The sequence below is a fragment of the Alloprevotella sp. Lung230 genome (assembly GCF_014385435.1).
In the GTDB taxonomy this organism is placed as follows: Bacteria; Bacteroidota; Bacteroidia; order Bacteroidales; family Bacteroidaceae; genus Alloprevotella.
The window spans coordinates 1-57,671 of the sequence record NZ_JACSUD010000009.1 but is presented as its reverse complement, the minus strand read 5'-3'; the positions used below and the strand labels follow the sequence as shown (position 1 = coordinate 57,671).

Here is a 57,671-nt window from a genome sequence, read left to right as displayed (position 1 = left end):
CCCTTGAGATGGGTCGATCCGATTGCGTAGTTGGGCCTCGGTGAGCGAGGTGAACATTTCTACACCGGGATGATGGAGGGAGGAAATGGGGATAATGGACATAAGTAGGTGTTCAAGATTAATTGTAGCTATCTTAGTCGTAGGATGTTCTCTACTTTGATACCATCTTTGTTTCTCTTTTTTGCTATCTCGCCTTTGTTCATCAATCGTGTAACCCGCTACACTCCTTCTTCGCAAAGACGAGCTGACGAAAAATGAAACAAATCTAGTATCAACATTCTGAACACCTACTTAGAAGAAATAGAAATGCAGACGAAAGGCCGGCCATAAGGCGACCTTTCGTCTGTCTATTCTTGGATGGGAGCACGAGGTAATAGTTGTGACACTTGGGGTGACCCAAAAGTACAACCCCATAGCCGTCCTACGTAGGCACTACTTACCTTTGTGCCGATTGGCGCGGCGTTGGCGGATTTCGGCCTTTTTCTTGGCAGCGCCGGAGCCGTGCTGGCCCGTGATGTAGGTTTTCTTCTTGGCTTTGGTTTTCACTTTTACCTCGGTGGGCTTGCGGAGTTTAGCCCCCTTGAAAGTGATGCCCACGGTCATGGCCGTAGTGATTTCTTCGTCGCTGACGTTGCGTGATATTGCCATAAGTAGGTGTTCAAAATTAATCGTAATTATCTTAGTTGTAGGATGTTCTTTACTTTGATACCCTTTGCTCTCCTTTTCCGCCATCTCCCCTTTTTCATCAGTCGTGTAGCTCGCTACACTCCTTCTTCACAAAGACGACCTGACGAAAAATGGAAACAAATCTAGTATCAATTAATTTTGAACACCTACTTATAAAATGTGTATTAGTGGTGGAAGAGGCGGATGCCGGTGAAGGCCATCGCGATGCCATACTTGTTACAAGTGGCGATGACATGGTCGTCGCGCACGGAACCACCGGCTTGTGCCACATACTGCACACCGCTGCGGTGGGCGCGCTCGATGTTGTCGCCAAAGGGGAAGAAAGCATCCGAGCCCAAAGCCACATTGGTGTTTTGGGCGAGCCACGCACGCTTCTCCTCGGCAGTGAGCGGTGCAGGCTGTTCGGTGAACAACTGTTGCCAAGCGCCATCGGCCAAGACGTCGTTGTCATCGTCGGAGATGTAGAGGTCGATGGTGTTGTCGCGGTCGGCGCGGCGAATGCCCGGCACGAAGGGGAGGCCCATCACCTTCGGGTGCTGGCGCAGCCACCAGATGTCGGCTTTCTGACCGGCCAATCGTGTGCAATGGATGCGGCTCTGCTGCCCGGCGCCGATGCCGATGGCCTGGCCGTCCTTGGCATAGCACACGGAGTTGGACTGCGTGTATTTGAGTGTGATGAGAGCGATGCGCAGGTCGCGGCGGGCTTCGAGGGGGAAGTCCTTGTTGTCCGTGGGGATGTTGTCGAAGAGGTGGTTGGTGGTAAGATCAATCTCGTTGCGACCCTGTTCGAAGGTGACGCCAAACACCTGCTTGCGCTCGAGCGGAGCGGGGCGATAGGCGGTATCGACCTTCAAGACGTTGTAAGTACCTTTGCGCTTTTCGCGGAGGATGGTGAGGGCTTCGGAGGTGAAATCAGGGGCAATGACGCCGTCGCTCACCTCGCGCTTGATGAGCAAGGCGGTGGCTTCATCGCACGTGTCGGAGAGGGCAATAAAGTCACCATAGCTCGACATGCGGTCGGCACCACGGGCACGGGCATAGGCCGTGGCGATGGGCGAAAGGGGCAGGGCGAGGTCGTCGCAGAAATAGATGCGGCGCAGGGTGTCGCTCATGGGCAACCCCACGGCAGCACCAGCGGGCGAGACGTGCTTAAAGGAAGCCGCTGCGGGCAGACCGGTGGCCGCTTTGAGCTCGCTCACAAGCTGCCAGCCGTTGAGAGCATCGAGGAAGTTGATGTAACCGGGACGTCCGGAGAGCACCTCGATGGGGAGGGCGCTGCCGTTGTCCATGTAGATGCGGGAAGGCGTTTGGTTGGGGTTGCAACCATACTTCAAAGCCAATTCGTTCATAAAAAGCGCAAGATTTGATGGTGGATGAAATTCGCTCGCAAAGGTAGCAAGATATGGGCAGTTTGCCAAAGAAGTTCCCCCTTTTTCGTGGCGGTCTCGTTTTTTATTGCTACTTTTGCGACATGTACCACACACTCTTCCCCGATTTTTTCTCCTTCGACGATGGGCGTAGCCAAGAGCAGGCGCTTCGCTTGAACGAAGCCTTGCAGCAGGTCGAACTGGCCCTGCTCGACACCCACGCCGAACGCCGTGCGGTGTTGCGCAGGCTCGCGGCCCTTGGAGTAACCAACGCTTGGCAGCTGCTCCAGCTCCAGCACGAGGAAGTGGCCGAATGGCCCGGCGTAGGCCCGGCCTTTCTGAGCGTGCTCGACGAGATGCGCGAGGAGGTGCATCGTGCGCCGGAACAACTGGTCGACACCTGGCGTAGAGAGTGGGCCACGCTCACCTTTCCCGACGACATGGAGGAGGAAACTCACATCGCGCTTTCCGACGCCGACTCGGCCGAGGAAGTGCCGGAGAAAAAGTCCACCGACACGGAGCACGAATGCCTGAGCGCCGAAGCCTGCGAGGTGGAGCGCACGCTGGCCGCCTTGCTGCACACGCTCCTGCATCGCCGACCCGTCGGCGCGGGCGTGTTGCGGCGCTACTTCCTCGAAGGACTGCCCGTGAGCACCATCGTGCGGGTCGAAGGGCTCGCTTCGCGCGCCGCCGTCCACCGTGTGGTCGACCGCCAATGTCTGCGCCCTCTCCTCTCGGGTGAGGCGCTCCACGGATTGCAGCTGAGTGCTGCCTTTCTTGCAAAGTTGGAGCAGCTGCGCGGCCGACTGATGTTTTGTCCCTCCACCGTGCTGGAGCGCCTGCACACCATGCTCCCCGAGCGCTTCCTGCGCTTCCTCCATCTCACGCTGCTGTGCCGCACGACCGCTGAGACCCAGTGGGGGGGCGACCTCATCGTCCCCCGCCACGCCGTGTTGCGGGCTCGCCGCCTGCTTCGCCACACCATGCAGCAACTCCAGTGGCAGCCCGACTTCGTGAAGGGCACTCACCTCGCCGCACAACTCCATTCCTCCGATGCCTCCTGGCTCCAGCCTCTCCTGCACCGGCATCCTTGGGTGGAGCGGAATGCCGAGGGCTACCGCCTGCGCAGCGAGCAGTTGCAGTATGATGTCTGCCGCACCGCCCGCATCCTCTGTGATGCCGCGGGCGTTCCCTGTTCGCTCCAGGAGGTGAGATTTGCCTACGAGTGTCGCTACCTGGAGCGCCCCAAGCGCCTGTCGTTGTCCGGAGTGCAGGCTCGATTTCCACAGATTTCGACGGAAGACGACCGACTTTGGCAGTGGAAAAATACTTCCGATGCGCCATAAGTTGATGGCGAAATACACATACATTCGGGCGTCGAGAAACAGCCTGAAAAAGCCCCCAAAAGCCAGCCTTCTCGCAGTGGAAGGCTGGCTTTTTTTCATGCGATATCTTCGGCTGATGCCCGAAAAGTCCCTTGTTTTGCTCCCTGAAAGGCGAAGTCTTGTCGCAGAAAGGGTACCAGCACCGGTCGAGAAAGTGCTTTGTTTTGGGAAAACAGAGGCCCGATTTTGTGGAAAAGCAGTGGTTTTACCGGATCAACTCCCACATGTGAGACGTTCATCTCCCATATGTGGGAGATTTACTTCCCACTTATGGGATGTGAATTTACCCTTAGTGGGAATCAACTCCGACTATGGGAGTGAAACGGCTGTCAGCGGGGCGCGCCGACTTCTGCTGTCCCTCTGATTTCCGGTTGAAGAGCGACCCGAACCGAAATGCTTTCTCTCGGCGGCCAAAAGAACGAGAGTATTGTAGAATTGATTTGACGTTTGCCCGCCCTCGATGCGAAGCCGACTGCGTCTGGAGTGGTCGGCCGTCGACACTTTTTCTACACAAAGGCCGGACTTAAGTAGATCTTCAAAATTAATCGTAGCCATTTTAGTCGGAGGCAGTTCTCGACTTTGATGTCATCTATATCTCCCTTTTTCGCCATCTCGCCTTTCTTCATCAGCCGTGTAGCCCACTACACTCCTTCTTCACAAAGACAATCTATCGAAAAAATGAAACAAATATAGCGTTAATTCATTCTGAACACCTACTTATTCTTTTGTCAATTCCTAAGAATGTCGTACTTTTGCACCGATTTAGCACTTTTGTGCAACTTTCAACTGCAAACACCTCAGTCCTATTTATGGAAAAAAGAAAGATTCAATTTTCGCTGGTTTATCGCGATATGTTCCAAAGCTCGGGCAAGTTTCAGCCCCGCAAGGACCAACTCGAGCGCATTGCTCCTGTGATTATCAAGATGGGCTGCTTCAGCCGTGTCGAAACCAATGGTGGCGCCTTTGAACAGGTGAACCTCCTGGCCGGCGAGAACCCCAACGAAGCCGTGCGGGCTTTCACTAAGCCCTTCAACGAAGTGGGCATCAAGACCCACATGCTCGACCGCGGTTTGAACGGTCTGCGCATGTTCCCTGTCCCCGCCGATGTGCGCCGCCTGATGTACAAGGTTAAGCACGCACAAGGCACCGATATCACTCGTATCTTCTGCGGTCTGAACGATGTGCGCAACATCATTCCTTCCATCAAATATGCCATCGAAGGCGGTATGACGCCCCAAGCCACCCTGTGCATCACCACTTCGCCCATCCACACCGCTGAGTATTACGCCGGCATTGCCGACCAGCTCATCGCGGCCGGTGCGCCCGAAATCTGTTTGAAGGACATGGCCGGTATCGGGCAGCCCGCAATGCTCGGTGAACTTTGCCGCATGATTAAGACGAAGCACCCCGAAGTGATTGTGGAATATCACGGCCACACCGGCCCCGGCTTGTCGATGGCCTCTATTCTGGAAGTGTGCCGCAACGGCGCCGACATCATCGACTGCGCCATCGAGCCGCTCGCCTGGGGCAAGGTGCATCCGGACGTCATCTCCGTGCAGAGTATGCTCAAGAATGCCGGTTTCGATGTGCCCGAAATCAACATGGAAGCCTATATGGAAGCCCGCAAGCTCACGCAAGAGTTCATCGACGAATGGTTGGGCTACTTCATCAACCCTGGCAATAAGTTGATGTCTTCTCTCCTCCTCGGCTGCGGTCTGCCCGGCGGTATGATGGGCTCGATGATGGCCGACCTGACGGGCGTGATGAGTGCCATCAACGCCAACCGCGAGAAGAAGGGCGAAGCGCCCCTCTCGGAAGATGCGTTGCTCGTCAAGCTCTTTGACGAAGTGGCCTACGTTTGGCCTCGCGTGGGTTATCCCCCCTTGGTGACACCTTTCAGCCAATATGTCAAGAACATAGCTCTGATGAACCTCCTCACAGAGTCGATGGACAAGCCGCGCTACACCATGATGGACAACAGCATCTGGGGCATGATTCTCGGCAAGAGCGGTAAGCTCCCTGGTAAGCTCGATGACGAAATCGTGGCTTTGGCCAAAGAGAAGGGCTACGAGTTCAGCACCGAAGACCCCCAGACCAACTACCCCGACGAACTGGACCGCTTCATCAAGGAGATGGAAGAAAACGGTTGGGATCGTGGCCAAGACGACGAAGAACTCTTTGAGTTTGCGATGCACGAAACGCAGTATCGCGACTACAAGAGCGGTGCTGCCAAGAAGCGCTTTCTCGCCGACCTCCAAGCTGCTAAGGACAAAGCCAACGCTTCCGGCATGACGCCCGAAGAGGCCGCTGCCCTCAAGCACGCCAAGGCCGATGCCATCGTAGCTCCCGAAAGCGGTATTCTGCTGTGGGAAATCGGCGGTGATGCCGAAGGGGTGAAGGCCATCGAGCCTTTCATCGGCAAGGAGTACAACGAAAAAGACTTCTTCTGCTACATCGAAAACGGCTTCGGCAAAATCCTCGAAATCCCTGCTGCCCTCGGTGGTACGCTGGTCGAGGTCAATGCTAAGCAGGGTGCCCACGTCCAAAAGGGTGATGTGATTGCCTACATCGAGCGTTCGGAACGCGTCTAACCCCCTCTCCCTCCCTCTGACCCTATCGCCTTTGGAGCAACTTCGCAAGAAGTAGCCCCAAAGGCTTTTTCACTACTTCCCCATGTCGCTCCCCGCTCTCTTTGTCCGCCTCGTGGCCTATCGGCTCAGCTTGTTGCTGACGGCGGTCATCTTTGCCCTCTGTCTCTATGACCTGCCCGAAACCCCGCTAGACCAGGTGCGCTTCATCGATAAGTACACACACGTGCTGATGTATCTGGCTTATGGCACAGTGCTTTGGGTCGAAACGGGGCTTCGTGACCTCCCATCTCACAAGCGGTGGAGCATCTGTGTGGCTTGGCCGGTGGCGATGGGGGTGCTCATCGAAGTGCTCCAGTCGCTCTGCACGCTACACCGCCACGGCGACCTCCTTGATGTGCTGGCCAACAGCCTGGGTGTTGTGCTGGCCGTCTTCGTGGGGCGTGCGGCCTGCCGGTTTCTTTCTCAACATCGTTCTCTTCTTCACTAAACCATCGATATGCGCTATCTTAGGATTGATGACACCCATTTGACCCTGGTGGCCTGCACTGGTTCGCGGCAGGCCCCCTCTCCTCAAGCGGTTGTAGCGTTTGAGCATCGGGCGCTATCGCCCACGCTTTCGCTGGAAGCCGACTTGCGCGACCTTTGCCAAGCCCATAAAGCGTTTGCCGAAGTGCAGCCCACGCAGGTTGTCGTGGAAGGTCGGGTCACGCTGGTCCCGCTCTCGGAGTTTGAAGAGGAGGCTTGCGCCACGCTCTATCGCTTCTGCGTGACGGGCGACGATGAGTTGCAGCCAGCCATGCGCGTCTTCTACGACCCGCTTCCGGCCTCCAATGCCGTTTTGCTCTTCGCCTTGCCCGAAGACACCTGCCGCGACATCGAAGCCGTGCTGGGAGAGGTGCATTACGTGTCCTACCTGACGGCTGTCTTGCGCCGTCTCTCGGGCAAGGGTGCTGCCGGTAAGCGTCGTGTCTACGTGTATTGCCGCGACCAGAAGGTGGACATTTGTGTCTTCGACGGCACGCGCATTTTGGTGCTCAACACGTTTGAGGTGCAGTCGCCCACCGATGTGGCATACTATACGTTCAACTTGGCGCAAAGCTTAGGTTGGGAGCAGGAGAAGCAACCCTTCACCCTTTTCGGAGAAGAGGAGAAGGTACAGGACGTTGTGAAGCAACTACAACTTTACGTGGCCGAGGTGGGCAGTTTGCGCTTGTCGGCCGAATACAATCGACATCCCTTGACCGAAATCGCAGATATGCCTTTCGACTTGGCCACTCAAATTTTGCACCAATGAGAGTCATCACTGGAAAATACAAAGGTAAACATTTCGAAGTGCCGCGCTCGTTTAAGGCACGCCCTACCACCGACTTTGCCAAAGAAAACCTCTTCAATGTGCTTCGCGCCTACCTAGATTTTGAGGAGACGCGTGCGCTTGATCTCTTTGCCGGGACGGGAAGCATTTCGCTCGAACTGCTTTCGCGCGGCTGCCCGGAGGTGGTGTGTGTGGAGCGCGACCGCCAGCACTTCACGTTCTTGTGTCGCATGTTTGAGGCGTTGGGCGACAAGGCTGTACGAACGCTGTGTGGCGATGCTCTGCGCTTCATCGAGAAAAACGGACAACCTTTCGACCTCGTTTTTGCCGACCCACCTTATGCCTTGAAGGAGTTGCCCGAACTGCCTGACCGCATCTTGTCCGGCAAACTGCTGACATCGCAGGGACTGCTTGTCCTGGAGCATGGCAAGAATTATGACTTCTCTGCCCATCCTTGCTTCTTGGAGCATCGTGTCTATGGGGCGGTGAACTTCTCTTTCTTCCGACCTACGAATGATTAGTCAACTCTTTGCGCAAAACATTGCCGAGGCTTTCCCCCACGCCATCACGCCTCATCAAGAGGCTGCGGCTTTGAAGATGGGCGAATTTCTCTCCGACCCACGCACCTCGCAGGCTTTCATCCTGCGTGGCTATGCCGGCACCGGAAAAACCTCACTCGTGGGCGCTGTGGTGCGCGTTTGGCAGCAACTGCAACGCACCGTGGTGCTGTTGGCTCCAACAGGACGTGCGGCCAAAGTCTTCTCGCACCATGCCGGCAGTCCGGCCTACACCATCCACAAGATTATCTATCGTCAAGACGCCTTCAAGGGGGAGGATACTCACTTCAATCCCGGATGGAATCCTTTCAAAGAAGCCCTGTTCATCGTCGATGAAGCCTCGATGGTATCCAACAACGGCGGAAATCGCCTCTTTGGCACCGGTTGTTTGCTGGACGACCTCATCCAGTTTGTCTACACTGGCGCAGGTTGCCGCCTGATGATGGTGGGTGATACGGCACAGTTGCCGCCCGTGGGCGAAGAGGAAAGTCCGGCTCTGCAACCTTCCACCTTAGAGGGCTACGGCCTGAATGTGCGTATGGCCGAGCTGACGGAAGTGGTGCGCCAAGCCCAAACTTCTACCGTGCTCCGCAATGCCACCTATCTGCGTTTGCAAATCAGCACGTTCGACGGCACATCGGTGCAAGGGGCTTATGCTGACAATGAGGACGCCTATCATGCCGTCAATGAAAACGGCCTTCCGCTCATCACGGTGGGCGAGCACAGCGAAGTGCGTGTTATCCCCGGCGACGAACTGATAGAAGCGCTCGAAGCCAGTTATCAGAACTGGGGAACGTCTGACACCATCATCGTGACGCGAAGCAACAAGCGCGCCAACATGTTCAACCAAGGTGTGCGCACCCGAATCTTTGACCGCGAAGATATCTTGGTGCGTGGCGATCAAATCATGACCGTCAAGAACAACTACTATTGGACCGCGCAGGCGGCCACGCAGCTTGCTGAAGGTGAAACCCTTCCCTTAGCTTTTGTGGCCAACGGTGATAGTGCCGAAGTGGTGCGACTGCACAATGTCCACAACATGCACGGATTTCAGTTTGCTGATGCCACCTTGCGTTTCCCTGACTACGACAACTACGAGTTGGACTGCCGCATTCTACTGAGCACTCTGCTCTCAGACTCGCCTTCCCTCACGTCCACTGAATCCGCGCAACTCTATGAGGCTGTCTATCAGGACTATGTCGACATCCGCAACCAACGTGAGCGGATGAAAGCCATTCGTCAAGACCCTTATTATAATGCGTTGCAAATCAAGTATGCCTATGCTGTGACGTGCCACAAATCGCAGGGCGGACAGTGGCACGAAGTCTACATCGACCAAGGCTACATCCCTGACGACACCGACCCAGTGGCTTATCTGCGGTGGCTGTACACCGCTTTCACTCGCACCTCGGGCAACCTCTATCTAATCAACTGGCCTGCCGAGCAGACCACATCCTCTCCCTAAACCTATGATTGCAATTGTCATCAACGCACTCGCCGTAGTCGTCGGAAGTACCATCGGCGCCTTGGCCAAACGAGGCATCGGCGAAAAGTATATCACAGTGCTCAATACCGCCATGGGATTGGCGGCTTTGGTGTTGGGCATCAATGTCGCCATGAGCAATATGGGACGAAGCAAGCTCCCTGTTCTCTTTATCTTCTGCCTTTCCCTCGGTGGACTCTTGGGTACGGTGCTGCACTTAGACCAACGTTTGGAGGCCGCGACGAAACACATGTCCAAAAGTGGAAGCAACCTGGTGGAGGGCATCACCACCGCCGTGTTGTTCTGTTGTGTCGGCACCCTCTCTATGATGGGCCCCGTGCTGGCCGCGCTCAAAGGCGACAATACCTACCTGATGACTGCCGCCACCCTCAACCTCGTCACGATGATTGTCGTGGCTTCAAGCTATGGCTTTTGGACTTGCATCACCGCCCTTTTCGTCTTTGCTTGGCAAGGCACCATCTACGGCATTGCCAAACTCTCGGCCGACTTCATTTCGGATGACTTGATTGCCGAAGTCTCCATCGTGGGCGGTGTCTTGATTGCCGCAGCCGGACTGGGCGTGATGAACATCAAAGACTGCAAAACCATCAACCTGCTCCCCGCCTTGCTGATGCCCATGCTCTTCTTCCTCTTCAAAAATCTCTTAGGCTTTTAATCCCTTCACACTGCCAAAACAACAATCCATGACACCAACTCATCGCCTTTCCATAGCGTTGCTCCTCTCCGTTTTTGCCCTGACGACCTTAGCACAAGGCAAAGCCGAACTCCTCAATCCGCAGGTAGATTTGGGCGAGGTTGGGTGGAAAACTCCTGCCGCTGCCACCTTCCAACTGAAAAATGTGGGCAACACTCCTCTCACCATCACCGCTGTCGAAGGCGATTGCCGCTGTGCCTCCTTCCATTGGGAGCGGAACGCAATAGCTCCCGGCCGCACCACCACCATCACTGCCCACTACGATGCCGCCACACTGGGACACTTCGTCCAGCAGGTGCGGTTCGTTACCTCGGCCTCCGCTCAGCCGCTTTGGGGAAAGTTGCAAGGGCGCGTGGTCAATAAGTTGCAAGACGAAGCGGTGCGTTTTCCTTATGCCATTGGCGATGTGCGCCTCTCCACCGACAATATCGAATTTGACGCCTATCGCGGACAGCAGTTGCAGCGAACTCTCTTCGTTCTCAACAATGGCAAGGCCAACTATATGCCTGCATTGCTCCACCTTCCCAAGTACCTCACGGCCTATGCTGAACCAGAAGTAGTGCGGCCGGGCAAAGTTGGGAAAATCACACTCAACCTGAACACCAACGAGGTGCATGACATCGGCCTGACCCAAACCTCCATCTATCTGGCGCGCTATGCCGGCGACCATGTGGGCAAGCACAACGAGTTGGACCTCTCCGTCACCCTGCTCCCACCGGTGGAACAAACTCGCCTCGAAAATGCTCCCGTGGCACAAATAGACACGCTCATTGATTTGGGAAGTTTCAATGGGAAATCAAAGTTGAAGGGTGAACTCATCCTCTCCAACCAAGGCCATGCACCGCTGGTGGTCAAGACGCTCCAAGTCTACAATCCAGGCATCAGTGTCTCCCTCTCCAAATCGGTCATCAGGCCCGGCGAACGCGCCAAATTGAAACTTACGGCCAGCGCACAATCCGACTTCTTCCGAGGTCGCCGCCTTCTTTTGATTACCAACGACCCCAAGAATACAAAAATCATAGTACATGTGTTGATGAAAAAGTAACAAACATTTCGTCAGTCCAAAGAAAATACCTACCTTTGCACCAACAAACAAAAAGCCTATCGGAAAGTAGCGCAGTTGGTAGCGCACTACGTTCGGGACGTAGGGGTCGGGCGTTCGAGTCGCCTCTTTCCGACCAATATCGGTGATGAATACAGCCGATAGTCTTATTTTTTAAGATGAACGTTCAACCTCTGCTTCGGCAGAGGTTGTTTTTTTGCTATCTTCTTTACTGAGTTGTTTTCTTTGCACATTGTCTCTTCTGTCTGATAGAAAAATGCTAACTTTGCCCAAACACTCAATAAATATGGCTACACTTACAGAACACAAACAGAACGATTTCTCACTATTGGTGGAAGCCGCGGCCCGTTTGGCACAGCGTCTGCATCAGGGACAAGTCGATAAAGCGGGGATGGATTATTTTAGCGGTCATCTTACTGCGGTGGCCGCTAAGGGCAGAACTTGGCAAGAGCAAGTCGTCGGATATTTGCACGATGCTGCCGAGGATACGCCTCACACTGTCGAGGAAGTGATTCAACTGCTTGAAGCGGAACTGGGTGCACCTATAACGATACTCTACCGCGATGAACTTTCTACCGCTCTTCATCTCCTCAATCATCATGCGGCAGCCGATAGAAATACCTACATTGAAGCGATTGGCCAGAACCCCTTGGCTACGGCTGTGAAGCTTCACGATCTCTCTCACAATATGGATTTATCTCGCCTTCCTCATCCTACGAGAAAAGATTATGGTCGATTGGAGCGATATAAACAAGAGTACCATTATCTTTCGAAGAACAATGATTGTACTTTCAACACCGAAGTGCAACAAATCAGTTGAACACTATTGTGCCCGACATCGGAGGACATTCGACAAGCGTCAAGTCGTACCTCTCCATGTCGGGCACTTTTTGTGTCTAATCAAGAACACGTCCTGTTGAGCGAGCAGGCACTATCATAGTAGCACCGCACTTAGGGAAGTTTGGGGAACTTCGACCAGTCGGGCTTGCGCTTTTCGAGGAAAGCTTGGCCGCCTTCGTGGGCTTCGTCGAGGAGGTAGTAGAGCATGGTGGCGTCGCCCGCCAGTTCCTGAATGCCGGCCTGACCGTCGAGCTCGGCGTTGAGGCCGGCCTTGATCATGCGCAGCGCGAGGGGCGAGTGTTCCATCATGCGCTGTGCCCAAGCCACGGTTTCGTCTTCGAGTTGGGCAAGAGTCACCACCTTGTTGACCATGCCCATGCGCTCGGCTTCTGCGGCAGAGTAGAGGCGGCAGAGAAACCAAATTTCGCGCGCTTTCTTTTGGCCGACGATGCGGGCCATATAGCTCGCACCAAATCCCGCATCGAACGAGCCCACCTTCGGGCCGGTCTGCCCGAACTGTGCATTGTCGGCAGCGATGGTGAGGTCGCACATGAGGTGAAGCACGTGGCCACCACCCACGGCAAAACCATTGACCATGGCGATGACAGGCTTGGGGAGAGAGCGGATTTGCTTTTGCACCTCGAGCACATTGAGACGGGGCACACCGTCGCCGCCCACGTAGCCGCCACGACCTTTGACGTGCATGTCGCCGCCGGCACAGAAGGCTTCGGTGCGGATGCGCTCTTCTTCCGTCTGTCCGGGCAGAACAGGAGAGTGGGCACCGGTGAGCACCACCACCGCAATGTCTTGTGCCTCGCGGCAGTAGTGCAGAGCATCGGAGATTTCGGCCACCGTAGTGGGGGTGAAGGCATTGCGATAGCGCGGGCGGTTGATGGTGATGCGGGCGATGCCGTCGAAACAGTCAAAGAGGATTTCTTGATAGTCGGTGATTTTAGTCCATTGACGCATAGGGAAAGAAATTTTTAGGAGGGGTTAGGGAGTGAAGAAAGAGGGGAAAGCAGAAAGGTGCCGAACACCTCGAAGAGGACAGGACGCTGGCTTTCCACCGCGAGCAGGCGCTGGATGAGGATCTCGGCTTGTGCATCAGTTAGAAGGCCATTGGGCGAGGAGGAATGATGCGCCTCGTAGTGGCAGTTGAAGCTGCGAGCGATGCCCTCTGCTGTGGCGCTGTGGTCGGCACGGATATAAGTTTCGAAAGCGGGACTTTCCGGCAGTCGGGGCAAGTGGTTGAAGATCCCACCGCCGCCGTTGTTGACGAGGAGGATGCGCAGCGTACCATCGAGCTGCGTGTTCCAAAGCGCGTTGGCATCGTAGAAGAAGGAGAGGTCACCGAGGATGCAAAGCACTTTCTCGCCGCTGTATTTCCGCTGCCGAGCGAGGGCAAAGCCTGCTGCCACCGAGAGCGAACCTTCGATGCCGTTGGTGCCACGGTTGCCGAAGATGGGGTGGGGCGATGCTACAAAAAAATGGTTGCCCCAGCGTACAGCGCTACTGTTGCCGAGGAAGACAGCGGTCAGCGTGTCAAAACGATGCACGATTGGTTCCGGTTGAAGGTGCGTGCTGCGGAAGCGTCGGATACCATCGCTCTCAGCCGGTAAGGCTTCGATGAGGTTGGGCAGTACCTGCTCCGGCTCCGCTTTGATACTGACGCTGAGGTGACAGAACGTGTCGGGGGTCTCGTGGGTTGGGTCAATTCGCCACACCTGTGTCTGCGGATTACGACGTAACAACTGCTTGATTTTCTTGTCGACCATGGCACCACCGATGTGCAGCACGAGGTCAGGAGCAAAGGTGGAAGTCGCATCGTCCTCCTGATAGAGAAGAGCGTCTATCGCAGCATTGTCGGTCGGGGCTGGATAATGGCTTAGGCATTCAGCATAGATGAGCAACCGCGAGCGGAGGACATCAGCGGCTATGACCTCCGTGAGGGGCGCATCGTCCCACTCCCCGATGACCAAGAGCGGCATTTTGGCTTCGGCCAACCGGTGGCGCAATTCGTCGGGAAGCGCGAAGGTGGAAGGGCCGAAGCGTTGCAGGGGCGTCAGTGCGGGGAGCTCGGCCGTGGTGAGGACAAAGGTCGGTTCGCTGATGGGGAGGTTGATGTGCACCACTCGGCCGCCATCGAGTTGCGTGGCTGCCAGTGCCTCTCGTGCCACACGCCGACACCACCAGCGCTCCTCCTCGTTGTGCGGTTCTGGTAGCGTGAAGGTGCGTGCATAAGGGAGAAGTGCATCGGTTTGCGGCAGCGTCTGCCCATCGAGTTGGCCAATCCACTGCGGTGGGCGGTCAGCTGAAAGGATGAGGAGCGGAATGTGGCGCAAGGCGGCTTCGGCCACTCCGGGGAGCGTGTTGAGTAGGGCGCTGCCGGAGGTGACGCACACCACCACCGGTCGCTTCCGCCGTCCATGCAGAGCCAGGCCGATGGCCACGAACACCGCGCTGCGCTCGTCGGTGACGGGATGGACGTGCAGCCCTATCTGCGTGAGGTTGTGGACGATGGTGGCATTGCGCGAGCCGGGACACAGCACCGCATCGTGCGGTGCAGTGGGGTTGTTCGTGTCGGGACGCAGCAAGGCGGTAAGGATATTGACGTTGTCTTTGTTGCAATACATGAGTGCGTGGTCTGGAAAGAATACACAAAGGTGGGACGAGGACTGCCGGATTTGTCTCCGTGCATATTCCATGGTTCTACCCAATCCCATTCCTGAACATTTCCCTTAGGGAGCAGCAATCGTAACTCATAGGGGTAGTGAGCCTCTCAACTGGTAGAGACAAACGTTCCAATCAGTAGGGATAAATACTCATACCAATCATTCTAAATACCTACTTAGAGGGCATTCCCTTTGAGCAGGGTGCGCGCCAAACGTGCGGCTTCAGCACGAGCTGGCTTCCCGGTTGCGGTGAGGGGGAGATGAGGGATGCAGAGATAGTGGCGTGGCTGTTCGTATTTGTTCAGCAATTCGACACAAAGTTGAGAGAGTGGAGTCGTGGTGGGTTCGTGCAGCAGGGTGAGCGCTTCGCCCAGCAGTGGGTCGGGCACGGCGGTGAGCAGGAAGGGACAGGGTAGCTCGGCAAGCCGCTCTTCGAGTTCTTCGAGTTGGAGTTTGAGACCGCCCGAGCACACCACGTTGTCGACCCGACCCAAGATGCGGAAGGTGCCGTCGGGACGAAGTTCGGCGCGGTCGTTGGTGAGAAGAGGCCGGGGGGTGGTGAGAGGATCGTGGATGAGTAGGCGTCCGCTTTCATCGATCGACAGGCTCACGTCGGGCAGGGGGGTGTAGGCATCGGCAGCCGAAGGGCCGTTGAGGCGTCGGAGAGCAATGTGGGAGAGAGTTTCGGTCATGCCGTAGGTGCTGTAGACTTCTCCCTCACAGGCTTGCACAGCTGCCAACAATTGCTGACTGACAGCCCCACCACCGATGAGGATACGGGGGATGCTGCAGAAGCATTCGCGCTCGCCGGGAGTTTGCAAGGTGGTGAGCGCCTGCATGGGTGTCACGGCAATGAAAGAGGGCGCGACCTGCTGGTGGCGCAGGGGATGGGACGAGGGAGCTACGGCAATGAGGGGAAGATTTCCCACCAAGGCGCGCACCGTCATCATTTTGCCCGCCACATAGTCAAGTGGCAGGCAGAGCAAGGCGGTATGATGGGGAGCAAGTTGCAGTGCCTCAAGTGTGCGATGGGCGCTTGCTGCCATATCGCGCTTTTTTACTTCGAGGGTTTTGGGCCGTCCGGTACTGCCGCTCGTTTTGACCTTCATCGTAGGCGAGGGTTGCTGCCATTCATCAGTAAAAGCACGTACTTGCGCTTGGAAAGCACGCTCCGTGGCATCGGCAGCCCAAAGTCGTTGTCCTTCGAGGGAGAGGGCGATGTGCGGATAGTTGTCGACAAAAATCTGGCCCGTACCTAAACCCTGAGGTAGGGCGGCATCAGCGGTATATCGTGTGGAGCACCACTGGGCGATGGCGTTGAGACCGACGTTGCTTTCCAGAGCCGAAGTGCACCAGTGGCCGATGCCGCGCTCGTCGGCCAGTGCCATCCACTCCTCTGCACCGCTGAAACCGCCGTGGAGCGAGGGCTTGAGCACGAGATATTGTGGGCGAAGGGCATCGAGCAGTCGAGTGCGTGCTGCAGTGTTGTTGTGCCCGATGAGCTCTTCATCGAGGGCTATGGGGATGGGACTGTGTCGGCAGAGGTCGGCCATGGCTTCCCAGCCACCGGCGGCAATGGGCTGCTCAATGCTGTGGATGCTGAACGGAGCGAGGTCGGCCAGTCGCTCCTCGGCCAACTGAGGGGAGAACGCGCCGTTGGCGTCAAGGCGGATTTGGAGTTGGGCGGGAGAAAATCGGCTGCGCAGGTGCTCGATGAGCCTTCGTTCTTGGGCGTAGTCAATGGCACCAATCTTTAACTTGATACACGAAAATCCAGCCGCCACCTTTTCTTCGACGCGGGCCGCCATCTCTTCGTAGTTGCCCATCCAGATCAAGCCATTGATGACGATGGACTGCTCACCGCGTGTGAAGGGAGAGTCGTAAAGCCGGAAGGGAGAACCACCCACCAAGCAGGCGTGATAGGAACGCAGCGCCGTTTCCAAGCCCATCAAGATGGAAGGAAAGGATTGCAGCATTTCGAAAGGAATCTCGCCTGTTTGCTGCAAATGTCGGCAGGCTTGCGCCAACACCTCCTCATAACGTGCGGGGTCGTCGCAACTCAAGTCCGGCAGGGGCGCGCATTCGCCGATGCCGTAGGGAGAACGCGAAAGGCCGCCCGTGGTTTGCTCACCGCGTACCTCGACATACCACACGCGGCGCTCGTGGTAGATGCCTCGTGAGGTGCCGGCAGGCTGCTTGAAGTGCAAGGTTTCGGAGCGGAAGGAAACGGAGAGAAAGGACATGGGAGAAAGGATATTTAGTGAACAACGGGCGAGAGGAGGTGAGGATTGATCGGCACTTCACACGGCTGAATGAGCACATCTATGTCTGTCTCAAGTTTGTCGTCGCAATGGCGAAGTTGGGTCGTGAAGTGGTAGCGTCCGCTTTGAGACGGGTGGATATCGTTGAGGTACAACTCGCGGTCGGTGGAAATAATCGTGCCGTCAGGTGCTTTCCACTCATAGGTATCCAAGTCGTAGGTGGACCGCAGATGAAGTCGGATGTGAGGACAGGCGCGTATACTGTTGGTCGGGACGAGGCGCATGCTTTGAGCACTCATCACCGTGACGGGTTCGAGGAAATATTGCCCACAGGCTTCTTTGGCATAAACCATAAATTTGTCGCCTGTTACGCCGGCCACAAAGTGAGCTACACCATCGGCCGAAATGTCGTCGGGTGCCGACTTAACAATGGTGATACCGTCCGGTGCGCGGAGTTCGTAGGTGATGGGGGCTTTCCCTTTGAGGCTCTTCACCTCGATGTGCCCCACGGAAGAGGGGGTGTCCTTACAACTATAAGCTTTCAGATGAGGACGCGACACTTCAAAACTGAGGGCCGGTACATGAAGGTGGAGAGTGTCGAGATTGCAGTTGAGTGAGAGTCTGTAGTCAACACCTATTCCCAAGACATAGTCGCCGGGCTGGGTAAGTTCGATGACTTCGCCTGTTTTAACGCGTAAGTTGGGCGTGTAGCCTCCCGCCACACCATCAATGATGGCGAACAAGGCGCTTTGTCCGCTGTTATAGAGAGTGCCCTGCCTGAAGATATTCCCTTGAGGTCTGAGTTGCAGTTTGCCGCAATCAATGCTGGAAGAGTAGGTGAAATCCTGTGCGCTGAACATACCAGCCCATGTGGTGCTGAGCAGACGCACGCGGCAAGGGTCGCCTTCTGGAAGTGAGCGGTTAATCTCTTCGAGGGTGTAGCTGCCCGGCGGAAGCGATGCTGTGGTGGTTTCGAAATATGTACCGTCGTAGGAGGAATTGGTTGTGAAACGACCGGGTACTTCCCGACCATGATTGTCCAGTATACGATAGGACATCTGTATTTTACCATCGACATCCCGCAACGGTGGTTCTTGGCCGTTTTTACCAAAACGGAGGAACAAACTGCCGATATGTTTGCCACAGGGGGAAGGATTCCAAAGCCGGAATTCGAGTTCGTTGCTGGGGGCATCTTGCCGAATGGTGGTGGGCGCTGTATAAAGTAGAGTCGTCCCATCGGTTTTGTAGACCTTAATGCGATAGTCCACACCATATTCGAGAGGGTTCGACACCTTGTCGTAACTTCTGTTGTCATTCGGGCCAAAGTAGTTGAAATCCGTGACACTGTTGATGGTTTGCACACTCTGCGCATAGCCATCGCTTTCGCGCTCAATCTTCAGTACGAGAGGGAGACAGGCTGAGAAAGTGTTGAGGTTGTAGAACTTACGCCAGTGGTTGCAGAAAGTTTGAAACGGCAACTTCTCATAGTCGACAAAGCGCTCCGGAGTGGTTGTTGCTTCCCAGGTATTGGTGCCATCGGTCGCTTCGACATACCATTTCTTGTTGTAATCGACGGGCATCGTCACTTGGTCGGTAGCAGAGTTGAGAGTATAGGTCCCGGACACCGGTCCCGTCTTGTCATTTTCGCGCAGGGTGAGTGTGACAGGGTAGCACCAAAGTCGGTAGAAGGAGAAAGTTTGGTAAGAGATGGTCCACCCATACTTTTCACATTGACTTTGAGAACCGCTTTGCTGCAACAATGGCTTGCGAAGTGTAATCTTGTGCTCATTGCTGATAGATGGGCAGTCTTTCAAACGCACGAAGACCGAAAGCCCTTTGGTGTGAAGGTCGCGCAGAGTGTAGGGCGTGAGGTCGAAACGCCGGGCAGGAGCGTGAGCAGGTGGCGTGATGAGCGTTTGCCAGATATTGGGTGTTTCGCCGGTAGGCGCAATCGCTATCTCAAACGAACCACTCTCGTAGTACTTTTTGAAGTTTTCGTTGGAAAACTGAGCACTGTGGTAGCCCCAATAGTTGAAGAATATGTGATTGCAGTCTTCGGCAGGTGTGAAGCGTTCGTGTATCCAGGAGGCAGGGGGAGTGATGGTGGGCAGGTCGGCGTTTTTGAGCGTGGCAAGAGTGAGGTCGAGTTCGCGTCCCTTGCCATATTGGTCGCGGATGTCGAGCTTATAAGTACCAGCAGGATAGTTTCCGGTGAGTACCAGTTCATGCGAACCATTGGCTCCGGCTTGCTTCGAGAAGGTGGTCAAGCCCAAAGGTACGCCGATGGGAGCACTCTTGATAGTGCAGGTAAAAGTGGAACCGCCGTTTTTCACATTGACTGCAAGAATACCGGTGGGGCAGGCATCGAAAGAACCACGTACGAGCCTACTTTCGACAATGGTGGGCTGAACGTAGGAGCCGGTGACCACAAGGTTGGTCAGCGTCTTACGGAAAACCTTGCTGTTGTCGGCTATACAGACAGCGGTCATCGTCAAGTCGTAAGTACCAGGAGCCAAGTTGTTGATGGTGGTCTGACTGGTGAGAGCGGGATTAGAGGCGCCGGTTGTATTTGGCGTAGCCTCGAAGATATAGTTCACATCGGTGGCTGCACCTCCCACAACACTTGTACTGATGTGGAAAGCACCATCACTTGGCCCAATAGAATGGGTGATGGTGGCTGTAAACGTTACATCGGTAGGACATTGTGCTGACAAGGACAGAAGAACACTGCAGAAAAAGAAGCTCATCATCCATACCACTTTATAAAGAAAAGAGTGCATCATGATTTACAGATAAGGAGCAGAAGCGTGTAGCCCAAGATGAAAAGAAAAGCAGCAAAAGGCACGAGAAAAGCTACGGAGAATCCAGCTTGTTCAGCTACGTGGGCCATCAAATAAGTGCCCAATGCACCGCCGATGGGGGTCATCATCATAAAGGACGACGCGTGCTTTACTTGGCGAGCAGTGCAGCCCTTTAGGGAGAGGGCAAAGATGGTGGGAAACATCACCGCCTCGAAAGCATATATGAGCAGTAAACTCGCGAGCGCAACACCGAAACTCCCCAGCATCACGCCCAAGGTGGCAACGACAGCCCCCAAAGCGCAGCCGAAGAGATAGTGGGCAGAAGGAATACGACGCATCAAAAGACTCCCCACTACACGAGCGAGCATAAACACCAAAAGTCCACCCTGCGAGAGAAGGTGGGCAGCCTGCATCTTGGGGTAGTGATGCACATCGGTCATATAATTGACGAAAAGCGAATTGATGGCGATTTCTGCAATTTCGTAGATAAAGAGGGCAGTCAGCCCCAACACAAAAGTGGGATTGCGCCATACGGAGAAGAGACTTTCAGGATGTGCAGACATTGCTGCACAATCCGACTGCAACTCCGGGAGTGGAAAGCGCACAAAAGCCAAGCACACCAATAGAACCACAGCACCCATCAGGCCGTAGGGTAGGGCCAAACCCGACTTTTGCTCAAAGAGCATATAACTACCCAACATAGGACCGAGAATGCAGCCCAGTCCGTTGAGCGACTGAGAGAGATTGAGGCGAGACGAGGCAGTGGCAGCATCGCCCAGCGAGGAGGAGTAGGGGTTGGCAGCGGTTTCGAGAAAGGCCAACCCACAACCTAAAATGAAGAGGGCAAAGAGGTAGGGGGCAAAAGCGCCAATGGCTTCGCAGGGGATGAAGCCCAGCGCACCGATGGTAAAAAGCAGCAAGCCAAAGACCACACCGCGTCGATAGCCCCATCGAGTGATAAATAGGCCAGCGGGTATGGCCATCAGCCCATAGGCCAAATAGACGGCGGCCTGCACCAACGAAGACTCGGTGAGGGTGAGATGCAACATTTCCTGAAAGTGCTTGTTGAGCACATCGAGGAAGGAGCGCGCAAATCCCCAAAGGAAGAAGAGGATAGTGATGAGTAGGAAGGGGGTGAGGTAACCGCGTCCTACGAGCGTTGGTTTAGAGGTGGACATGATGAGAAGGAGGAGCTTTGCCAGAAGTCGAGATATTGTCGTGCCACCTTGATGTGATCATGGTAGCGTTCGATGTAGATGCGGCTTTCGTGTGAGAGATTGGGAATTTCGCTTTTGTGCTCTACCAGCCAACTGAGGGCTTCGTAGACGCTTTCCTCATTGGGCTGCACGTTGAGAATAGGACGTAGATCAGAGCAACCGAGGATTTCGTAGTTTTCTGGTTCTCCGCCACCGACCACGATGAGCCCTTGTGCCATGGCTTGTAGGGCATTCATGGCTGGAGTGTAGGCGTAGAGTTGGTCGAGAAGGACATCGGAAGAAAGCAAGAGTTGCTTGTATTGTTCAAAAGGCACGTTCTCCACCTGCACGATTTCAACGGCATCGGGATATTGTTCTTTCAGTCGAAGGAGGGCGCGAAGCATGATGTCGGTGCCTTTATAACTATTGCGTGCGCGTTGAATGCCGATGAAAAAACGGATTTTACGATTGGGTGCAAAGACTTTCTTCTCAAAGTCTGGGATGAGGGTTGCTGCATCGGCATCAATGGGGAAAGGAATGAAGCGGAGCTTGTGTTCCCACTCTTTTTTGTAGGCCGTATAGTATTCGTAGAGCCCTGCTACGATGCCATCGCAATCGCGAGCAATAAGGTGGTTGAGTGTGCCTTTGCTGCCTTTGAGCCAGTCGGCAATCCAAATCCGATTGTCCTCACGTTCGCGCACTTTTATTCCGATATTGAAATCGCTGTAACGAAAGGTAGTGCAGTCCAGTCCGGCTTTGACCCAATAGTAGTCCATACCGAATGCACCGAGAAAAACACGGCGGTTGTGGCGGCGCAGATAGCGATAGAAAGGAGCAATACGTTCGCCTTTCAAGGAGATAAAGACGGGATTGATGAGCTGGACCACATCAAAGCCACGAAAATGACGAAAGCACCGTAGCAGGTGGAGAAAATAACAGAGAGATACTCCACGACGTGTGCTCGCCCGACGCAAATCCACATCACGATCATAGTTCTTCCAGCCATCGCCATCGGAGGCTACCACCACCTCGTGCCCTAACTCCCTCAGCCCTTTGGCCAGAGTGGCGTGTACATTGGAATATTCACCTATAAGTAGAATTTTCATAGAGAGTATATGGCTAATTTTGAATACCCACTTCTATTCAACACTTCATAACGGCTTCATCAAATGTGCCCTTCTCGCAAATGCTCTTGTTGCGTAGACGAGAGCGGTAGGAGTAAATGGTGGGCAGCGAGTAGTTGAGGAAATGAGCGATGCGGTTGCTGTCGGTCACGCCAAGTCGGACCAGAGCGAAGACACGCAGTTCGGTGTTGAGGATTTCATCGCGCTTGGGATAGGTGCGCGCTTCGGGAAGCAGCAACGCATTGAAGTTGTCGATAAACTTCGGGAAAAGTGTAACGAAGGCTTCATCGAAATCGAGGAAGAAAGCTCGCTCTTCTTCATGAAGAAACTCGTTGCCTTGAAGTTGCGCGCCGAGCTGGTCGTATTTCTTGGCCTTCGATAGTTTGAGGAGTTCGCGGCGATAGTTGTCGAGGGTGTCGATATAGCCGCGGCAACGTTGCAGATAGCGGGCGATGTAGGTTTCCTTCACCTTGTCGGCGGTGTGTAGTTCTTCGTTGGCATGGATGAGCGCCTCATTGACTTCGCGAATGGCGCTCAGTGCTTCGGCCAATTCGTGGCGCGCGATGCGAAGTTTGTGCATCTGCCGACGCATCAGGAAAAGGAAAACCACGAGCATCAGCAATACTATGCCTACCAATATGGCGATGACAGTGGCCACATATTGCTGTTCGCGTACCTTTGCTTTGTGGGCTCGCTCGATGATGGGAAACACGCTGGAGGCTTCAAAACTACGCAAGCGGGCTTTGCAGAAGTTGGCATCATCCATCGTGCAGAGGAGATAGTCGTAGGCACGCACCACATCGCCTTGCTCTGAGAGCGCGATGGCCAATCGAGGTAGGGAAGTGTATTCGGTGATGCCGCGTTGAATGTCGTTGAGAGCCGCCAAGGCTAAAAAACGTAGACTCTCTTCATCGCGTCCCATCACTTTGGTGGCATCGGCCAAGAGTATATAGAGGAAGGTGCGCTGCTTGTTGTCGGCTTGTTTAAGGGCTTCTTGACAGAGATGGTAGGCTGACCGGGCTTTGCCCTCTACTAGCTGTTTGTCGGCTTGCACAATCTGCAGGTCGATACCTGGGGGTTGAATGGCGAGGATGCTGTCGCGATAGATATGGGTGAGGGCCAGAAAATCTTGCTGCCGATTGGCAATCTCCCCAAAATCACTCATCCAGCCGTAGACCGTGCGACACACTTGGTAGTAGTAAAGGCGGGTGGCAGGCATCAATTGCCGAGTATCAATGTGGGTCAAAGCTTCGTTGGCAGCATTGTAGAGACCCATCACACCGTAGGTTTCAGCCCGTCCGATTTGCACCCGCGCGGCATAGTCGGGGTCGGTCTTATAGCGTGGATGAAGCTCCATCAGACGCAGATAGAACAAGGCTGAGTCACTCTGATGGTGCACATAGTTCTGGAACAACTGTGCATAGGCTTCGGAACGTCCCACTGCGCTGCCCTTTTGTGCGCGATGGCGTAAGGAGGTGAGTCTCTGTTCGAACTGAGCACGGTAGTCCTCTTTTTGAGCAATGGTCTTGTCTAACAGTGTGAGGAGTTCGCGGGTTGGCAGTGCTTCCGGTGATTGTCCGTGCAGTGACAAGGAAAGCACACAGAAAAGCCCTCCTATCAAGAAGCGTGAAATCATGGTCTTTATGGAGAATTTAAGGGTGCATTTGGTTGAACTCAGGATCATCGGGCGACATCATACGCAGCCCGGAAGAGTATTTGTTCTTACGTGGAGCGGTCTTCCCACGTCCAGCCGGTGAGATAGAGGATGGAGCAGAGGGCGCCTCGTTAGTGGCAGGCAGAGAAGTGGGCTGATGGGCCAGCATTACGTCTCCCCCATAGCCTTGGTAACGTTGTAGGATGGAGCGAACATATCCCTCTGTTTCCGCACCAATCATGTAGCCGTATTTGACCACGGGGTCACGATAGTAGGCGGGGTGTTGCAGCGCCAAAATATAAGGAGCGACTTGATCCCAACGTTGAGGGTCTTTGCCATACCTTCGTGCCAGAGCCATCGCGTCACGCACGTGTCCGACACCACCATTGTAGGCGGCAAGGACAAACTTGATGCGCTCTCGTCTATCTCGAATGTCGGCAAATCCAGTCGTCAACTTTCGGATAAATTGTGCCGCTCCTGCCACATTGCGTTCCGGATTGTTGACTTCATGGGCCGGAATGCCGAGGTCGGCTGCTGTGCGTGGCATGAGTTGCATCAACCCTTGTGCACCGGCCCAGGAACGTGCGTTGGGGTCGAAAGCACTTTCCTGATAGGCTTGGGCAGCGATGAGCCGCCAGTCCCAGCCGGTTGTGGCGGCTGCTTGTTTGAACAGGTGGTCGTAGATGGAGATGATGCCTCGCGAACGCGACAGGTAGACGGCTTGCGCACGGCGTGTCACATGATGCACCATACGAACGCGCTCTGTTACGCTCTTTTGCACTTTGGTGAGAATGTCGGGTTGATACCATTCGTCAAGCGCATGTGCCAAGGCTTCTGAATTCTTTTTGACCGCCCAGGCTTGCTGCCTTTGGGTGTGAAATCCTGCGGGTTGCAGATGGTGGCTTTGGAGCAACTTCTGGCTAACCGGAAGTGCCACAAGGTCTGCTTGCCCGGTTTCGAGCAGGTGCAACAGGCGCAGAGTGTCGGTAGCCACTTCCACACGAACGCGCAGTCCCTCGGTGTTGGCAAAATCCTCTGCCAAGGCATATTGTTCGCCCATCGGCATGCCATGATAGTCATAGTAGGTGTCAGGGCCTGAGAGGGTAGCAATGATGAGTTCACCACTGCGCTGAATGTCCCCGAGGTCATAGCTGCCCTGCTGGGTTTGTGGAGCTTTGGCAAAGGCGCTCTCCATCGTCGAACGGCTGTCTGACTTTGACTTGCAGGCAGTAAGAGCGAACAACAGGCAGAGCAACCACAGAATGGGCTTTGTCATACTAAAATCAAATCATCGAGCACCACATCGTGTGCATCGGTGGGAATGTCGGGTAGGCACTGGAAGTCGAAACCTACTCCTATGGTTTTGGCCTGCACTTCGGGTTGCGCCAAAAAGCGATCGTAATATCCTTTCCCACGTCCGCAACGATGCCCACGAAGGTCGAAGGCTAAACCAGGCACGAGGATAAGGTCGATGGTGGAGAGTGCCGAAAAGACTTGTCCTTGCGGTTCGAGGATATTCAATGTGCCATGTCGCATCTGTTCTTCGAGGGTAAAAGTCTTGACGTACATCTCCTCCCCTTCAACGACCGGTAAGAGCAGTTGCTTCTGCGCTCCCCAGTGTTTCAGCACCCCCATTGTGGGCACTTCATCGGGAAGGGCGCAGTAGAGCATCACCACCTTAGCCGAAGAGAAGTCGGCGCGCTTTTGTAAACACGCGAGCAACCGTCCAGCGGCGAGGGTCAGTCGACTCTCGGAGAGCAACGCTTGTTTGCGTAGCCGAATGAAAGAGCGAATTTCGGGTTTGGTCATAGAAGCCATGAGGAGGAAGCCATGAAGTGATTTTGGTCTTGGGAGATGAAATTGTGGTTTCTTTTTGAGGGAAAGCCTTGCCTTGCTTGAAGATAGTGGTAGCCTGCAAGAGGAAGGGGTCGGTGGCGTTGCTGAACTCCACGGCAGCAGGTGTGCCGAGCAGGTCGCCCAAAATGAGGCTCGTGAGTTGCCGCTCAATCAGTTTGTGCGAGGTCTTAATCATCAGGTTACGCCGCTTGTTGCCGTGTTGTTCGGCATAGTTGGCAAAGGCTTCGACCAGATTTTGCTGGCGGAGGTGCTTGGCCACGGCAATGGGGGTGTCAAACTTAGAAAGGCGCGCGCGCTGCTTGTCGACATACCAATAGGCAAACTGATAGAGGGTGCCATCGAGATAGACGTCCTTATAATAAGGGGTAATTCCGAGTGTGTCGCGCGGCACAAAATAGTCGGGGATGATGCCACCACCTCCATAAACAATGCGTCCAATCCGTGTTTTGTATTTTTGTCCGGAAGTCTTGATGCTGTCCGAAGAGAAATATTCGCCTGTGGCAGCACGCTCCAGCAGGTCGGCTTCGTAGGTGGCTTCATCACCGGGGGTGAAGGGCTTCTGCACGCAGCGTCCCGATGGAGTATAATAGCGAGCGGTGGTGAGTCGCAACATACTGCCATCTCGAAATTCGATGGGTACCTGTACCAATCCCTTTCCAAAGGTGCGACGCCCGATGAGTGTGGCGCGGTCGTTGTCCTGCATGGCACCGGCAAAGATTTCGCTGGCCGATGCGCTGGTCTCATCGACCAAAACGACGAGAGGCAACGTCTGGTAGGCACCGCGGCCATCGCTTTTGAAATCTTCGCGTGGGAAGTGCACGCCCTCGTTGTAGACAATCAGTCTGTTTTTTGGGAGAAACTCATTGGCCACTTGCACGGCGGCTTGTAGATATCCGCCCAAATTGCCACGAAGGTCGATGACCAGTTGCTCAAGTCCCTGAGCGTTGAGCGAAGCGAGGGAGGATAGCACTTCGGGATAGGTGTTGTCGCCCCAGGTGTTGATACGGATGTAGCCCGTTTGGGCATCCATCATATAGGCGGCATCGACACTCTTCACCGGAACGGCTCCACGCGTGATGGAGAAGTGTTGGAGTGCCTTTTCGCCATGGCGCTTGATGCCGAGGCGCACCGTGCTTCCGGCAGCGCCTTTCAGCCGCTTCATCGTCTCGTCGTTGTTGACCACTTTCCCGACATAGGGCTTTTGGTCCACGCTGATAATGCAGTCGCCGGCGCGGAGTCCCACGCGTTCCGAAGGTCCGCCTTCGATGACGCGCACAATGCGCACGGTGTCGTCGTAGATGGTGAATTGCACCCCAATGCCCGAGAAGCTCCCTTTCAGGTCTTGCATGGACGCCTCTACATCTTTCGCACTAATATAAGTGGAGTGAGGGTCGAGTTCTTTGAGGATTTGAGGCATCGTGCGCTCCACAAAGTCGCCCATGTTGATGGTGTCAACATAGCGGTCGCTGATGATCTGCATGAGATCGTTGATTTTGTTGCTCGAGGTGTTGATGAAGCTCACCCGATTGCCCGAGAAGAGGTTGGAGTAGAAGTTGCCAATCAGTACCCCGACGACAATGGCGGCAGCAACACCGAGGGGCAGAAGGCGGGAGGTATAGTGTTTCATAAAGGAACGATTATGCGTAGAAGTCGGGGGATAAAGAGAAGGCAGGGCTGAACTTCCTGACGAAAATACAACCCACGTATCAGAGTTCCGGCAGATGCTCCACGATGATGCCGGCGCGCTGGAGCAAGGCCACACCATCGTGCAGACGATAGGAACGGGTGTAGACCACCCGCTTGATACCGGCCTGAATGATGAGCTTGGAACACTCGATGCAAGGTTCATCGGTCACGTAGAGTGTGGCGCCATCGGAGTTGTTCCCCGAACGTGCAATCTTGGTGATGGCATTGGCTTCGGCGTGGAGCACATAAGGCTTGGTTTGCCCCGTTTCGTCTTCGCAGACGTTTTCAAAGCCTGCCGGCGTACCGTTGTAGCCGTCAGAGATGATGCTTTTGTCTTTCACGATGAGCGCCCCCACCTGTCGACGCCGGCAGTAGGAGTTCTCCGCCCAGATGCCTGCCATGCGCAGGTATCGGTAGTCTAAGGCCGTCTTTTTGTCCATGGCTCAAAGAGGATATTATGTGGTTAGTCGGCAGCTGGCATCACAATCCCGTCACGCTTCAAAAGGGCGCGGATTGTTGCGGGTCGACCGCGGAAGTTGTTGTAGAGAGTCTGTGGATGCACCGTGCCACCGCGCGAGAGGATATGGTCGCGGAAGCGTTGTGCTACCTCACGGGAGAATAGTCCTCCCTCCAGGAATGCTTCGAAAGTATCGGCATCGAGCACCTCGGCCCACTTATAGCTGTAGTAGCCGGCGGCATATCCTCCGCTCATGATATGACCGAACTGCACGCTCATGCACGCCTCCGGCACAATGGGCAGGAGCTGCACCGACTCCCACGCCTGCTGTTCGAAGGTAGGGATGTCGGTCGTGAGCAGGGTAGTGCGGGTGTAGTAGGCCATGTCGAGCAGACCGAAACTCACCTGGCGGATGCAGGCGTAAGCCACATTGAAGTTGTGGGCACGGTTGATGCGTTCGATGAGCGTGTCGGGGATGACTTCCTCCGTCTGATAGTGGCGAGCAAAGCCTTTGAGAAATTCGGGCTGGCGGGCATAGTTTTCCATAAACTGCGAGGGCAGTTCCACAAAGTCCCAATAGACATTGGTGCCGCTCAGTCCCTTGTGGTGGGTACGGGCAAAGATGCCGTGCAGGGCGTGGCCAAACTCGTGAAGGAAGGTTTCGAGTTCGTCAAAGGTGAGTAACGAAGGTTTGCCGGCCGTAGGCGGTGTGAAGTTCATCGTCACGCTCACGTGGGGGCGGTGGTCGATGCCTTGCGCGTCGATGTGTTGCTCGGCATAGGATGTCATCCAAGCACCGTTCTGCTTCGAGGCGCGGGGGAAAAAGTCGGTGTAGAGCACTGCGAGAAAAGTCCCATCGGTGTCAAACACCTCATAGGCTTTCACCGTTTCGTGGTAGACGGGGATGTCGGGGTTTTCCTCGAAGCGAATGCCGTAGAGTTTTGTGGCTAGACCAAAGACACCTGCTTCCACACGACTCAACTCAAAATAGGGGCGCAACATTTCGGCATCGAGGTTGTAGTCTCGCAGTTGGAGGAGGTGGGCATAGTGGGCAAAGTCCCAAGGCATAAGGCAGAAGTCGGTGCCTTTCTGCGCCTGCGCCAACTGTTCCACCGCGGCCACCTCGCGCCGTGCGACTTCCAAATAGTGGGCTTTCAAGTCATCGAGCAATTCTTCCACGCGCTCTTCGCGCTCGGCCATGCGCTTGCGCAGCACGTAGTCGGCATAGTGGCGATATCCCAATAACTGAGCCTGCTCCATGCGTAGGTTGACCAAGGCGCGGCAGTGCTCGAAGTTGTTGTAGGCATCGTCGTGGGTGCATTTGGTCATATAGGCCCGATAGAGCGTTTCGCGGTGGTGGCGCTGCGTGGAATACTGCATGAACGGCACGTAGGAGGGAGCGTGGAGGGTGATGACCCATCCTGTGAGGCCGCGCTCTTGTGCGGCTGCGGCGGCCTGTTCAATCTGACCTTCGGGCAGTCCGTCTAAGTCGGCCTCGTTGGTGAGGTGGAGGAAGAAGGAGTTGGTGGCCTTGATGTTGTTCTGCGAGAATTGGAGGGAGCGCTGGGCGAGTTCACTCTTGACGGCCTTAAATCGCTGTTGGACTTCGGGAGTGAGTGTAGCGCCCGAACGTTCAAAGCCGTCATAGGTTTGTTGAAGCAGCATGCGGTCTTCCTCGGAAAGGGTGGGGTGGACCACTTCGGCTTCATAGACCGCCTTGACGCGAGCGAAGAGCGCCTTATTTTGCATGATGTCGGCGGCATGTTCCGTCAAGATGGGCGACAGCTTTTCGGCCACGGCTTCCAGTTCGTCACCAGTGTTGGCCGAGAGCTGGTTGTACATCAGCGTGGTGGCGCGCTCCAAGAGCGCCCCGCTTTCGGCCAGTGGCAGGATGGTGTTGTCGAAGGTGGGGGCAGCGGGATTGTGCGCGATGGCATCGATTTCCTCCTTCTCTTGCTGCAGACCATGCTGCACGGCCTCGTCGATGTCGGCCACGGAGATGTCGGGAAAAGGGTAGGTGTTATGGGGCGTATCGAAGGTGGGTTGTAGGAGGAGGTTCATAAGTAGGTCTTCAAAATTAATCGTAGTTATCTTAATTGTAGGATGCTCTCTACCTTGATACCCTCTTTGTCTCCCTTTTCCGCCATCTCGCCTTTGTTCATCAGTCGTGTAGCCCGCTACACTCCTCCTTTGCAAAGACGATCTAACGAAAAATGGGAACAAATATAGTATCAATTCTTTTCGAACACCTACTTAAGATGAGCGGATTGAGAAGGAAAGAAATCGATATTAGGATTTCGGGGGGCGTTGAGGCTTCTGCCTTTCGTGGCCCTCTCAAGCTGGAAATGTTTGATTGTTCACTATGCAAAGGTAATACTTTGCGGGCAAATAATCATCGTTTTTGAACTGAAATTGCCGATAGAACTAACCAGCAAGTGCAAAATGAGTTGATTCTTTTATGGAACTTTCATTTTGGTCTTTGCCCTATATCGTGTACCTTTGCGCTTCAGAATGCACAAAACACCTCAACTTCTCCTTTCTTTTAAGCTACGTTTAATTTTGAAGATTTACTTATGACAAGCTTCTACTCCCTCACCTTGCACGAACAAACCTTCACCATGTTTATGGCCTACTTTTATGACGTTTGTGCAAAACAACTCTCCCTATTGGAGATGGCCTCCCAAGTCATGTTACCGAATTTGGCAATGGAGGCCTTTCAACAGCTCTTCGGCAAACAGTTGGTAGAAAGCGAATGGTCACACTATACCAAAGGAGATAAGCGCTACCGCCTCCACCATACTCTACTGGTACCCGCACTATATGAATTGTTCCAGACCAAGAACGAACCAATTTTGAGAAGCATCCGAGGGGCTTATCGGAAGAAGTTCCCGAGAAAACCTCTTTCTTATAGTTTGCGGCAAGTCATTCACCTCATCGATCCCGAACAGCCGGAAGGTCGTGACGTTTCGGCGAATGGCTCCCCTTTCTTCTATGAAATCAGTATGCTGCTGGATGACACGCGTTATGAATCTCTCTTTGAAAAGATGTCCGGCTTAGACTTGTTTCAGTGCTTGAGGACGAAATTGCTGTACGCACTCTGCAAAGACGAGGAGGTGAACTGGACCTATATGAAGCAGTGGGTGGATCTCGTCCAAGTGCCCAAAGTCTATCATCAATCGGTTAACAACCTCTTTGCGTTCTTCTACTTCTTGGGCACAGGCAACATCGATATCGACCTGCGCACGATAATACCCGATCAGTTCTCTTTACAACTTGTGGCCATTACAGAACTGTACAAAGGCAACTACGAGCAGGCTTACAAACTTTATGTCAAGGCCATGAGTGCCAACAATAAAGTGTCGACACAAAAGGGCATCTTTGTCAACCCCGTTTCCAACTACTTCTTTGCCATCGTCTCCATCATGGTGGGTTCTGAGGCGTCCTTAAAGAAGATTTCGACCATGAGCAAGCAGATTGCAAGCAGCTCCTCTTACTCCCTTCTCGATGCTGCCAACTTTCACCTTATCTTACCACTGCAATGGCATTTCTGCGACAAAGTGGATTTCAACATCGATGAGGACAGATATGAACATTTCTTCCATCAAAATCTCAACAAGGGATTCTCATGCCTCTCCTATATGATGTACCAGCGGCTGGGCCTACTTCCCTCAAAAATAGAAGCCCCAAGGGATGCTCCCGTCTGGGCCTATCTGAAGCACGAAGTTCAGTCGGTCACGAATGCCGAGGAGATGGCGACATTGGCTCACCTTTTGGGAGGAACACCGCTCTTTGCCCGCCTGCCGATTCAGCCAGTGTGGCAAACCCGATTAGAGAATCTCATTGCGGTTAACGAACAGTCCGAAGAACAGTCTACCGATGAGACGCGCCAAACCCTGCTCATCTACCTCTTGCGCTACCATAATATTGTTCCGGTCTACAAGAAAAGACTGAAAAGTGGTGCTTGGTCTGTGGGAAAAGAACTCTCACCGCGGATTTTCAAAAAACTGAACGACCCCTATCTGGACGAAACTGATCAAAAACTAATGACGGCCATCACCGAGTGGACCTTCGCAATCGACCAAGACGATTATCTCCATTTGCTCGAAGGCTGCAATCGCGCCTATACCCAGACGCAACAAGGCCTGCAACCCGTGTCGATACACCAAGAGAAGCCTTGTCTCATCATCAACAAGCAGAAGAACGGAGTTTTCAACGTTTCCTCCAACATCGAAACCCAGATTTGCCATGGAGACTCTTCTCCCCTTTATCACAAAAACACCGAGACTGACTACTCCATCTTTCGTCCCTCCCCTTTCGAAGTCAATGCCTACAAGGAGATACTTGCTCAAAAAAAGTATCCCGCTGAGGCCGAACCGCTCCTCGTCAAACTGATTGCCACCTTGGGTGGAAAGACAGAGATACACTCCAACATGGTGGACGAACTCGACAATTTGGAGCGCGCCGAAGTACCACCCATCATCACAATCCGCCTTTCTCCTACCACCTCCGACACCTTCTCCCTCACCGCTGCTGTCTGCCCCACCGACAGCCTCGCCTTTGTGCCCGGACGCGGCAACGTGACTACCATTGCCGAAAAGGAAGGACGCAGAGTACAATGGGTACGCAGCCTGAAATCCGAAAAGAAAAACCTTCATCAAATCTGCGAAGGCTTGATAGAGATCGATTTCTTCGAGGAGGGCGAAGAGTGGCAACCCGACAGCACGGCCGATGCCCTCACGCTCTCCATCGCTCACCTTCTCCCCTTCATGCAGTGGTGTCGAAGCCACGAGGATCTCTGCGTCATGGAATGGCCCGAGGGTAAGAAACTCACCTACCACCCCGCCCTTAGCAGTCGGTCCGCCCACCTCTCTTTCAAGCAGCGCGGTGGTTGGTTTGAGGTGGAGGGCGAGGTGGAAATCAGCGATGGTCAAGTCCTATCGTTCCAAAAACTCATCGAACTGATGCGCCAAAGCGGAAAACAGAAGTTCATCCGCATTAACGACAACGAATACCTCACCCTCAGCACACAGCTTGCCCGCATCCTCAAGCGTATCGACTCTGTCAGTACCGAGCATCGCTCTCATCTGCAAATGGCGCCGGCGGCGGTTGTACTTTTGGGCGATGTGCTCGACGACGCAACCCTTCGAATCGAGCACAATCCCGAAATTGAAAGCTTACGTAGTCGTATCGAAGAAAGTAGCAAGACCACACCCTCCGTCCCCAAAATGCTCCAAGCTCGGTTGCGCGACTATCAGGAAGAGGGCTTCGAATGGATGTCGCGCGTCACCTCCTGGGGGGCCGGTGTCTGTCTGGCCGATGACATGGGGCTCGGCAAAACCCTGCAAACTATCACTCTCCTACTTGAGCAAAGCTCCAAAGGTCCTTCGCTAGTCGTGGCGCCTGCATCGGTAATCCCTAACTGGCGCAACGAACTCCAACGCTTCGCCCCCACCCTTCAAGTCATCCTGCTCAACCAGAGTGACAATCGAGCGCAAAGCATCACCGATGCCGCTGCCGGCGACATCGTCCTCACCACCTACGCTCTGCTCAACATTCAGCAAGAGGAACTCACCGCCCGTTGCTGGAACATCGTCTGCCTCGATGAAGCTCACACCATCAAGAACGCCGGCACTAAAATGTCCAAAGCCGCCATGCAGTTGCAGGCGCAGCGAAAAGTCATCCTCACTGGCACCCCCATTCAGAACCATCTGGCCGAACTCTGGAATCTCTTCCACTTCATCAATCCCGGCCTCTTGGGGAGCGCCGAGCAATTTAAGAAAAAGTTCATCCAGCCCATCGAGGCCGACCACGACAAAGAGCGTCAATACCAACTGCGCCGCCTCATCGCCCCCTTCCTCCTACGCCGCACCAAGAGCGAAGTCATCGAAGAACTGCCGGTTAAAAATGAAATTCAGCTCCCCATAGAACTCTCGCCCGAAGAGATGACGATGTACGAAGTGCGCCGCCGCGAAGCCGAAAGCGCTGTCCTCGCTGACCCTTCACTCAAAGTCGGCACCCTCGCCCACATCACCCGCCTCCGCCGCATGGCGTGCAGTTGCGCCCTCGTCGACGAGACGTGGCAACATCCCAGCAGTAAAATCCTCGCCTTCATCGATTTGGCCGAAAGCCTCAACGACAGCGGCAATCGTGCCCTCGTCTTCAGTCAATTTACCAGTTTCTTCGATGAAGTGCGCCGCGCCATGGACAAAGCTCGACTGCCTTACCTCTATCTCGATGGCACGACCCCTATGGCCAAGCGCGAGCAGCTCGTCCGCGATTTCCAGTCGGGCAACTGCCCCTTTTTCCTCATTAGTCTCAAAGCCGGTGGACTGGGGCTCAACCTGACCGGTGCCAACTACGTCATCCACCTCGACCCGTGGTGGAATCCCGCCATCGAACAGCAAGCCACCGACCGCGCCTACCGCATCGGGCAGCAACAAGATGTCACCGTCTATCACCTCATCGCTCAACACACCGTCGAAGAAAAAATACTCCGCCTCCACAAGACCAAACGTGACCTGGCCGACTCTCTCCTCGAAGGCGCCGACATCTCTCACGCCATCACACAGGAGGAAATGCTCGAGCTCCTCAAAAACGACTAATCCTTTTCTTCTCCCTCCTCTTTTCTGAACCGGCTGTTCTCAACTTCACGAAAAAGCCCCTTTGTCTGATCGAAACAAATGGGATAGACAAAGGGGCGATAAACTCAGACAAAGGGGAGGGTTAGTCCCAAGCGAAGAGAGGATAGTTTTTCATGAGGGCGTTCACTTCGGTACGCACTTCAGCAATGACGTGCTCATCGGTGTGGTGGTCAAGCACACGCTCAATGAGCTCCGCCACTTTGAGTACCAAGTCCTCCTTGGCACCACGGCTGGTGATGGCAGCTGTGCCCAGACGGATGCCGGAGGTTTTGAAGGCGCTGCGGCTGTCGAAAGGCACCATATTCTTGTTGACGGTGATGTCGGCGGCCACGAGAGCGTTTTCGGCCTCTTTGCCGGTGAGCTCGGGATACTTTGAGCGTAGGTCCACGAGCATCGAGTGGTTGTCAGTTCCGCCCGACACGATGTTGAAACCACGCTTGAGGAGAGCATCGGCCAGTGTGGCAGCGTTCTTCTTGACTTGCAGTGCCCATTCCTTAAACTTCGGATCAAGGGCTTCACCGAAGGCCACGGCCTTGGCGGCGATGACGTGCTCAAGCGGCCCGCCTTGGATACCGGGGAAGACAGCACTATTGAGCAACTGGCTCATCATTTTGATTTCTCCTTTTGGCGTCTTCAAGCCCCAAGGATTTTCAAAGTCTTTGCCCATCAAGATGATACCGCCGCGAGGACCGCGCAAAGTTTTGTGGGTGGTGGAGGTGACGATGTGGGCGTACTTCACCGGATTGTCGAGCAACCCGGCGGCAATGAGGCCGGCGGGATGAGCCATGTCTATCATCAAGATGGCGCCCACCTTGTCGGCAATGGCTCGCATGCGGGCATAGTCCCATTCTCGAGAGTAGGCCGAACCGCCGCCCACGATGAGTTTGGGCTTGTGCTGCAAGGCGAGCTGCTCCATTTCGTCGTAGTCCACACGGCCGGTTTCGCGGTTGAGGTTGTAGCCGATGGGATGGTAGAGAATACCGGAAGTGTTGACCGGCGAACCATGAGAAAGGTGGCCACCGTGGTCGAGGTTGAGTCCCATAAAAGTGTCACCGGGTTTGAGGCAGGCGAGGAAGACGGCAGCGTTGGCCTGCGCTCCGGAGTGCGGCTGCACGTTGGCATAGGCGGCACCAAAAAGGCGGCAGATGCGGTCGATGGCCATTTGCTCCACTTGGTCCACCACTTGACAACCACCGTAGTAACGCTTGCCGGGATAGCCTTCGGCATATTTGTTGGTCAAGACGGAACCCATGGCGCGCATCACTTGGTCGCTGACAAAGTTTTCGCTGGCGATGAGTTCGATGCCGCGCATTTGGCGTTGCTTCTCGGCATCGATAAGAGCAAAGATTTCTTTTTCCATAAGATTTAGGGATTTGGGGTGTTCGGATGAAAAATGAGAGCAGAAGTGCAGTCCTACAAGAGTTTCACTTGCGAGAGTTCTTGCTCCATCTCGCAATAGTGGCATTTGAGCACGCTGTTCTCCACTTGGAAGCGGGTGGGCATAGGCTCGTTGTTGCAGATGCACTTCGGGTTGTTGCAGCGGGCGATGTTGTGCAACTCGTTGGGGAGGACGACAGGGCGCTTCGCCACCACCTCGTAGTCGCGAATGATGCAGAGCGTCACGTTAGGCGCGACCACCGAAAGCTGGTTGAGTTCGGCCTCGGAGAAGAAGCGGTTGGCAATCTTGATGATGCTCTTACGCTCCATTTGTTTGCTGTTGAGGTTGTTGCCGATAAAGATGGTGTCTTCGTTGTTTTCGTCAATGTGGAGCAGACGAATGACCTCAAACAGTCGTGCGGAAGGGATATGGTCGATGACGGTGCCGTTTTCGATGGCAGCCACCATGAGGTGTTCGCGTTTCATAAGGCGTAGAGGAATTTAGAAAAGGATAGTCTTGTCGTTGCGCACTTCATCAAGCGTGATGCCCAGCACATCGCAGATGATGGCTTCGCGGGCAAAGAGGCCGTTGGCCGCCTGCTGAAAATAGTAGGCATAAGGTGTGTCGTCGACGTCCTGTGCAATCTCGTTGACGCGCGGCAGCGGATGGAGGATGCGGAGGTTGCTCTTGGCGCGAGTCAGCATCTCTCGGCGCAGGATGTAGATGTCCTTCACACGCTCGTATTCCATCAGGTCGGAGAAGCGTTCCCGTTGCACCCGGGTCATATAGAGGATGTCGGCTCCTGCAATGACGTCCTCGTTGAAGTCCTCGTGCTCCACAAACCGGATGTCGTGCTCGTGGCAATACTGCTTGTACTCTTCCGGCATCGCGAGTTCGCGTGGCGCGATGAAGTGGAAGGTGGGATTGAAGTGGCGCATGGCCATGATGAGAGAGTGCACCGTGCGACCATATTTGAGGTCGCCCACCAAGTAGAGGTTGAGATTGTCAAGAGTGCCCTGTGTCTGCAATATGGTGTAGAGATCGAGGAGCGTCTGCGAAGGGTGTTGGTGCGCGCCATCACCAGCATTGACGATGGGCGTGTGGGTGAGTTCGCTGGCGTAGAGGGCAGCGCCTTCCAGATAGTGGCGCATCACAATGACATCGCTGTAGTTCGACACCATCATAATCGTATCTTTGAGCGTCTCGCCCTTGGTGGATGACGTCACTTTGGGGTCGGTAAATCCGATGACGCGCGCTCCGAGGCGATTGGCCGCGGTTTCAAACGAGAGGCGCGTACGGGTGGAGGGCTCAAAGAAGAGGGTCGCAACGATGTGTCCATCCAAGATTTTACGATTGGGGTGATTTTCAAATTCACGCGCCATTTCCATCAAATAGAGGATTTTTTCGCGTGAGAGGTTGGCGATGCTCACCAGGCTACGATTGTCTGACATAGTTTCAGATGGCTTTTGAGATTTGTCGAAAGCAAAATTAGTGTTTTTTCTTGGGCATACAAAAAAATACCACAGAAAAGTCGTGCTTGCGCTGCAAAACGACTTTTCTGTGGTATTCATTTAGGACGAAGCCCGAAGTTGGCGGGCCATGGATTGTGCGGCACGGCGCCCATCGCCCATGGCCAAGATGACCGTGGCCCCGCCGCGGACGATGTCGCCACCGGCAAAGATGGTGGGCAGGTTGCTGCGCATGTCCTCGTCCACGGCGATGGTGTTCTTGCGTCCCAGTTCCAACCCCGCGATGGAGCGCGGCACGATGGGATTGGGCGAAACACCGATGCTCACCACCACGAGGTCGCAGTCGAGCGTTTCGGTGGCACCGGGAATGGGCACCGGGCTGCGGCGTCCGGAGGCATCGGGTTCGCCCAGCTCCATCTTTTGCAGCACCACCTGCTTCACGGCCCCAGTTTCGTCGGCGATGTACTCCAAGGGGTTGTGGAGGGTGAGGAAAGTCACGCCCTCTTCTTTGGCGTGGTGCACTTCCTCCAAGCGCGCCGGCATCTCCTCCTCACTGCGGCGGTAGACGATGGTGGCGGTGGCAGCACCCAAGCGCAAAGCGGTGCGTACAGAGTCCATCGCCGTGTTGCCACCGCCCACCACGACCACGTGTCTGCCCACATGGATGGGCGTGTCCATCTCGGGATTGGAGGCGTCCATCAGGTTGCAGCGCGTCAGGTATTCGTTGCTCGAAAGGATGCCGTTGGCATTTTCACCGGGAATGCCCATAAAGTTGGGCAGCCCCGCCCCGCTGGCCACAAAGATGCCTTCATAGCCCTCGGCCTTCAAGTCGTCGACGCTGAGGGTCTTGCCCACCACGCAGTCCGTCACAAACTCCACGCCTTGCGCTTCCAGTGTCTTGATTTCGGCTTCGACAATGCGGTTGGGCAGGCGAAATTCGGGAATGCCATATTTCAACACGCCGCCCACTTCATGAAGGGCCTCAAACACCGTCACGGCAAAACCCTCTTTGACCATCTCGCCGGCAAACGAAAGGCCGGCAGGACCGGAACCCACCACGGCCACCTTGCGGCGGTGTGTCGGCGACACCTGAGTCGGTGTCGTAGGAGTTGCTGGATGCTCGGCAGCCTGGGCCAAAGCGTAGTCGGCGGCGAAGCGCTCCAAATGGCCGATGGCCACGGCGGACTTGTGGGTCTTGAGGTGGATGCAACGACTTTCGCACTGCTTCTCCTGTGGACAGACACGGCCACAGACGGCAGGCAGCGAGGACGTTTCGCGGAGGGTGGCTGCTGCCTCAAGAAAATGTCCGGCCTCGATGTGCTTGACAAAGCGTGGGATGTCGATGCCCACTGGACAGCCCTGCCGACATCCCGGATTGGCGCAATCCAGACAGCGGCGGGCTTCCTGCTGTGCCATCTGTGCGGTGAGACCGCGGTTCACCTCGCTGCGCAACAGGTGGGCACGCTCCCGTCCATCGAGTGCCGGCATCTCCACACGGGGTTGCGCCATGCGCTCACGCGGTGGAACAGCGCTTCGCAGTGCCTTGCGCCAAGCGGCGTTGCGGTCGGTGCTGTGCAGGTCGGCTTCAGTGGCGGCGAGCACGTGCTGCGGTTCGCCCGGAGTGTTTGATTGGGGCATCTCGGTCGCTGAAGTCTGCGCTTCGTGGGGGTGAAGGGCTTCAATCTCCTCTTGCTTGAAAGCCCCCATGCGCTTGAGCATCTCATCGAAGTCTACGGCATGACCGTCAAACTCCGGACCATCGACACACACAAACTTCGTCACACCGCCCACATTGATGCGACAGGCGCCGCACATGCCTGTGCCGTCCACCATGATGGTGTTGAGCGACACCTCGGTTGGGATGCCATATTTCTTCGTGGTCAGGCAGCAAAACTTCATCATCACGGCCGGACCAATGGCGAAACATTTGTCCACCTTCTCGCGGCGGATGACTTCCTCAATGCCCTGCGTCACCAAGCCCTGACGGCCGTAGCTGCCATCGTCGGTCATGATGAGGGTGTCGTCGCTCGAAGTGCGCATCTCGTCTTCGAGGATAATCAAGTCCTTGGTGCGGCCGGCCAGCACCGTTATCACACGATTGCCGGCAGCTTTCAAGGCTCGCACGATGGGGAGCATCGGGGCCACCCCCACACCACCGCCGGCACACACCACGGTGCCGAAGCGCTCGATGTGCGTGGCACGTCCCAGCGGGCCCACCACATCGCGGATGTAGTCGCCCACACCGAGGGCACACAAGCGCTGCGTGCCGCGCCCGATGCTCTGCACCACCAGCGTGATGGTGCCGCGTTGTGGGTCGCTGTCGGCAATGGTCAGGGGGATGCGTTCGCCGCGCTCGTCCACGCGCAGAATGATGAAGTGTCCTGCCTTTCGGGCGCGGGCAATCAGCGGGGCTTCGACAACAAACTTAAACACTTTTTCGGAGAACTGCTCCTTACTAAGAATCTTGTTCATGATACTAAGGGAAGAAGGTGGGTTGAGCTGCAAGCCAGGCTCTGCAAAGGGGGAAATCTTCCCAAAGGAGAAGGCCGTGCCGAGCCGCCGGAGCAAGAATTACTGCGTGCAAAAGTAAGCGTTCGTTGGGAAATCAGCAAAGAAAAGGACGTTTTTTTACATTTGCACTGTGGCTTTTCTTTTCAATCGACTGTTTTCAGCGAAGGGACGCATGGTCTCAGCGTCCCTCCCGCCGGTATTTTGCTCCTGCATAACTATCGTCCCCTCGGGAAGGAACGAATGTCTCTTCGTGAAGAAACGAATGTCTCTTCGCGAAGAGACAAACGTCCCATCGGGAAGGGACGAAAACTGCACGCCGTTGGTGATTGCCGGGATGTGCGCTGAAAATGAGCCGCACCTGATGAAGAATGGTGCGAGCAGCTCCTTTGGGCGATGAAAAAAGGGCAATTTCGCTGCTGCATCTCTGTCTTGAAAGTACAACGGTAGAGACAATCACCATGTGAAGAAGCGTAAAAAAAGCCTCGGAAAAACTTTGAAGATTGCCCTTTTAGCATTACCTTTGCACGTATGATTGAACTCAGCAGACACATCGAAAGTTTATTGCTCGTGCATAACTGCGTGATAGTCCCCAACTTAGGCGGATTTGTCGCGCAGAATTGTCCTGCGCGCTATGTCAAGGAGGAACAGCTGTTTCTCCCGCCTTATCGTAACATCGCGTTTAATCCCTCGTTGCAAATGAACGATGGGCTGCTGGCACAATCTTATATGCAGGCTCACGGCACGGACTACACGCAGACACTGCGCGACATCGACCGAGATGTGGCACGCTTGAAGGGTAGGCTTGAAGCGCAGGAGGTGGTCGAACTGAATGGTATCGGCCGACTCTCTCGTTTGGCCGAAGGACGCTATGATTTCATTCCTTACGAAGGAGGTGTTGTGGCACCTTCACTCTATGGATTAGATGCCTTTTTGCTGACTCCAAGGCCGAACACCGCTTGCCAAGCAGATACATCTCGAAGCAAGCGAACCGACAGTTATACTCTGCACATCAACAAGCGCGCTTTCCACTATGTGGCCGCGGTGCTGGTGTCCGTGATTTTCTATTTTGTTTGGGCGGCTCCGCTCAACAACGTTTCGCACAACCATTCGCAAGAGGCGCAAGTGTTTCAGCCCCTTGCCGAACTGCTCAATACACCTCAACACGAACCGGCGTCCACCGTCCCTATGGATGCTGCTCCTTCACAGTCGACCTCTGCCGGCCGGCCTGCTGCCGACTCTCAAGCGCAGCCATTGGACAAGACGGCTTCTGCCGAACCTGCGGATGAACTCGTAAAACAACCTTTCACCATAGTGTTGGCCAGCCAAATTTCTCGCCGAGGAGCAGAAAGCCTGATTGTCTCGCTGAAAGAGCAAGGGCTTGAAGAAGTGCGTATGTTGCGCACGCCTCGCATCACTCGCGTTGTCTTCGGAAAGTATTCCACAGCATCGGAGGCACAAACTGCACTGCGACGACTGCGTCATCAACAAGAGACGTTTTCCGAAGCATGGGTGTTAGAGTTACCTTAAGCCACCCGCCACACTCCCAATAATATCCCATCATGAAAAGACTTCATTGTCCCAAGTGCGACGAACCCATTCTCTTTGACGACTCGCTGTATCAGCCCGGACGCACGCTCGTGTTTGAGTGTCCGAGTTGCCGCAAGCAATTCAAAATTCGCGTGGGGATGGGTGTGAAGCCATCTGCTGAAGGCTCTCTTCAAAATGAAGGGGAAGAGAGGGAGGAAAAAGAGCCGGTAGGCTATTTGGTCGTGATTGAGAATGCGTTCCATTTGCGGCAGGAAGTGCCACTCTATGAAGGCGAAAATCGTGTCGGAAAACACGTGAGAGGCACCAATGCCAACGCAGCTTTCAAGACGGTAGACCCGAGTGTAGACAACACGCACTGCATCATCAGTGTGCAGAAGAACAAACAAGGGCATCTGAAATTCATTCTCCGCGACGGCCCTTCCGGCACCGGTACTTTTGTGATGAATGAGTTGGTCGGGGTCAAAGAGCGTGTCAATCTTTCAGAGGGCGCCATCATCACCTTAGGTGCTTCTACCCTCATTTTGCACATCGGAGCACCCGAGACCGACGAGAACTAACCTCGGTGCTCTTCTAGATTTAAGCTCACGACATCTACCTTATACAATTCTGTTTTTATGAAACGCCTACGCTTTCTTCTTCTGATTATTATAGGCTGTTTTTGTTGCCACCATTTGAAGGCTTCCCCTTTATTGTGGGAAGCTGATTTTGTAGTAGCCGACAGCCTTTTTAAGGGAGAGTTCTATAACGAAGAGATAGGACTCAAACTCCACCTCGACCTTTATAATGAAAGCCTGGAAGTGCCCGATATGGCCTTTCTCGGCCTCGTCGGCGGCTATATGGATGGGAGTATCTATGGCGTGTGGATGCTCACTTCTCACAAGATAAAAGGAAAAACCGCGACCTTGCGCTTCACAAACGATGTGGGGTCTGACTCGCAAACCATCCTCCTCACCGACAAAGGGGATGGCACCTTTCTTTATGAAACGCAAGGCGGTAATGTCGTGCGAAGAGTGGAAGGCCGCCGACTGGTGAAAATCGCCGGACAAATGCTGATGAAGAAAAAGACTTTGAAAGAATGACAGACGGATTTTTGAAAGTGGCTGCCGCCATCCCTCGTGTGCGGGTGGCAGACATTGCCTACAACACCCAAGAAATAGAAAGTCTCGTGGTCCGCGCGGAGGGGCAGGGGGTGGAAATACTTTGTTTTCCCGAACTCTCCCTTACTGCCTATACCTGCCAAGACTTGTTTGCCCAGCAGTTGCTGTTGGAAGAAGCGGAGGGAGCACTTGTGCGTCTTCTCGATTTGAGCCGCAATCTCACGCTGACTTTCATTGTCGGCCTTCCTTTCCAACACCGTGGTATGCTGTTCAACTGTGCTGCTGTCATCCATGGAGGGAAATTGCAGGGACTTGTGCCTAAAACTTTCATTCCCAACTACAAAGAGTTCTACGAAAAGCGGTGGTTCACCTCTGCGGCTGCGCTTTCAGAGCGCCAGATGGTGCACTTCTGTGGACAGAACGTACCTTTTGGCGCAAAGTTGCTGTTTTCGCTCAATGAGGTCCACTTCGGTGTTGAAATCTGCGAAGACCTTTGGGCGCCTATCCCTCCAAGTTCACAGTTGGCGATTGAGGGGGCACAACTCATTTTTAACCTCAGTGCCTCCAACGATGTCGTGGGCAAACACTCTTATGTGCGGCAGTTGGTGAGTGGACAAAGCGCACGCTTTCATGCCGCCTACATTTATACCAGTTGTGGATTTGGCGAAAGCACACAAGACGTGGTGTTTGGCGGAAAAACCATCATCGCCGAAGATGGCCACGTCTTGGCAGAGGCCGAGCGCTATTGCTTAGAGCCTCAGCTCACTATGACCGAAATCGACATCGACCGCATCGGCAGTGAGCGCCGACAAAACACGTCTTTTGCAGACAGTGTTGCCATCAACCGTACTGACGCTCCCTATCCGGTGGTAGAGATAGAAACGACCGGCGTGCTTCATTCCGCCCCCCTTACTCGCATCGTAGACCCACTTCCTTTCGTTCCGCAGGGCGAAGAACTGGACGCTCGCTGCCAGGAAATCCTCTGCATACAAAGTCAAGGATTGGCGACCCGCTTGGTGCATACACAGGGCAAAACAGCGGTGCTGGGCATCAGCGGCGGGCTGGACTCGACCTTGGCGCTGCTCGTCACAGTCAACGCTTTCGACCGTTTGGGGTTGGACCGGCACGGCATCATCGGCATCACTATGCCGGGATTTGGCACCACCGACCGCACCTACTCCAATGCCCTCAAACTGATGGAGGGACTGGGCGTCACCATTCGTGAAATCAACATTTCGCAAGCTGTGATGGGGCATTTTGCCGACATCGACCACGACCCGACCCGCCATGATGTGACCTACGAAAATGCACAAGCCCGCGAACGCACGCAAATTCTCATGGATGTGGCCAACCAGCTCAACGGCTTGGTGATTGGCACGGGTGACCTCTCGGAAATGGCGCTTGGCTGGGCCACTTACAACGGCGACCACATGTCGATGTATGCCGTCAATAGTTCCGTCCCCAAAACACTCGTCCGCCACTTGGTGCGCTGGCTGGCGCTCAACGTGGCCGAAGGCGAAAACCGCCTCACCTTGCTCGACATCATCGACACGCCCATCAGCCCGGAGTTGCTGCCGGCCGACCCAGAGGGCAAGATAGCGCAAATCACCGAAGACCTTGTCGGGCCCTACGAACTGCACGACTTCTTCCTCTATTACGTGTTGCGCTTCGGCTATCGGCCCGGCAAAGTGTTCCGTTTGGCAGAGCGCGCTTTCGATGGCCAGCAAGGCCGCCCCTACTATTCGCCGAGCATCATCAGCCAGTGGCTGACGATTTTCTATCGTCGCTTCTTCGCCCAACAATTCAAACGCAGTTGCATGCCCGACGGCCCGAAAGTCGGCAGTTGCGCTCTCTCCCCACGCGGCGATTGGCGTATGCCCTCCGATGCGGTGAGCACAGAGTGGCTCAAAGAGTGCGAAACGTTGCTGCCCGACACCACTGCCGAACCCCTCTCCTCGGAATCTTAAAAAATTCTACTTATGCTGAACAGATTGCATTTGCTCCTTCTCCTGCTGTCACTTGCCGGTTTGTCCCTCTCCGCTCGCCCTCCACAGGACGAAATCACCTTTTTTGTCCAAATAGAGCACGACAATCGGCCGCTGTATGCCGGAGATAGTTGTGTGGTGAGCATTGTTCTCTACTCCACAGCGCCTTTCCGAGATGTGCGGTGCACCAGTGCTTCGCTGAAAGTGAGAGGCGGCCATGCACGCCTGCTTCCCCAGGGGCAGCGCACGCAGCAGCGCGTCGTCAAGGACAATCGGTTCTACATGGCCATGGTTTGGCAACAATGGGTGGTCGGGAGCGAAGATGTCGGCAAACTTCAATTCTCTCCGCTTCAGTTTGAAGGGGAATTCTCAAAGGTCGAAATGCCCGACGACCCTTTCGACCGCTTCTTCTATGGGCCGCAGGAGACCGGACGGGTCAAAAGAAAATGTAAGATGAACGCTTACACTCTCCCCGTACTGGAGAGGCCCAAGCGCAGCACGCGCGAGATTTTGCAGTCGGGGGGCCAAATCGCTTAGTCCTCTCCCTTTCATTTCATCACCTCAAACTTCCCATTCATCATGATTATCGCAGTAGATTTCGATGGCACCATCGTCGAACACCGCTATCCCGCCATAGGCAAAGAAATCCCCTTCGCCATCCAGACCCTCCGACAACTTCAATCAGACGGCCACCGCCTCATCCTCTGGAGCGTGCGAGAAGGACGGCTGCTCCAAGAGGCCGTGGACTATTGCAGAGAGCGCGGTGTCAACTTCTATGCTGTCAATGCCGACTTTGAAGAAGAGGACGGCAGCGGACGCAGTTTTTCGCGCAAAATCAAAGCCGACCTTTTCATCGACGACCGCAACGTCGGCGGGCTGCTCGACTGGGGCACCATCTATGCCTTGATTCAAAAGAATATGGGTATCGAAGAATATCTCATCCAAGAAGGCGTGGCTCAACCGCGGAAAAAGAAAAGTTGGTGGCCTTTCTAAAAACAAAACAACTCCCTCCTCCTCACCCGCTTCACCATGACAGACTTTGCAGCCATAGACTTTGAGACCGCCAACAACGAGCGTTCCAGCATTTGCTCCGTGGGCGTAGTGATTTATCGGGATGGAAAGAAAGTCGATGAGTTCTACTCGCTCGTCAAGCCCGAACCGGAATACTACAACTATTGGTGCACACGAGTGCACGGCCTGACTGCCAACGACACCGACAACGCCCTTATCTTCCCGGACGTTTGGCGGCAAATTGAAGCCAAGATTGCCCACCTGCCTCTCGTGGCTCATAACAAAGCCTTCGACGAAAGCTGCCTGAAAGCCGCCTTCCGCTGCTACCGGATGGACTATCCCGACTATCCCTTCCACTGCACGCTTGAGCGCTCCCGTCGCCTTTGGCCAGAAATCCCCCATCATCTTGATGTCATCGCCGAGCGCTGTGGCTACCGCTTGGAAAACCACCACCACGCCTTGGCCGATGCCGAAGCCTGTGCTGCCATCGCTTTGAAAATCTTGTAAACTCCGGTCTCGTTGCCGATGACGCTTTCTTGCAAGACACCTGCAATGCCCTATGGGCGTTGCAGGTGTCTTTTGCTATGGGTCGTTTCAAAATCGCTCATGGGAAAAGGCAACGCTGTCCTTTCGAGAGTAATTTTGTTCTGGGGGAGCAAAACTTTCAACACGTTGAAAAAGAATTTTCATCATGTTGAAAACTGTCTTTCACCATGTTGAAAACTTCACTACGTCAGATCTACGTCCGGCGGGGTGGGGCAGCGGTGAGCACCACCGTCTCTCCGTAGTGGCAGCAACAGGGCTGAGGGAAAGGGGGCTCTTCCGATCGAAAGTGAGAAAAGAAGAGGCTTAATTTTGCTACTCGGCTTGGAATATGTAAATTTGCAGACAATTTGTAAACGTAAGATATGAACAACGACCCTATGTCGCAAAATCCCTTTTCCCTCATAGCTGATTTCGATGGCGACATGAACGAACTTTTCCGCCACAAGGTGGAAGGTTCGCTGCCCATCCTCCCTTTGCGCAACATGGTGCTGTTTCCCGGTGTTGTGGCTCCCATTGCCATTGGGCGGGAGAGTTCGTTGCAGCTCATCAAGCAGGCCGTCAGCAAGGGCGATGACGTACATTTTGCCGTGGCGTGCCAGATTGATGCCGCGGTGGAAGTGCCCATGCTCGACGACCTCTATCCCACGGGCACGGTGGCCAAAGTGTTGCGCCTCATCGAACTGCCCGGCAATCACACCACTGCCATTGTGCAGGCTTTCGGGCGTGTGGCCATCGCCACGCCCCCCACGCGCGTCAATCCCTATCTGCGCGCTCGAGTGGAGAGCCTGCCCGAAGTGATGCCCGAGGAGGGCGATCAGGAGTTTCGTGTGCTCTACGACACCCTGCGTGAGACGACTTTTAAGTACATTCGCGCCAACGACAATTTAGGGCCGGAAGCCTTGTTTGCCGTGCAAAACATCGGCAACCCCATCTTGTTCATCAACTTTGTGGCTACCAATCTCCCGCTCGATACGGAAGAAAAGGCCCTCCTTCTGGAAGAAGGCGACATCAAGAAACGCACCTTCCAGCTGCTCCACATCGTGCAGCGCGAACTCCAACTGGCGCAGCTCAAACAGAAGATTCAGGAGAAGACGCGTGAGGAAATCGACCAGCAGCAGAAGGAGTATTTCCTCCATCAAACCATCAAAAACATCCAGAGCGAACTGGGCGACAGCGAGGGCGGCGAACTCAAAGAACTGCGTGAGAAGGCCGACGCGCTGCCCCTGAGCGAGGGCGTGAAGAAACTCTTTGCCAAAGAACTCAACCGTCTGGAACGCACCAACGCCCAAAGTCCGGACTACAGCATCGGATTGACCTATCTCGAAACCATCGTTTCGCTCCCTTGGGGCAAGACCACCGAGGACAACATGGACCTGCGCCGCGCACAGCGTGTGCTCGACCGCGACCACTATGGGATGGAGAAGGTGAAGGAACGCATCCTCGAACAGTTGGCCATGATGAAGGTGAGCACCACCCATCGCCCCGCCATCCTTTGCCTCTACGGCCCTCCCGGAGTGGGGAAGACCTCCCTCTGCCGGAGCATCGCCGAGAGCTTGGGGCGCAAGTATGTGCGTATGTCGCTGGGCGGTCTCCACGACGAAAGTGAAATCCGTGGCCATCGGCGCACCTACATTGCGGCGATGTGTGGACGCATCATCAAGAGTCTCATCAAAGCCGAAAGCAACAATCCGGTCTTTGTGCTGGATGAGATAGACAAGGTGAGTGGTTCGAACTACAATGGCGACCCACAAAGTGCGCTGCTCGAACTGCTCGATCCCGAACAGAACAACTCCTTCCATGATAACTACCTTGACTTTGATTACGATTTGAGTCAAGTGTTGTTCATCGCCACCGCCAATAACCTCTCCACTATTCCTGGTCCTTTGCGCGATCGTATGGAACTGATTAACGTAGAGGGATACTTGACGGAGGAGAAAAAAGAGATTGCCCGTCGCCACCTCATTCCCAATGCGTTGAAGCACATCAATCTGCCTTACGAGGTGAAACTTTCTCCCGCCGCCACGGAGTTTCTCATTGAGAAGTATACCCGAGAGAGCGGGGTGCGCCAGTTGGAAAAACAGATTGACAAACTGGTGCGTAAAATTGTACTGTATGCTCAAACCGATGCCAATGGTTGCCCGCCGTTCTCGCCCAACGCTTCGTTGAAAGTGGCCGATGTGCAAAACATTATGGGCACGCCACCTTACAACCGCGATACCTATCAAGGCAATGCCTACGCTGGTGTGGTTACGGGCTTGGCTTGGACGGCTGTGGGCGGAGAAATTCTGTTCATTGAAAGTAGTGTGAGCCGCTCTAAGGCTCCTCGACTCACCATTACGGGTAACTTGGGTGACGTGATGAAAGAGAGTGCGATGTTGGCTCTGGAGTTTGTGAAAAGCCACGCCGATTTGTTGCAACTCGACTATCGCATTTTCGACCACTGGAACCTGCACATTCACGTGCCTGAGGGAGCTACTCCCAAGGACGGCCCTTCGGCCGGTATCACGCTGGCCACCTCCATTGCTTCGCTGCTCACCCAGCGCAAGGTGCGGCCGCATATTGCCATGACGGGTGAGATTACGCTGCGTGGCAAGGTGCTTCCCGTCGGGGGCATCAAGGAGAAAATTCTGGCAGCTAAGCGAGCCGGAATTACCGATATTGTCCTCTCCAAAGAGAACGAGAAGGATGTGAACGACATTCCGGAGCGCTATGTGGCCGGTTTGACCTTCCATTTCGTAGAGCATGTTTCCGAAGTCTGGGATTTTGCTTTGCTTCCGGAGAAGGTGGCACATGCCATCGACCTTACCCAACCGATTACCTCAACCGACAAGACCAATGGCGCAAAATAACCTTTCCCTTCGTCCCACTTGGCGCAAAGAAGGTCGCTTTTTTGAACTGCAACACAACGACACAAGCAGCCAAGCACGTGCCGGACTGATCACCACCGATCATGGGCAGATTCAGACGCCTATATTTATGCCTGTCGGCACGCTGGGCACAGTGAAAGGCGTACACACCCATGAAATTCTGAACGAGGTGAAAGCGCAAATCATCTTGGGCAATACCTACCACCTCTATCTGCGTCCCGGACTGGAAGTACTCGAAGCAGCGGGTGGGCTGCACAAGTTTAATGGCTTTTCGCGGCCAATGCTCACCGACAGCGGAGGCTTCCAAGTGTTCTCGCTCACGGGCATTCGCAAGCTTCGTGAGGAAGGCTGCGAATTTCGTAGCCATATTGATGGCTCAAAACACTTCTTTACGCCTGAAAATGTGATGGATACCGAGCGTACTATTGGTGCCGACATCATGATGGCATTTGATGAGTGTCCTCCCGGTACAGCCGATTACGCTTATGCCCGCAAAAGTCTTGACCTGACCCATCGCTGGTTGGAACGCTGCATCCGTCGATTTTCCGAAACAGAGGAAAAGTACGGCTATCATCAGGCGCTTTTCCCCATCGTACAGGGCTGTGTTTATTCCGACTTACGCCGTGAGAGTGCGCACTTCATGGCCGAAAAAGATGCTGAAGGCTATGCCATCGGTGGACTGGCCGTAGGAGAACCGGCGGAGAAGATGTATGAAATGATTGAGGTGGTCAATGAAATCCTTCCCACCGACCGTCCTCGTTATCTGATGGGGGTAGGTACTCCTATGAACATCCTCGAAGGGATTGAGCGTGGTGTTGATATGTTTGACTGCGTGATGCCCACGCGCAATGGCCGCAATGCACAAATCTTTACTTGGGAAGGCATCATCAATTTCCGCAATGCAAAGTGGGCCAAGGACTTTTCACCCGTCGACCCTCTGGGCACTGCCACCTGCGACCACGTTTACACACGCGCTTACCTGCACCATTTGTTCAAGGCTAAAGAATTGCTGGGCATGCAGATTGCTTCTATCCACAATCTCGCGTTCTACCTCGAATTGGTGCGCGTGGCACGTGAGCACATTCTTGCCAATGACTTTGCCGACTGGAAGCGCAGCGTGATGCCGCAACTGGCCACTCGTCTCTAATCCTCCTCTCCTGCTTTATGGATCAAACGCCCACTTCTCGACACAACGCCCACCCCTTCTCCGACCAGGAGGGGATGGTACAGGAAACGGCACTCTCTACTTCAGAGTTGGAAAATCCTACCTCAGACGTAGAAAATCCTACCTCAGAGCCGGAAACTGCGGTTTTCGACACCGAAAACCCCGCAGCCACCGCTTCGGAACTCGACACCGAAGACCCCGCCGAGGCTTGGGAACTGGACGCGGGCGAACGAGAAGGACAGGCAGTTTCTTCGCCCTTGCGCCATTGGACTTTGCGTTGGCTTCTGCGGCTGGTGCGGTTGCCATGGCTCTTGGTGCTGCTGTTGGGACGCATGCTCCACCGGAGTGGACGTGCCCTGCTTCGGCTCATCGGTTTTAAGCGAATTGACCGCTACATCTTGGGCAAGTTTCTCACCACTTATGTGTTCCTCATCGCCATCTTTACAGTGATTGCTATCATCTTTGACTTCAACGAGAAGATAGACAAGCTCACCACCGGCGGAGCTACCTCCCGCGAGATATGGTTGGACTATTATGCCAACTTCATCCCCGACCTGGCCAACATGCTTTCTCCGATGTTTGTTTTCATCGGCGTTATCTTTTTCACCACAGGACTGGCAGGCAAGTCGGAGATTATCGCGATGAAGGCAGCAGGCATGAGTTTCAACCGCCTCCTGCGCCCCTACCTCTTGGGCGCACTCATCATCGCCGCAATTTCGTTTGCGTTTGGCGCTTTTGTCATCCCCAACGGTAATGTGGCTCGTGTGCGTTTTGAAAACAAATACACCAAGAAACTCCTTGTCACCGATGTGGCGGACAACATTCAGATGCAGGTCGATACGGGAGTGGTGGCCTACATCTCCCATTTCGACAACCGCACGAAATCCGGTTCCGGATTTTCGCTCGACAAACTGGCTGAAAAGAAGGTAGTTTCGCGCCTCACTGCCGAAACCATCCAATACGACACCCTGGCCAACCACAAGAACTCGTGGACGCTCCACCGCTACACGATACGCACTTTGCAAGGCTCGCGAGAGAAAATCGAATCGGGCGAAAAACTCGACACCACCTTGCTCATGGAGCCCAGTGACTTCTTCTACATCAAAGGACAGGAGGAGACGATGACCCTCCCGCAGCTCAGTGCCTTCATCGATCGCCAGCGTTTGCGTGGATCTGCTGGGTTGAGCACTTTTGAAGTGGCCTATCACAAGCGCTTTGCCACTCCGATGGCGGCTTTTATCCTCACACTCATCGGTGTGTCCATCTCCATCGAGAAGCGCAAAGGCGGCATGGGCACGAGCATCGGTATCGGCCTGGCCCTCACTTTCACCTACATCCTCCTTCAGACCATTGCGGCTTCGTTTGCTATCAACGCCGGTTTTCCGGCCGGCATTTCGGTGTGGATGCCCAATATCCTCTTTGCCTTTGTGGCCTTCGGATTTTACCGAAGAACTCCTCAATAAGAACACTCCTACACCATATTATATATGAACAACTCCGAACCTCAACAGACGGCGTCGTCCACAGTGGAAAACGTCACTCCCGATACGATAGACACGGCAACACCTCCCGCTGAGGAGATCGTCTATTTTGAAGACCTCGATCTCAGCGACGATGTGCTTGATGCGCTTTGGGACATGCGTTTTGAGAAGTGCACACCAGTGCAAGGCCGGTGCATTCCCCACATTCTTGAAGGACGCGACCTCATCGGTATTGCGCAAACGGGAACGGGGAAGACCGCGGCTTATCTGTTGCCGATGCTCTCTCTGCTACAAAACGAACCGCACGCAGAAGATGCGGTGAACTGCCTCATTATGGCACCGACGCGTGAACTTGCTCAACAAATCGACCAAGCGCTCCAAGGTTTTGCTTACTACACTCATACCAATGGAGTCGCGGTCTATGGCGGCAACGACGGCATTCGTTTTGAACAAGAACGCAAAGCCTTTGCCAAGGGGGCGGATATTATTGTAGCCACCCCAGGACGCTTGATTTCCCACCTCCAACTGGGCAATCTCGACCTCTCGCGCACCACTCACCTCATTCTGGACGAGGCCGACCGCATGCTTGACATGGGATTTTTTGACGATATCAAGACGATTATCAAAGAACTCCCCCAAGAGCGTCAGACCATCCTCTTCTCGGCGACGATGCCGGCCGAAATCGCAAAGATGGCCAAGGAGGTGATGCACGACCCTGTGGAAGTGAAAATTGCGGTGTCGAAACCTGCAGAGAAGATTGACCAGAGCCTTTATGTTTGCCGAGATGGCGACAAGACGCCCATTCTCAAGCATATCTTTGCCGAGCAACCGCCCGAACGCGTCATCGTGTTTGTCTCTTCCAAACAGCGTGTCAAGGAACTGAACGTCATCCTCAAACGCAAAGGCTTCAACTGTGCGGCCATGCACTCTGATTTGGATCAAGCGGAGCGCGACGAGGTGATGTTGGGCTTCAAACAGCGCAAAATCGATATGCTCATCGCCACCGATATCGTGAGTCGTGGCATCGACATCGACGATATCAAAATGGTTATCAACTACGATGCACCACGCGATCCGGAGGACTACGTACATCGCATCGGACGCACTGCTCGTGCCGGCCGCGAAGGGCGTGCCATCACCCTCATCGGCGAAAAGGACCGTTACCCTCTCTCGAAAATAGAGCGCCTGCTCGAAAAGAAACTCCCCCGCAATCCCCTCCCCGAAGGTTGCAAAGAGCCGGAAGAAGTGCCTCGTGACGGACAGCGCGGAGGTCGTGGCGGCAAGGGACATTCCAGTCGTAGCCGCGATTCGCGCAAGGGAGGCAGTGCCGGCAAAGTGGTTCATTCCCACGCTCATGATGCCAAGAAACCCGCAGGGCAACAGCGAGCACGCCGTGGCTCTCGTAGCCGCGGATCGAACAAAGGTGCTGGTAAAGCCGAAGCATAAGCGGGTGTTTACGACTAAGGTAACTACGGTTTATTTTGAATACCTACTCAGGTATTCCTGATTTCATCATTTGCAGTATGGACGAACTTCTCCAATACTTCCCCCATCTCACGGCACAACAGCGCGAACAGTTTGCTGCTCTTGATGCGCTCTATCGTGACTGGAATGCTAAAATCAATGTCATTTCGCGCAAAGATATCGACAACCTTTATCCCCATCATGTGCTCCACTCCTTGGGTATAGCCAAAGTCATTCGTTTCCGTCCCGAGACGATGGTGATGGACGTAGGCACCGGAGGCGGATTTCCCGGTATTCCTTTGGCCATATTGTTTCCCGAAGTGCGGTTTCATTTGGTCGACTCCATCGGGAAAAAAGTGAAAGTGGCGGCAGCAGTGGCCGAAGCCATCGGATTGAAAAATGTGGTCTGCTCGCACAAAAACGTGATGGAGGTGAAGGACAAATATGACTTTGTCGTGAGCCGAGCTGTGATGCAGATGAGCGATTTGGTAAGACTCATCAAAAAGAATGTGCATCACGTGCAGCGTAACTCCCTGCCCAATGGGGTCATTTGTCTCAAAGGTGGTGACATTCAGGCAGAGATGCAACCTTTCAAACATTGCTCAGAGGTTTGGACGCTGTCTTCGCATTTTCAAAACGAGTTTTTTGAAACGAAGAAAGTTGCCTATGTAACATTATAAGGATATGTTGAACATTCAAGTATTTCCTGTTAATATGGTGGAGGAGAACACCTATGTGGTCTCCGATGACACGCACGAGGCCGCGATTATTGACTGTGGGGCACTTTATGCCGAGGAGCGCGAAGCCATTTTAGAATATGTCCGCAGCCGGCAACTGCGTGTGACGTGCTTACTCAACACTCATGGGCATTTCGACCATGTGTTGGGATGCCAATGGGCAAGTGATACTTTTGGCGTTGGTGTGGAGATACACATCGATGAGCTGGAAAACTATCAGCGGTCGGCTTCGGATATGGTGGCTTTTCTGCGGCGAGGTGTGCCTTTCGACCTCCCAACTCCGGTGCGATTGCTCGAAGGAGGAGATACAGTGCAGGTGGGAGAACACGAATTTCGTGTAATCTCTACCCCTGGGCATACGCCGGGGGGCTGCTGTTTCTATTGTGCTGAAGAAAAGGTGCTATTTGCCGGCGATAGTCTGTTTCGTGCCAACATCGGCCGTTGCGACCTTCCCGGAGGAAATCTCGAAAGTCTGATTACTTCATTACGCGCTCGGGTGCTCACTCTTCCAGATGATGTCGTGGTTTACAGCGGTCATGGTGAGCCCACCACCATTGGTTATGAGCGTGTCCACAATCCTTACCTTTAATCCTTGTCTGCGCTTATGAAAAAACGGACCTTTTTTCTCCTTTCTGCTGTGATTTTGGGCGTGTTGAGTCTCTCTGCTCAGCGCAAGCGTATAGTGCGTCCCGCACTTCCTAAGCCGACACTGACCGAGTGCATAGCGCGCTATGACTTCACGACTGCGGCTCAAATCTTGCACGAGATGGCTGTGAAAGCAGCACCGCTCACTCGCCGTGACTCACTTCTGGTGGAGGCGCGAAAGATGGAGCGAGCTGCCGACTTCTTGTCCAACACGGAGCGTGTAGTTTTTATAGATAGTGTCGTCGTGGATAAGGTGCAACTGCTGAGTGTGCTACGCCTTTCTACGGATGCCGGACGACTGGTGTCTACCGCTTCTTTGTTTCGAAGTGATCCTATGCGGGGCATACAACTCGGAGTGGGCACTTATATCAATCCTTTGGAAACCGCTGCTATCAGTTCTCTCTCCGCTCCCGGTGGTACTTTGCGCTTGCAGTCTGCCTATCGTTCGGCTAATGGCTGGGAAAAACCTCGTCCGTTGGAGGGAATCGACAGCACTTTTGCACAGGCTGATATGCCTTATCTGCTTTCTGATGGGACCACACTCTACTTTGCGGCAGAAGGACCTGAGAGCGTAGGAGGATATGATATCTTTGTGACCAGATACAATCCGGAGACCCGCCAGTATGTGCGTCCTGCCAACATCGGAATGCCTTTCAATTCTCCGGCCAATGACTATCTTTACCTCATTGACGAAGGGAGTGGGATGGGTTACTTTGCCACCGATCGCCGGCAGCCGGTAGGAAAGGTTTGTCTTTACACCTTTTTGCCCAACACCGAGCGAAATGTTTATGATGTAGCCTCTATGCCCACAGACAGCCTTCTGCGTGCGGCTCAGATTTCCTGCATTGCTGATACGCAGGTGGGGCATGAACGAGACATCAACGAAGCACAAGTACGGCGTAAGGCTTTGCAAAACTCCTCCATCTCAGATTTCGCGGATTTTCGCTTTGTGCTCAATGACGAACGAGTTTGTACAAATCTTGCGGACTTTCAGAACGATCAAGCAAGAAAGCAAGCGCTGGTTTGGTACAAACAACAACAGCAGTTGGCACAATTCATCAAGCGACGTGAGGCTTTGCAGCGCGACTATGGGGAAATGCGCACAGAACGGATGGCACAAGAACTCCGCCAACTTGAAATCCAAATTGCACAACTGAACAACCAGTTGCGCGAAATGGCGAAGGCTATTCGAAAAATTGAACTCCAATAATACGCTCTCTTATAGTATAGTAGTCATTTCTCTACTGCAATTCAAGAGCCGATATAAACCTTAAATTATAAATTGTCATGGGTAATCTTCATTTTCCTGAATCAGAACTGATTCTCAATGCTGATGGTTCTATCTTCCATCTTCATCTTCGTCCGGAACAGATTGCGGATAAAATTATCCTCGTAGGCGATCCGGGCCGTGTGAACTTAGTCGCGCAACATTTTGAAACGCGCGAATGCGAAGTTGAAAGCCGTGAGTTTCGTACCATTACGGGCACTTACAAAGGGAAGCGCCTTTCTGTGATTTCTACGGGGATTGGGTGTGACAATATTGATATTGTGATCAATGAGCTTGATGCGTTGGCCAATATCGATTTTCACACGCGCACCGAATCTCAACAGTTTCGTCAATTGGAGTTGGTACGCCTTGGTACCTGTGGAGGGCTTCAACCTCACTGCCCTGAAGGGACGTTTATAGCCTCTCGAAAAAGTCTTGGCTTTGATGGTCTGCTCAATTTCTACGATGGGCGCAATGAAGTCTGCGACCTCGAGTTTGAAAAGTCCTTTTTAGAGGCCATGGACTGGAAAGGCACACAGTGCATCGCTCACCCTTATTGTATCGACAACAACTTGGAGTTGCTGGAGCGTATTGCTCAAGATGATATGGTGAGAGGGGTAACTATTGCATGTGGTGGATTCTATGGGCCACAAGGACGTCGGCTTCGCTTGCCACTGGCTGATCCACAAGCCAATGAGAAAATTATGGCCTTCCGTCATGGCGAATTATCCATCACGAATTTTGAGATGGAGAGTAGTGCGCTCGCAGGACTTTCCGCACTGATGGGGCATAAAGCGATGACTTGCTGCATGGTCGTGGCCAATCGTGTGGCGGGCAAGGCCAATCCGAACTATAAAAACTCCATTGACACATTGATACAACTGGTGTTGGAGCGCATCTAATGTTCATATAAAAGTGTGGTTTTTCTCATTGTGAGGGAAATCACACTTTTCTATTCTTATAGTAGAGTTAAGCTCTCTTCTTGTCATCTCTATACTGCAAAAATAAAGAGAAGGGATGTTTTTTCTAATATTTCCTTGAAAACGTTTGGTCCGTATAGACTTTTGTGCTACCTTTGCACTCGCAATCGGGAACGAAGCCTTAGTTGCTGAGTTTTCTCTATGAATTGCGATTGAACTTTGACTTATTTACATAAACGAATCAAGAAGTACAAGAAACAACAGAGCATTTATTGTTAAATGCTTGGGTAATGAAATTCCCTTTTAGGGGAGGCATTGCAAACGTCAATTCTATAGATTCAAGATACGGCATCCTGACAAACAGATAAACAAACAACTTATTATATTTACAATGAAGAGTTTGATCCTGGCTCAGGATGAACGCTAGCTACAGGCTTAACACATGCAAGTCGAGGGGCAGCGGGCAGAAAGCTTGCTTTCTGTGCCGGCGACCGGCGCACGGGTGCGTAACGCGTATCGAACCTACCACATACTCAGGGATAGCCTTGCGAAAGTAAGATTAATACCTGATGTTGTTTAATGTCCGCATGGACACTAAACCAAAGATTTATTGGTATGTGATGGCGATGCGTCTGATTAGGTAGTAGGCGGGGTAACGGCCCACCTAGCCATCGATCAGTAGGGGTTCTGAGAGGAAGGTCCCCCACATTGGAACTGAGACACGGTCCAAACTCCTACGGGAGGCAGCAGTGAGGAATATTGGTCAATGGACGAAAGTCTGAACCAGCCAAGTAGCGTGCAGGATGACGGCCCTCCGGGTTGTAAACTGCTTTTAGTTGGGAATAACGACGGGGACGTGTCCCTGGAAAGAATGTACCATCAGAAAAAGGACCGGCTAATTCCGTGCCAGCAGCCGCGGTAATACGGAAGGTCCAGGCGTTATCCGGATTTATTGGGTTTAAAGGGAGCGTAGGCGGACTGTTAAGTCAGCGGTTAAAGAGTGTGGCTCAACCATACGATGCCGTTGAAACTGGTGGTCTTGAGTGCACACAGGGATGCTGGAACTCGTGGTGTAGCGGTGAAATGCTTAGATATCACGATGAACTCCGATCGCGAAGGCAGGTGTCCGGGGTGTAACTGACGCTGAGGCTCGAAAGTGTGGGTATCAAACAGGATTAGATACCCTGGTAGTCCACACAGTAAACGATGAATACTCGCAGTTTGCGATATA

The 57,671-nt window shown here is 54.1% G+C and carries 44 protein-coding genes, 1 tRNA gene, 1 rRNA gene and 1 pseudogene (1 of these 47 running past the window's edge); 27 read left to right on the top strand and 20 right to left on the bottom strand.

Annotated features, from left to right (window positions below; all coding sequences use genetic code 11):
- The 3 genes from H8527_RS06380 to H8527_RS06370 all read right to left on the bottom strand — a co-directional run.
- Window positions 1-102, bottom strand: partial view of an RNA methyltransferase gene (locus H8527_RS06380; protein WP_187546614.1) — the 5' portion only. It extends 702 nt beyond the left edge of the window; 102 of the gene's 804 nt are visible here — the first part of the coding sequence; it begins with the start codon at window positions 100-102; its stop codon lies off the left edge, out of view.
- 330 nt (window positions 103-432) lie between these two features.
- Entirely contained in the window at window positions 433-648 is a 216-nt protein-coding gene (locus tag H8527_RS06375; protein WP_187546613.1) for a hypothetical protein, read from the bottom strand.
- Between the two features lie 203 nt (window positions 649-851).
- Window positions 852-2,036 carry a phosphoribosylaminoimidazolecarboxamide formyltransferase gene (locus H8527_RS06370; protein WP_187546612.1) on the bottom strand — a complete coding sequence of 395 codons (1,185 nt, stop codon included), beginning with the start codon at window positions 2,034-2,036 and terminating at the stop codon, window positions 852-854.
- Window positions 2,037-2,158: 122 nt separating this feature from the next.
- Here H8527_RS06370 and H8527_RS06365 point away from each other — a divergent pair, with 122 nt between their 5' ends.
- The 10 genes from H8527_RS06365 (at window position 2,159) to H8527_RS06320 (ending at window position 11,980) form a co-directional block, all read left to right on the top strand.
- On the top strand, window positions 2,159-3,400 hold the full coding sequence (locus tag H8527_RS06365) for a hypothetical protein (RefSeq protein WP_187546611.1): 1,242 nt from the start codon (window positions 2,159-2,161) through the stop codon (window positions 3,398-3,400).
- An 848-nt stretch (window positions 3,401-4,248) separates the two neighbouring features.
- Complete coding sequence (locus tag H8527_RS06360) at window positions 4,249-6,030, top strand: biotin/lipoyl-binding protein (RefSeq protein WP_187546610.1); 1,782 nt, start codon at window positions 4,249-4,251, stop codon at window positions 6,028-6,030.
- Window positions 6,031-6,112: 82 nt separating this feature from the next.
- Entirely contained in the window at window positions 6,113-6,517 is a 405-nt protein-coding gene (locus H8527_RS06355; RefSeq protein ID WP_187546609.1) for a VanZ family protein, read from the top strand.
- 9 nt (window positions 6,518-6,526) lie between these two features.
- The gene (locus H8527_RS06350) at window positions 6,527-7,324 is read left to right on the top strand and encodes a DUF3822 family protein (RefSeq protein ID WP_187546608.1); all 798 of its coding nucleotides are present in this window, start codon (window positions 6,527-6,529) and stop codon (window positions 7,322-7,324) included.
- Window positions 7,321-7,863, top strand: coding sequence for a 16S rRNA (guanine(966)-N(2))-methyltransferase RsmD (gene rsmD / locus H8527_RS06345; RefSeq protein ID WP_187546606.1), 543 nt, complete (start codon window positions 7,321-7,323; stop codon window positions 7,861-7,863). The genes H8527_RS06350 and rsmD overlap by 4 nt, the downstream gene beginning before the upstream one ends.
- A complete protein-coding gene (locus tag H8527_RS06340; RefSeq protein ID WP_187546604.1) occupies window positions 7,856-9,364 on the top strand; it encodes an ATP-dependent RecD-like DNA helicase in 1,509 nt (502 codons plus the stop codon). Before rsmD ends, H8527_RS06340 begins: the two co-directional genes overlap by 8 nt.
- 4 nt (window positions 9,365-9,368) lie before the next feature.
- Complete coding sequence (locus H8527_RS06335) at window positions 9,369-10,058, top strand: DUF554 domain-containing protein (protein WP_187546603.1); 690 nt, start codon at window positions 9,369-9,371, stop codon at window positions 10,056-10,058.
- A gap of 28 nt (window positions 10,059-10,086) precedes the next feature.
- On the top strand, window positions 10,087-11,142 hold the full coding sequence (locus tag H8527_RS06330; RefSeq protein ID WP_187546601.1) for a DUF1573 domain-containing protein: 1,056 nt from the start codon (window positions 10,087-10,089) through the stop codon (window positions 11,140-11,142).
- 60 nt (window positions 11,143-11,202) lie between these two features.
- Window positions 11,203-11,278: transfer RNA gene (locus tag H8527_RS06325), tRNA-Pro, on the top strand.
- A gap of 168 nt (window positions 11,279-11,446) precedes the next feature.
- Window positions 11,447-11,980, top strand: coding sequence for a phosphohydrolase (locus tag H8527_RS06320; protein WP_187546599.1), 534 nt, complete (start codon window positions 11,447-11,449; stop codon window positions 11,978-11,980).
- Window positions 11,981-12,111: 131 nt separating this feature from the next.
- Here H8527_RS06320 and menB read toward each other — a convergent pair whose 3' ends face one another.
- From menB to H8527_RS06260, 13 genes and pseudogenes are all read right to left on the bottom strand, one after another.
- Window positions 12,112-12,969: a 1,4-dihydroxy-2-naphthoyl-CoA synthase gene (menB, locus tag H8527_RS06315; protein ID WP_187546597.1), complete on the bottom strand. Its 858-nt coding sequence runs from the start codon at window positions 12,967-12,969 to the stop codon at window positions 12,112-12,114.
- A gap of 14 nt (window positions 12,970-12,983) precedes the next feature.
- Window positions 12,984-14,633: a 2-succinyl-5-enolpyruvyl-6-hydroxy-3-cyclohexene-1-carboxylic-acid synthase gene (gene menD / locus H8527_RS06310; RefSeq protein ID WP_187546596.1), complete on the bottom strand. Its 1,650-nt coding sequence runs from the start codon at window positions 14,631-14,633 to the stop codon at window positions 12,984-12,986.
- 215 nt (window positions 14,634-14,848) lie between these two features.
- A complete protein-coding gene (locus H8527_RS09930) occupies window positions 14,849-15,781 on the bottom strand; it encodes an AMP-binding protein (RefSeq protein WP_255498543.1) in 933 nt (310 codons plus the stop codon).
- Between the two features lie 78 nt (window positions 15,782-15,859).
- A pseudogene (locus tag H8527_RS09925) lies at window positions 15,860-16,915 on the bottom strand (o-succinylbenzoate synthase); the annotation flags it as partial.
- A gap of 14 nt (window positions 16,916-16,929) precedes the next feature.
- Complete coding sequence (locus tag H8527_RS06300) at window positions 16,930-19,716, bottom strand: hypothetical protein (RefSeq protein WP_187546592.1); 2,787 nt, start codon at window positions 19,714-19,716, stop codon at window positions 16,930-16,932.
- Complete coding sequence (locus H8527_RS06295) at window positions 19,713-20,912, bottom strand: MFS transporter (protein ID WP_187546591.1); 1,200 nt, start codon at window positions 20,910-20,912, stop codon at window positions 19,713-19,715. The genes H8527_RS06300 and H8527_RS06295 overlap by 4 nt, the downstream gene beginning before the upstream one ends.
- Window positions 20,885-22,036 carry a glycosyltransferase family 1 protein gene (locus H8527_RS06290; protein ID WP_187546589.1) on the bottom strand — a complete coding sequence of 384 codons (1,152 nt, stop codon included), beginning with the start codon at window positions 22,034-22,036 and terminating at the stop codon, window positions 20,885-20,887. The genes H8527_RS06295 and H8527_RS06290 overlap by 28 nt, the downstream gene beginning before the upstream one ends.
- A 37-nt stretch (window positions 22,037-22,073) precedes the next feature.
- Entirely contained in the window at window positions 22,074-23,690 is a 1,617-nt protein-coding gene (locus H8527_RS06285; RefSeq protein ID WP_187546587.1) for a DUF6377 domain-containing protein, read from the bottom strand.
- A 16-nt stretch (window positions 23,691-23,706) separates the two neighbouring features.
- Window positions 23,707-24,984, bottom strand: a complete 1,278-nt coding sequence (locus H8527_RS09975; RefSeq protein ID WP_187546585.1) for a transglycosylase SLT domain-containing protein — start codon at window positions 24,982-24,984, stop codon at window positions 23,707-23,709.
- On the bottom strand, window positions 24,981-25,469 hold the full coding sequence (locus H8527_RS06275; RefSeq protein ID WP_255498539.1) for a 5-formyltetrahydrofolate cyclo-ligase: 489 nt from the start codon (window positions 25,467-25,469) through the stop codon (window positions 24,981-24,983). Before H8527_RS06275 ends, H8527_RS09975 begins: the two co-directional genes overlap by 4 nt.
- The gene (locus tag H8527_RS06270) at window positions 25,387-27,192 is read right to left on the bottom strand and encodes a S41 family peptidase (protein ID WP_255498538.1); all 1,806 of its coding nucleotides are present in this window, start codon (window positions 27,190-27,192) and stop codon (window positions 25,387-25,389) included. Before H8527_RS06270 ends, H8527_RS06275 begins: the two co-directional genes overlap by 83 nt.
- Window positions 27,193-27,271: 79 nt before the next feature.
- Window positions 27,272-27,691 carry a dCMP deaminase family protein gene (locus tag H8527_RS06265; RefSeq protein WP_187546581.1) on the bottom strand — a complete coding sequence of 140 codons (420 nt, stop codon included), beginning with the start codon at window positions 27,689-27,691 and terminating at the stop codon, window positions 27,272-27,274.
- A 23-nt stretch (window positions 27,692-27,714) separates the two neighbouring features.
- A complete protein-coding gene (locus H8527_RS06260) occupies window positions 27,715-29,769 on the bottom strand; it encodes a M3 family metallopeptidase (RefSeq protein WP_187546579.1) in 2,055 nt (684 codons plus the stop codon).
- 512 nt (window positions 29,770-30,281) lie between these two features.
- Between H8527_RS06260 and H8527_RS06255 the strand changes: the two genes are divergently transcribed.
- The gene (locus H8527_RS06255; RefSeq protein ID WP_187546578.1) at window positions 30,282-34,310 is read left to right on the top strand and encodes a DEAD/DEAH box helicase; all 4,029 of its coding nucleotides are present in this window, start codon (window positions 30,282-30,284) and stop codon (window positions 34,308-34,310) included.
- 121 nt (window positions 34,311-34,431) lie between these two features.
- Here H8527_RS06255 and glyA read toward each other — a convergent pair whose 3' ends face one another.
- From glyA to H8527_RS06235, 4 genes are all read right to left on the bottom strand, one after another.
- Window positions 34,432-35,709, bottom strand: coding sequence for a serine hydroxymethyltransferase (gene glyA, locus H8527_RS06250; RefSeq protein WP_187546576.1), 1,278 nt, complete (start codon window positions 35,707-35,709; stop codon window positions 34,432-34,434).
- A gap of 53 nt (window positions 35,710-35,762) precedes the next feature.
- Complete coding sequence (locus H8527_RS06245) at window positions 35,763-36,212, bottom strand: aspartate carbamoyltransferase regulatory subunit (RefSeq protein WP_187546574.1); 450 nt, start codon at window positions 36,210-36,212, stop codon at window positions 35,763-35,765.
- A gap of 15 nt (window positions 36,213-36,227) precedes the next feature.
- The gene (gene pyrB, locus H8527_RS06240; RefSeq protein WP_187546573.1) at window positions 36,228-37,178 is read right to left on the bottom strand and encodes an aspartate carbamoyltransferase; all 951 of its coding nucleotides are present in this window, start codon (window positions 37,176-37,178) and stop codon (window positions 36,228-36,230) included.
- A 120-nt stretch (window positions 37,179-37,298) separates the two neighbouring features.
- Window positions 37,299-39,668 carry a bifunctional dihydroorotate dehydrogenase B NAD binding subunit/NADPH-dependent glutamate synthase gene (locus H8527_RS06235; protein WP_187546571.1) on the bottom strand — a complete coding sequence of 790 codons (2,370 nt, stop codon included), beginning with the start codon at window positions 39,666-39,668 and terminating at the stop codon, window positions 37,299-37,301.
- 567 nt (window positions 39,669-40,235) lie between these two features.
- On the opposite strand from H8527_RS06235, the gene H8527_RS06230 reads away from it, so the two are divergent.
- From H8527_RS06230 to H8527_RS06155, 16 genes are all read left to right on the top strand, one after another.
- Window positions 40,236-41,234, top strand: a complete 999-nt coding sequence (locus H8527_RS06230; RefSeq protein WP_187546569.1) for an SPOR domain-containing protein — start codon at window positions 40,236-40,238, stop codon at window positions 41,232-41,234.
- A 32-nt stretch (window positions 41,235-41,266) separates the two neighbouring features.
- Entirely contained in the window at window positions 41,267-41,812 is a 546-nt protein-coding gene (locus H8527_RS06225; protein WP_187546567.1) for an FHA domain-containing protein, read from the top strand.
- A gap of 57 nt (window positions 41,813-41,869) precedes the next feature.
- The gene (locus H8527_RS06220) at window positions 41,870-42,334 is read left to right on the top strand and encodes a hypothetical protein (protein WP_255498537.1); all 465 of its coding nucleotides are present in this window, start codon (window positions 41,870-41,872) and stop codon (window positions 42,332-42,334) included.
- Window positions 42,331-44,319 (top strand): NAD(+) synthase, encoded by a 1,989-nt coding sequence (locus H8527_RS06215; RefSeq protein ID WP_187546565.1) that lies wholly within the window; start codon window positions 42,331-42,333, stop codon window positions 44,317-44,319. The genes H8527_RS06220 and H8527_RS06215 overlap by 4 nt, the downstream gene beginning before the upstream one ends.
- Before the next feature lie 12 nt (window positions 44,320-44,331).
- Entirely contained in the window at window positions 44,332-44,874 is a 543-nt protein-coding gene (locus H8527_RS06210) for a BatD family protein (RefSeq protein ID WP_187546563.1), read from the top strand.
- A gap of 42 nt (window positions 44,875-44,916) precedes the next feature.
- Window positions 44,917-45,330 (top strand): BT0820 family HAD-type phosphatase, encoded by a 414-nt coding sequence (locus tag H8527_RS06205; protein WP_187546561.1) that lies wholly within the window; start codon window positions 44,917-44,919, stop codon window positions 45,328-45,330.
- 36 nt (window positions 45,331-45,366) lie between these two features.
- A complete protein-coding gene (locus H8527_RS06200) occupies window positions 45,367-45,855 on the top strand; it encodes an exonuclease domain-containing protein (protein WP_187546559.1) in 489 nt (162 codons plus the stop codon).
- Window positions 45,856-46,256: 401 nt separating this feature from the next.
- Entirely contained in the window at window positions 46,257-48,743 is a 2,487-nt protein-coding gene (gene lon / locus H8527_RS06195; RefSeq protein ID WP_187546557.1) for an endopeptidase La, read from the top strand.
- Window positions 48,730-49,908, top strand: coding sequence for a tRNA guanosine(34) transglycosylase Tgt (gene tgt, locus H8527_RS06190; RefSeq protein ID WP_187546555.1), 1,179 nt, complete (start codon window positions 48,730-48,732; stop codon window positions 49,906-49,908). The genes lon and tgt overlap by 14 nt, the downstream gene beginning before the upstream one ends.
- Window positions 49,909-49,925: 17 nt before the next feature.
- Window positions 49,926-51,389, top strand: a complete 1,464-nt coding sequence (locus H8527_RS06185) for an LptF/LptG family permease (RefSeq protein WP_255498536.1) — start codon at window positions 49,926-49,928, stop codon at window positions 51,387-51,389.
- A gap of 24 nt (window positions 51,390-51,413) precedes the next feature.
- Window positions 51,414-52,853 carry a DEAD/DEAH box helicase gene (locus H8527_RS06180; protein WP_370539231.1) on the top strand — a complete coding sequence of 480 codons (1,440 nt, stop codon included), beginning with the start codon at window positions 51,414-51,416 and terminating at the stop codon, window positions 52,851-52,853.
- Window positions 52,854-52,930: 77 nt separating this feature from the next.
- Window positions 52,931-53,551: a 16S rRNA (guanine(527)-N(7))-methyltransferase RsmG gene (rsmG, locus tag H8527_RS06175; RefSeq protein ID WP_187546553.1), complete on the top strand. Its 621-nt coding sequence runs from the start codon at window positions 52,931-52,933 to the stop codon at window positions 53,549-53,551.
- Between the two features lie 4 nt (window positions 53,552-53,555).
- A complete protein-coding gene (locus H8527_RS06170) occupies window positions 53,556-54,197 on the top strand; it encodes an MBL fold metallo-hydrolase (RefSeq protein WP_255498535.1) in 642 nt (213 codons plus the stop codon).
- 15 nt (window positions 54,198-54,212) lie between these two features.
- On the top strand, window positions 54,213-55,463 hold the full coding sequence (locus H8527_RS06165; protein ID WP_187546551.1) for a hypothetical protein: 1,251 nt from the start codon (window positions 54,213-54,215) through the stop codon (window positions 55,461-55,463).
- A 77-nt stretch (window positions 55,464-55,540) separates the two neighbouring features.
- The gene (locus H8527_RS06160) at window positions 55,541-56,422 is read left to right on the top strand and encodes a nucleoside phosphorylase (RefSeq protein WP_187546549.1); all 882 of its coding nucleotides are present in this window, start codon (window positions 55,541-55,543) and stop codon (window positions 56,420-56,422) included.
- A gap of 406 nt (window positions 56,423-56,828) precedes the next feature.
- Window positions 56,829-57,671: ribosomal RNA gene (locus tag H8527_RS06155) — 16S ribosomal RNA — on the top strand; the annotation flags it as partial.

Bases quoted from the DNA above. Each gene is read 5' to 3' on its own strand.
- H8527_RS06375 (WP_187546613.1), bottom strand. From the start codon at position 648: ATGGCAATATCACGCAACGTCAGCGACGAAGAAATCACTACGGCCATG.
- H8527_RS06370 (WP_187546612.1), bottom strand. From the start codon at position 2,036: ATGAACGAATTGGCTTTGAAGTATGGTTGCAACCCCAACCAAACGCCT.
- H8527_RS06365 (WP_187546611.1), top strand. From the start codon at position 2,159: ATGTACCACACACTCTTCCCCGATTTTTTCTCCTTCGACGATGGGCGT.
- H8527_RS06360 (WP_187546610.1), top strand. From the start codon at position 4,249: ATGGAAAAAAGAAAGATTCAATTTTCGCTGGTTTATCGCGATATGTTC.
- H8527_RS06355 (WP_187546609.1), top strand. From the start codon at position 6,113: ATGTCGCTCCCCGCTCTCTTTGTCCGCCTCGTGGCCTATCGGCTCAGC.
- H8527_RS06350 (WP_187546608.1), top strand. From the start codon at position 6,527: ATGCGCTATCTTAGGATTGATGACACCCATTTGACCCTGGTGGCCTGC.
- rsmD (WP_187546606.1), top strand. From the start codon at position 7,321: ATGAGAGTCATCACTGGAAAATACAAAGGTAAACATTTCGAAGTGCCG.
- H8527_RS06340 (WP_187546604.1), top strand. From the start codon at position 7,856: ATGATTAGTCAACTCTTTGCGCAAAACATTGCCGAGGCTTTCCCCCAC.
- H8527_RS06335 (WP_187546603.1), top strand. From the start codon at position 9,369: ATGATTGCAATTGTCATCAACGCACTCGCCGTAGTCGTCGGAAGTACC.
- H8527_RS06330 (WP_187546601.1), top strand. From the start codon at position 10,087: ATGACACCAACTCATCGCCTTTCCATAGCGTTGCTCCTCTCCGTTTTT.
- H8527_RS06320 (WP_187546599.1), top strand. From the start codon at position 11,447: ATGGCTACACTTACAGAACACAAACAGAACGATTTCTCACTATTGGTG.
- menB (WP_187546597.1), bottom strand. From the start codon at position 12,969: ATGCGTCAATGGACTAAAATCACCGACTATCAAGAAATCCTCTTTGAC.
- menD (WP_187546596.1), bottom strand. From the start codon at position 14,633: ATGTATTGCAACAAAGACAACGTCAATATCCTTACCGCCTTGCTGCGT.
- H8527_RS09930 (WP_255498543.1), bottom strand. From the start codon at position 15,781: ATGAAGGTCAAAACGAGCGGCAGTACCGGACGGCCCAAAACCCTCGAA.
- H8527_RS06300 (WP_187546592.1), bottom strand. From the start codon at position 19,716: ATGATGCACTCTTTTCTTTATAAAGTGGTATGGATGATGAGCTTCTTT.
- H8527_RS06295 (WP_187546591.1), bottom strand. From the start codon at position 20,912: ATGTCCACCTCTAAACCAACGCTCGTAGGACGCGGTTACCTCACCCCC.
- H8527_RS06290 (WP_187546589.1), bottom strand. From the start codon at position 22,036: ATGAAAATTCTACTTATAGGTGAATATTCCAATGTACACGCCACTCTG.
- H8527_RS06285 (WP_187546587.1), bottom strand. From the start codon at position 23,690: ATGATTTCACGCTTCTTGATAGGAGGGCTTTTCTGTGTGCTTTCCTTG.
- H8527_RS09975 (WP_187546585.1), bottom strand. From the start codon at position 24,984: ATGACAAAGCCCATTCTGTGGTTGCTCTGCCTGTTGTTCGCTCTTACT.
- H8527_RS06270 (WP_255498538.1), bottom strand. From the start codon at position 27,192: ATGAAACACTATACCTCCCGCCTTCTGCCCCTCGGTGTTGCTGCCGCC.
- H8527_RS06265 (WP_187546581.1), bottom strand. From the start codon at position 27,691: ATGGACAAAAAGACGGCCTTAGACTACCGATACCTGCGCATGGCAGGC.
- H8527_RS06260 (WP_187546579.1), bottom strand. From the start codon at position 29,769: ATGAACCTCCTCCTACAACCCACCTTCGATACGCCCCATAACACCTAC.
- H8527_RS06255 (WP_187546578.1), top strand. From the start codon at position 30,282: ATGACAAGCTTCTACTCCCTCACCTTGCACGAACAAACCTTCACCATG.
- glyA (WP_187546576.1), bottom strand. From the start codon at position 35,709: ATGGAAAAAGAAATCTTTGCTCTTATCGATGCCGAGAAGCAACGCCAA.
- H8527_RS06245 (WP_187546574.1), bottom strand. From the start codon at position 36,212: ATGAAACGCGAACACCTCATGGTGGCTGCCATCGAAAACGGCACCGTC.
- pyrB (WP_187546573.1), bottom strand. From the start codon at position 37,178: ATGTCAGACAATCGTAGCCTGGTGAGCATCGCCAACCTCTCACGCGAA.
- H8527_RS06235 (WP_187546571.1), bottom strand. From the start codon at position 39,668: ATGAACAAGATTCTTAGTAAGGAGCAGTTCTCCGAAAAAGTGTTTAAG.
- H8527_RS06230 (WP_187546569.1), top strand. From the start codon at position 40,236: ATGATTGAACTCAGCAGACACATCGAAAGTTTATTGCTCGTGCATAAC.
- H8527_RS06225 (WP_187546567.1), top strand. From the start codon at position 41,267: ATGAAAAGACTTCATTGTCCCAAGTGCGACGAACCCATTCTCTTTGAC.
- H8527_RS06220 (WP_255498537.1), top strand. From the start codon at position 41,870: ATGAAACGCCTACGCTTTCTTCTTCTGATTATTATAGGCTGTTTTTGT.
- H8527_RS06215 (WP_187546565.1), top strand. From the start codon at position 42,331: ATGACAGACGGATTTTTGAAAGTGGCTGCCGCCATCCCTCGTGTGCGG.
- H8527_RS06210 (WP_187546563.1), top strand. From the start codon at position 44,332: ATGCTGAACAGATTGCATTTGCTCCTTCTCCTGCTGTCACTTGCCGGT.
- H8527_RS06205 (WP_187546561.1), top strand. From the start codon at position 44,917: ATGATTATCGCAGTAGATTTCGATGGCACCATCGTCGAACACCGCTAT.
- H8527_RS06200 (WP_187546559.1), top strand. From the start codon at position 45,367: ATGACAGACTTTGCAGCCATAGACTTTGAGACCGCCAACAACGAGCGT.
- lon (WP_187546557.1), top strand. From the start codon at position 46,257: ATGAACAACGACCCTATGTCGCAAAATCCCTTTTCCCTCATAGCTGAT.
- tgt (WP_187546555.1), top strand. From the start codon at position 48,730: ATGGCGCAAAATAACCTTTCCCTTCGTCCCACTTGGCGCAAAGAAGGT.
- H8527_RS06185 (WP_255498536.1), top strand. From the start codon at position 49,926: ATGGATCAAACGCCCACTTCTCGACACAACGCCCACCCCTTCTCCGAC.
- H8527_RS06180 (WP_370539231.1), top strand. From the start codon at position 51,414: ATGAACAACTCCGAACCTCAACAGACGGCGTCGTCCACAGTGGAAAAC.
- rsmG (WP_187546553.1), top strand. From the start codon at position 52,931: ATGGACGAACTTCTCCAATACTTCCCCCATCTCACGGCACAACAGCGC.
- H8527_RS06170 (WP_255498535.1), top strand. From the start codon at position 53,556: ATGTTGAACATTCAAGTATTTCCTGTTAATATGGTGGAGGAGAACACC.
- H8527_RS06165 (WP_187546551.1), top strand. From the start codon at position 54,213: ATGAAAAAACGGACCTTTTTTCTCCTTTCTGCTGTGATTTTGGGCGTG.
- H8527_RS06160 (WP_187546549.1), top strand. From the start codon at position 55,541: ATGGGTAATCTTCATTTTCCTGAATCAGAACTGATTCTCAATGCTGAT.